The sequence below is a fragment of the Rhizobacter sp. genome, from assembly GCF_046595475.1.
Lineage (GTDB): Bacteria > Pseudomonadota > Gammaproteobacteria > Burkholderiales > Burkholderiaceae_C > Rhizobacter.
In genome coordinates, this window is the sequence record NZ_JBKJOQ010000040.1 from 1 (window position 1) to 57,083 (window position 57,083).

48 protein-coding genes (1 of these 48 running past the window's edge) are annotated in these 57,083 nt (G+C 66.1%); 13 read left to right on the forward strand and 35 right to left on the reverse strand.

What is annotated here, in order from left to right; all coding sequences use genetic code 11:
• Window positions 1–796: 796 nt before the first annotated feature.
• Entirely contained in the window at window positions 797–2,272 is a 1,476-nt protein-coding gene (locus tag AC30QB_RS07470) for an aldehyde dehydrogenase family protein (protein WP_489545567.1), read from the forward strand.
• Between the two features lie 51 nt (window positions 2,273–2,323).
• Window positions 2,324–3,352 carry an amidohydrolase family protein gene (locus tag AC30QB_RS07475; protein ID WP_489545568.1) on the forward strand — a complete coding sequence of 343 codons (1,029 nt, stop codon included), beginning with the start codon at window positions 2,324–2,326 and terminating at the stop codon, window positions 3,350–3,352.
• A gap of 64 nt (window positions 3,353–3,416) precedes the next feature.
• On the opposite strand, the gene AC30QB_RS07480 is transcribed toward AC30QB_RS07475, so the two are convergent.
• From AC30QB_RS07480 to AC30QB_RS07510, 7 genes are read right to left on the reverse strand one after another with little or no spacing between them, the layout of a single operon-like run.
• The gene (locus tag AC30QB_RS07480) at window positions 3,417–4,214 is read right to left on the reverse strand and encodes an alpha/beta fold hydrolase (RefSeq protein WP_489545569.1); all 798 of its coding nucleotides are present in this window, start codon (window positions 4,212–4,214) and stop codon (window positions 3,417–3,419) included.
• A 47-nt stretch (window positions 4,215–4,261) separates the two neighbouring features.
• Window positions 4,262–5,155 (reverse strand): SDR family oxidoreductase, encoded by an 894-nt coding sequence (locus AC30QB_RS07485; protein ID WP_489545570.1) that lies wholly within the window; start codon window positions 5,153–5,155, stop codon window positions 4,262–4,264.
• Window positions 5,156–5,174: 19 nt separating this feature from the next.
• The gene (locus AC30QB_RS07490) at window positions 5,175–5,885 is read right to left on the reverse strand and encodes an ABC transporter ATP-binding protein (RefSeq protein WP_489545571.1); all 711 of its coding nucleotides are present in this window, start codon (window positions 5,883–5,885) and stop codon (window positions 5,175–5,177) included.
• Window positions 5,882–6,634 (reverse strand): ABC transporter ATP-binding protein, encoded by a 753-nt coding sequence (locus AC30QB_RS07495; RefSeq protein WP_489545572.1) that lies wholly within the window; start codon window positions 6,632–6,634, stop codon window positions 5,882–5,884. The genes AC30QB_RS07490 and AC30QB_RS07495 overlap by 4 nt, the downstream gene beginning before the upstream one ends.
• Window positions 6,631–7,653 (reverse strand): branched-chain amino acid ABC transporter permease, encoded by a 1,023-nt coding sequence (locus AC30QB_RS07500; protein WP_489545573.1) that lies wholly within the window; start codon window positions 7,651–7,653, stop codon window positions 6,631–6,633. The genes AC30QB_RS07495 and AC30QB_RS07500 overlap by 4 nt, the downstream gene beginning before the upstream one ends.
• 16 nt (window positions 7,654–7,669) lie before the next feature.
• The gene (locus AC30QB_RS07505) at window positions 7,670–8,590 is read right to left on the reverse strand and encodes a branched-chain amino acid ABC transporter permease (protein ID WP_489545574.1); all 921 of its coding nucleotides are present in this window, start codon (window positions 8,588–8,590) and stop codon (window positions 7,670–7,672) included.
• A 10-nt stretch (window positions 8,591–8,600) separates the two neighbouring features.
• Window positions 8,601–9,785: an ABC transporter substrate-binding protein gene (locus AC30QB_RS07510; RefSeq protein ID WP_489545575.1), complete on the reverse strand. Its 1,185-nt coding sequence runs from the start codon at window positions 9,783–9,785 to the stop codon at window positions 8,601–8,603.
• A gap of 262 nt (window positions 9,786–10,047) precedes the next feature.
• On the opposite strand from AC30QB_RS07510, the gene AC30QB_RS07515 reads away from it, so the two are divergent.
• From AC30QB_RS07515 to AC30QB_RS07525, 3 genes are all read left to right on the forward strand, one after another.
• Window positions 10,048–10,641 carry a VOC family protein gene (locus tag AC30QB_RS07515; RefSeq protein ID WP_489545576.1) on the forward strand — a complete coding sequence of 198 codons (594 nt, stop codon included), beginning with the start codon at window positions 10,048–10,050 and terminating at the stop codon, window positions 10,639–10,641.
• A gap of 3 nt (window positions 10,642–10,644) precedes the next feature.
• Window positions 10,645–10,968 carry a putative quinol monooxygenase gene (locus AC30QB_RS07520; RefSeq protein ID WP_489545577.1) on the forward strand — a complete coding sequence of 108 codons (324 nt, stop codon included), beginning with the start codon at window positions 10,645–10,647 and terminating at the stop codon, window positions 10,966–10,968.
• Between the two features lie 115 nt (window positions 10,969–11,083).
• Window positions 11,084–11,989, forward strand: coding sequence for a LysR substrate-binding domain-containing protein (locus AC30QB_RS07525; protein ID WP_489545578.1), 906 nt, complete (start codon window positions 11,084–11,086; stop codon window positions 11,987–11,989).
• 31 nt (window positions 11,990–12,020) lie between these two features.
• Here the strand turns inward: AC30QB_RS07525 and AC30QB_RS07530 are convergent, their stop codons facing one another.
• The 13 genes from AC30QB_RS07530 to AC30QB_RS07590 form a co-directional block, all read right to left on the reverse strand.
• The gene (locus AC30QB_RS07530) at window positions 12,021–12,857 is read right to left on the reverse strand and encodes a fumarylacetoacetate hydrolase family protein (protein ID WP_489545579.1); all 837 of its coding nucleotides are present in this window, start codon (window positions 12,855–12,857) and stop codon (window positions 12,021–12,023) included.
• 13 nt (window positions 12,858–12,870) lie between these two features.
• Complete coding sequence (locus tag AC30QB_RS07535) at window positions 12,871–14,532, reverse strand: FAD-dependent monooxygenase (RefSeq protein WP_489545580.1); 1,662 nt, start codon at window positions 14,530–14,532, stop codon at window positions 12,871–12,873.
• Window positions 14,533–14,683: 151 nt separating this feature from the next.
• Window positions 14,684–15,769 (reverse strand): porin, encoded by a 1,086-nt coding sequence (locus AC30QB_RS07540; protein ID WP_489545581.1) that lies wholly within the window; start codon window positions 15,767–15,769, stop codon window positions 14,684–14,686.
• Window positions 15,770–16,228: 459 nt separating this feature from the next.
• Entirely contained in the window at window positions 16,229–18,235 is a 2,007-nt protein-coding gene (gene tkt, locus AC30QB_RS07545) for a transketolase (protein ID WP_489545582.1), read from the reverse strand.
• Window positions 18,232–19,884, reverse strand: coding sequence for a glycoside hydrolase family 43 protein (locus tag AC30QB_RS07550; protein ID WP_489545583.1), 1,653 nt, complete (start codon window positions 19,882–19,884; stop codon window positions 18,232–18,234). The genes tkt and AC30QB_RS07550 overlap by 4 nt, the downstream gene beginning before the upstream one ends.
• Before the next feature lie 15 nt (window positions 19,885–19,899).
• A complete protein-coding gene (gene xylA / locus AC30QB_RS07555; protein ID WP_489545584.1) occupies window positions 19,900–21,213 on the reverse strand; it encodes a xylose isomerase in 1,314 nt (437 codons plus the stop codon).
• Window positions 21,214–21,285: 72 nt separating this feature from the next.
• Complete coding sequence (gene xylB, locus AC30QB_RS07560) at window positions 21,286–22,755, reverse strand: xylulokinase (protein WP_489545585.1); 1,470 nt, start codon at window positions 22,753–22,755, stop codon at window positions 21,286–21,288.
• Between the two features lie 117 nt (window positions 22,756–22,872).
• Window positions 22,873–24,396 carry a DUF5107 domain-containing protein gene (locus AC30QB_RS07565; RefSeq protein WP_489545586.1) on the reverse strand — a complete coding sequence of 508 codons (1,524 nt, stop codon included), beginning with the start codon at window positions 24,394–24,396 and terminating at the stop codon, window positions 22,873–22,875.
• The gene (tal, locus tag AC30QB_RS07570) at window positions 24,393–25,379 is read right to left on the reverse strand and encodes a transaldolase (protein WP_489545587.1); all 987 of its coding nucleotides are present in this window, start codon (window positions 25,377–25,379) and stop codon (window positions 24,393–24,395) included. Before tal ends, AC30QB_RS07565 begins: the two co-directional genes overlap by 4 nt.
• Window positions 25,380–25,414: 35 nt before the next feature.
• Window positions 25,415–26,668: an ROK family transcriptional regulator gene (locus tag AC30QB_RS07575; protein ID WP_489545588.1), complete on the reverse strand. Its 1,254-nt coding sequence runs from the start codon at window positions 26,666–26,668 to the stop codon at window positions 25,415–25,417.
• Window positions 26,669–26,781: 113 nt separating this feature from the next.
• Window positions 26,782–28,047, reverse strand: coding sequence for an extracellular solute-binding protein (locus AC30QB_RS07580; RefSeq protein ID WP_489545589.1), 1,266 nt, complete (start codon window positions 28,045–28,047; stop codon window positions 26,782–26,784).
• The gene (locus AC30QB_RS07585; RefSeq protein ID WP_489545590.1) at window positions 28,044–28,592 is read right to left on the reverse strand and encodes a hypothetical protein; all 549 of its coding nucleotides are present in this window, start codon (window positions 28,590–28,592) and stop codon (window positions 28,044–28,046) included. Before AC30QB_RS07585 ends, AC30QB_RS07580 begins: the two co-directional genes overlap by 4 nt.
• 73 nt (window positions 28,593–28,665) lie before the next feature.
• Window positions 28,666–29,931 (reverse strand): porin, encoded by a 1,266-nt coding sequence (locus tag AC30QB_RS07590; RefSeq protein WP_489545591.1) that lies wholly within the window; start codon window positions 29,929–29,931, stop codon window positions 28,666–28,668.
• Window positions 29,932–30,384: 453 nt separating this feature from the next.
• Between AC30QB_RS07590 and AC30QB_RS07595 the strand changes: the two genes are divergently transcribed.
• Genes AC30QB_RS07595 through AC30QB_RS07615 form a run of 5 tightly spaced genes read left to right on the forward strand, consistent with a single transcriptional unit; the run spans window position 30,385 to window position 35,631 of the window.
• On the forward strand, window positions 30,385–31,374 hold the full coding sequence (locus tag AC30QB_RS07595; protein WP_489545592.1) for a carbohydrate ABC transporter permease: 990 nt from the start codon (window positions 30,385–30,387) through the stop codon (window positions 31,372–31,374).
• Between the two features lies 1 nt (window position 31,375).
• Window positions 31,376–32,269 carry a carbohydrate ABC transporter permease gene (locus tag AC30QB_RS07600; RefSeq protein WP_489545593.1) on the forward strand — a complete coding sequence of 298 codons (894 nt, stop codon included), beginning with the start codon at window positions 31,376–31,378 and terminating at the stop codon, window positions 32,267–32,269.
• A 9-nt stretch (window positions 32,270–32,278) separates the two neighbouring features.
• Entirely contained in the window at window positions 32,279–33,394 is a 1,116-nt protein-coding gene (locus AC30QB_RS07605; protein WP_489545594.1) for an ABC transporter ATP-binding protein, read from the forward strand.
• Window positions 33,395–33,401: 7 nt separating this feature from the next.
• Entirely contained in the window at window positions 33,402–34,541 is a 1,140-nt protein-coding gene (locus AC30QB_RS07610) for an ABC transporter substrate-binding protein (protein ID WP_489545595.1), read from the forward strand.
• A 37-nt stretch (window positions 34,542–34,578) separates the two neighbouring features.
• A complete protein-coding gene (locus AC30QB_RS07615; protein ID WP_489545596.1) occupies window positions 34,579–35,631 on the forward strand; it encodes a glycosyl hydrolase in 1,053 nt (350 codons plus the stop codon).
• 128 nt (window positions 35,632–35,759) lie between these two features.
• On the opposite strand, the gene AC30QB_RS07620 is transcribed toward AC30QB_RS07615, so the two are convergent.
• Together AC30QB_RS07620 and AC30QB_RS07625 are read right to left on the reverse strand one after the other, a co-directional pair.
• Window positions 35,760–37,610, reverse strand: a complete 1,851-nt coding sequence (locus AC30QB_RS07620; RefSeq protein WP_489545597.1) for a fibronectin type III domain-containing protein — start codon at window positions 37,608–37,610, stop codon at window positions 35,760–35,762.
• A 70-nt stretch (window positions 37,611–37,680) separates the two neighbouring features.
• Complete coding sequence (locus AC30QB_RS07625; protein WP_489545598.1) at window positions 37,681–39,906, reverse strand: fibronectin type III domain-containing protein; 2,226 nt, start codon at window positions 39,904–39,906, stop codon at window positions 37,681–37,683.
• Window positions 39,907–40,115: 209 nt separating this feature from the next.
• Here AC30QB_RS07625 and AC30QB_RS07630 point away from each other — a divergent pair, with 209 nt between their 5' ends.
• Window positions 40,116–41,036: an AraC family transcriptional regulator gene (locus AC30QB_RS07630; RefSeq protein WP_489545599.1), complete on the forward strand. Its 921-nt coding sequence runs from the start codon at window positions 40,116–40,118 to the stop codon at window positions 41,034–41,036.
• A gap of 91 nt (window positions 41,037–41,127) precedes the next feature.
• Here the strand turns inward: AC30QB_RS07630 and AC30QB_RS07635 are convergent, their stop codons facing one another.
• The 5 genes from AC30QB_RS07635 to AC30QB_RS07655 form a co-directional block, all read right to left on the reverse strand.
• A complete protein-coding gene (locus AC30QB_RS07635; protein ID WP_489545600.1) occupies window positions 41,128–43,770 on the reverse strand; it encodes a family 31 carbohydrate-binding protein in 2,643 nt (880 codons plus the stop codon).
• Between the two features lie 162 nt (window positions 43,771–43,932).
• Window positions 43,933–44,838: an AraC family transcriptional regulator gene (locus AC30QB_RS07640; RefSeq protein WP_489545601.1), complete on the reverse strand. Its 906-nt coding sequence runs from the start codon at window positions 44,836–44,838 to the stop codon at window positions 43,933–43,935.
• Window positions 44,839–44,844: 6 nt separating this feature from the next.
• Window positions 44,845–45,552 carry a phytanoyl-CoA dioxygenase family protein gene (locus AC30QB_RS07645; protein WP_489545602.1) on the reverse strand — a complete coding sequence of 236 codons (708 nt, stop codon included), beginning with the start codon at window positions 45,550–45,552 and terminating at the stop codon, window positions 44,845–44,847.
• Between the two features lie 11 nt (window positions 45,553–45,563).
• On the reverse strand, window positions 45,564–46,823 hold the full coding sequence (locus tag AC30QB_RS07650) for an extracellular solute-binding protein (protein ID WP_489545603.1): 1,260 nt from the start codon (window positions 46,821–46,823) through the stop codon (window positions 45,564–45,566).
• 13 nt (window positions 46,824–46,836) lie between these two features.
• A complete protein-coding gene (locus tag AC30QB_RS07655; RefSeq protein ID WP_489545604.1) occupies window positions 46,837–47,850 on the reverse strand; it encodes a Gfo/Idh/MocA family protein in 1,014 nt (337 codons plus the stop codon).
• Between the two features lie 229 nt (window positions 47,851–48,079).
• Between AC30QB_RS07655 and AC30QB_RS07660 the strand changes: the two genes are divergently transcribed.
• Entirely contained in the window at window positions 48,080–48,475 is a 396-nt protein-coding gene (locus AC30QB_RS07660; protein ID WP_489545605.1) for a nuclear transport factor 2 family protein, read from the forward strand.
• A gap of 71 nt (window positions 48,476–48,546) precedes the next feature.
• On the opposite strand, the gene AC30QB_RS07665 is transcribed toward AC30QB_RS07660, so the two are convergent.
• From AC30QB_RS07665 to AC30QB_RS07690, 6 genes are all read right to left on the reverse strand, one after another.
• On the reverse strand, window positions 48,547–48,753 hold the full coding sequence (locus AC30QB_RS07665) for a hypothetical protein (protein ID WP_489545606.1): 207 nt from the start codon (window positions 48,751–48,753) through the stop codon (window positions 48,547–48,549).
• A gap of 180 nt (window positions 48,754–48,933) precedes the next feature.
• Entirely contained in the window at window positions 48,934–49,638 is a 705-nt protein-coding gene (locus AC30QB_RS07670; RefSeq protein WP_489545607.1) for a substrate-binding domain-containing protein, read from the reverse strand.
• A 164-nt stretch (window positions 49,639–49,802) separates the two neighbouring features.
• A complete protein-coding gene (locus tag AC30QB_RS07675; protein WP_489545608.1) occupies window positions 49,803–51,368 on the reverse strand; it encodes an ATP-binding response regulator in 1,566 nt (521 codons plus the stop codon).
• The gene (locus tag AC30QB_RS07680) at window positions 51,358–52,863 is read right to left on the reverse strand and encodes an ATPase domain-containing protein (protein WP_489545609.1); all 1,506 of its coding nucleotides are present in this window, start codon (window positions 52,861–52,863) and stop codon (window positions 51,358–51,360) included. Before AC30QB_RS07680 ends, AC30QB_RS07675 begins: the two co-directional genes overlap by 11 nt.
• A gap of 110 nt (window positions 52,864–52,973) precedes the next feature.
• Window positions 52,974–54,440: a carboxylesterase/lipase family protein gene (locus AC30QB_RS07685; protein ID WP_489545610.1), complete on the reverse strand. Its 1,467-nt coding sequence runs from the start codon at window positions 54,438–54,440 to the stop codon at window positions 52,974–52,976.
• Window positions 54,440–55,150 (reverse strand): SDR family NAD(P)-dependent oxidoreductase, encoded by a 711-nt coding sequence (locus AC30QB_RS07690; RefSeq protein WP_489545611.1) that lies wholly within the window; start codon window positions 55,148–55,150, stop codon window positions 54,440–54,442. The genes AC30QB_RS07685 and AC30QB_RS07690 overlap by 1 nt, the downstream gene beginning before the upstream one ends.
• 81 nt (window positions 55,151–55,231) lie before the next feature.
• On the opposite strand from AC30QB_RS07690, the gene bktB reads away from it, so the two are divergent.
• A complete protein-coding gene (gene bktB / locus AC30QB_RS07695; RefSeq protein ID WP_489545612.1) occupies window positions 55,232–56,416 on the forward strand; it encodes a beta-ketothiolase BktB in 1,185 nt (394 codons plus the stop codon).
• A 39-nt stretch (window positions 56,417–56,455) separates the two neighbouring features.
• Here the strand turns inward: bktB and AC30QB_RS07700 are convergent, their stop codons facing one another.
• Both AC30QB_RS07700 and AC30QB_RS07705 read right to left on the reverse strand, forming a co-directional pair.
• A complete protein-coding gene (locus tag AC30QB_RS07700; RefSeq protein WP_489545613.1) occupies window positions 56,456–56,995 on the reverse strand; it encodes an MOSC domain-containing protein in 540 nt (179 codons plus the stop codon).
• A gap of 11 nt (window positions 56,996–57,006) precedes the next feature.
• Window positions 57,007–57,083, reverse strand: partial view of a hypothetical protein gene (locus AC30QB_RS07705; RefSeq protein WP_489545614.1) — the 3' portion only. It continues 211 nt past the right edge of the window; only the last 77 of its 288 coding nucleotides appear in the window; its start codon lies off the right edge, out of view — the gene reads right to left on this strand; its stop codon occupies window positions 57,007–57,009.

The following is a 57,083-nucleotide window of genomic DNA, read 5'->3' on the forward strand; positions in this document are numbered from 1 at the left end:
TGACGCAAGGACACGGTGTTCTTCTCCTGCCAGACCATGGTTCGCTTCCGGGGCTACGACCCCCAAAGCGTTACCCATGTCCGCGCACACCCGTTACCCATGTCTCCGGTCTAAACAGTCGACAAGAAAAGTAGGCAAAGAAGCGACCCCTGCCGACTCGGCCCTCGCGGTGCGAGGGCTGCCTTGCGCTGCTCGGTCTTTGCGGGTCGGGCAGAACTCGCTGCGCGGCCTGCGGCCGCTGCGCTCAAACAGCTGCCCGAAGTCAGAGGTTGATGCGCGCTGCGCGCGCCCCGCAAAGCCCTGTGCTGCTCAGCTCGTCCGAAGGGGAAGATGACACGCCTCGCTGCGCATCGGCGTCATCCAGACGATGCGCAGCGAGGCGAGTGGTGAAGAAATCGCAGCAGGTGTGCGGCTTGACCCGAGCATGGCGTTGACAGGCCGTAGCTTGTAGCCACGCAGCTGTGACATATGGAGAGCGCCTTTGCTTTGGTTACTTTCATTTGGCGCGACAAATGAAAGTGACTCGCCTGCCGGGGCGACTACCCGGCGCCGACGAACAAGACAGGTAGAAGCCAATACGCGAAGCGGCACGGGCCTTCGATACCTCAGGCTGAGCGGACTGAGCTTGTCGAAGGGTCAGTCTGAGCGGACCAAGCCGACTGGGCCAACTGGGCGGACTAAAGAGCGACCCCGGCAGCCGATGCCATTTACCTATCACCCACCCGTTTGCTTCATCTTCTGAGTTGGCACACCAGAACCGACCATCCCCTCGGTCGCAGACCGCCACCCACAAAACATGACGCAGACCCACGCCACAGAACCCAAAACCTACCGCCAACTCATCGCCGGCGAATGGGCAAACGCCGAAGGTCAGCGCACCTTCGACACCCTGAACCCCTACACCGGCGAAACGTTCGCACGAGTCCCCGCGTCCACCGCCATCGACGCACAGCGCGCCATCACCGCCGCCGACCAGGCGTTCCCCGCGTGGGCCGCGATGGGTGCGCGTGCGCGTCAGGCGCTGTTCCTGAAAGCCGCCGACATTCTCGAGCGCCGTGCCGATGAGCTGGTGCGCCTGATGGCCGAAGAGACCGGTGCTGCCAGCCCGTTCGCACGCTTCCAGATTCAATGGGCGACAGGCCTGCTGCGGCAAGCCGCCGGCTACCCCTATCTTTCCGGCGGCGAGATCGTGCCGTCTGACACCCCCGGCGTGTTCGCGATGGCCCTGCGCAAGCCGCTGGGCGTCGTGGCGGGCATCTCGCCCTGGAACGGCTCGTTGGCGCTGGGCTTTCGCACCATCGTCGCGCCGCTCGCCTGCGGCAACACCGTGGTGTTGAAACCCTCAGAAGACGCTCCCGTTTGTGCCGGCCTGGTGATGGGCGAAATCATGACCGAAGCGGGCTTTCCGCCCGGTGTGCTCAACGTCGTCACGCATGCGCCCGGGGAGGTGGGGCCCATTGCCGACCTGCTGTTCGAAAGCCGCCAGGTGCGCGCCTACAACTTCACCGGCTCATCGGCCACCGGCGCCCTGCTGGCCGCGCGCGCAGGCCAGCACTTGAAGCGCATCGCACTCGAGCTGGGTGGCTACAACCCCATGCTCGTGCTGAAAGACGCCGACCTCGACTACGCCGTCGACACCGCGGTCTTTGCGGCCTTCTTCCACCAGGGCCAGATCTGCATGAACACGCGCAAGATTCTGGTCGACCGCTCGCTGTTCGATGCGTTTTTGCAGCGCTTCGTGGTGCGTGCGAAGGCCATCAAGGCAGGTGACCCATCAGACCCCAAAACCCGCATCGGGCCCTTGATCAACGACCAGGCGGTGGCCAATGTGAAAAGGGGCATCGCGCAAGCCGTGGCCAAGGGCGCGCGGGTGATGGCAGGCGGGTCGTGCACGGGCCGCTGCTTCGAGCCCACCGTGCTCGTGGACGTGCCCAAAGACGCACCCATCCATTGCGAAGAGGTGTTTGGGCCGGTGGTGCTGGTCGAGCCCTTCGACAGTGAAGAAGAGGCGGTGGCAAAGGCCAACGCCACCCACTTCGGCCTGTCGGCATCGATCATGACCGCCGATGTGTGGAGGGGCATACGCCTGGGCGGGCAGATCCAGGCCGGCATGGTCAACATCAACGGCCCGACCATGGGTGGCGAGCCGCAGATTCCCTTCGGCGGGGTCAAGGACAGCGGCTGGGCGCGCTTCGGCAAATGGGCGGTGGACATGTTCACCGACCTCAACCTCGTCACGGTCAGCCAGCACAAGCGCCAGTACCCACTGTGACGCGGCGGCCCACAGACGGCCGCCACGCAAACCCCATTCGAGGAATCAGCTTTGAAGAAGATCGACATTTACAACCACGTCTTGCCGCCCGAGTACTTCGAGCTCGTCAAGGCGCATTCGAAAGACGCCGGTCTCGTGAAGCGCATGGCCGGCCTGCCCCTGTTGTGGGACCTGCAGGCGCGCGCGGCCATGCTGGCAGAGAAGTTTCCCGACGTGGCCCAGGTGCTGACGCTCAGTGCGCCGGCACCCGACATGCTGGGTGACCCGGAGCAAGCTGCCGAGTTCGCCCGCGTGGCCAACGACGGCATGGCCAAAATATGCAAGCAATGGCCCGAGCAGTTTCCAGTCTTCGTGGCCTCGCTGCCGATGAGCAACGTGCCGGCCGCACTGCGCGAGATGGACCGCGCCATCCAGGAGCTCGGTGCACGCGGCGTGCAGGTGATCACCAACGTGAACGGCCGGCCGCTCGACGACCCCGAGTTCTTCCCCGTCTTCGAGGCGATGGCCCTCAAGCACGAGCTGCCGGTGTGGATGCACCCGTTCCGGCCCGGAACGCGCGCCGACTACCCCGGCGAAGAACGCTCCAAGTACGAGATCTGGCAGGTGCTGGGCTGGCCCTTTGAAACCTCGGTGGCGATGTCGCGCATGGTGTTCTCAGGCCTGCTTGAGAAGCTGCCCACGCTGCGCATCATCACCCACCACTGCGGTGGCATGCTGCCCTACTTTGCAGGCCGGGCCGAGTCGCTGTGGGCACAGCTGGGCAGCCGCAGCGCCGACGGCAGCGAGGCCGAGGTGCTGAAGCGCCTGTCCAAGCCGCCCATCGAATATTTCAAGATGTTCTATGGCGACACGGTGCTGGGGGGCTCTACCGCGGCGCTGCGCTGCGGCCTCGATTTCTTCGGCATCGACCATGTGGTGTTCGCGTCCGACTGCCCATTCGACCCCGAAGGCGGCCCCATGTTCATCCGCGAAGGCATGCGCTCCATCGACGAGCTCGGGCTGAGCGAAGGCGACCAGGAAAAGCTCTACCTGGGCAACGCGCTGAAGCTGATGCGCTTGTCGCGGCTGGGGGGCAAGTGAAGACAAGCCGCTCCCAGGCCCACCACCCCCGACACAACAGCCCACCCAGCACAAGCGCCAAATCTCAGCCCTTCACGGCCCCTCGACGCGCGTCGCTTTCTGTCATGAAGGTGGCGAGGGCCTGGTTGAACTCATCTGAGATCTGCTGCGGAAAGTGATGCGGTGACTTGATCACCTGCCAGCGCCCACCGCCCACCGCAGCCACGCGCTCGGCCGTGGCATCGAAGGCCGGGCTCCAGCCGCCCGTCACCACCCACAGCGGAATGCCGGCACGGCGGATCGCGGCCAGCTGCTGCTCCAACACCGACTTTGATGGCAGCTTCAGGCGCGCAATTGCCTTGCCCATGCGCCGCTGCTCTTGCACATCTTGCCCACCGCGTATCTCGGGCGGGATGTTCACCAGCTGCACGAAGCGCTGAATGCGCGTGATGGGTGAGAACGACAGGAACAGCACCTTGAGCATCTGCAGGCCGAAGGCGCGCACCACCGGGTTGTCCATGGCCAGCCGCAGCATGGCGGGCTCGATCAGCGTCAGCGAGCGCACGGCCTCTGGGCGCTTCGCCGCTGCGGCCAGGGCCACGCAGCCACCGAAAGAATGGCCGACCAGGTGTGCGCCCTCGCCGAGCAGCGGTGCAATCAGGTCACCATCGGCCTGCGCGTCATCGGGCCGGCCCGGTGAGGGGCTGAGCCCGTGGCCCGGGCGGTCAGGCACAAGCATCTGCCAGTGTTGCCCGGCCAGGCGCTGTTGCGCGGCAAAGTGGCGGTCGCCGCCCAGCGCGGCGCCCTGGGCGCTGCCATGCACCATCACCACCAGGGGGCCGCTGTGGCCCCAGCGCGTGATGTGAAGAGTGTTTGAGGGCATGAAGGCTCCGTGTGGTGATGTGATCAGCTGGCGGGTCTGGCTGGGCATCATGACAGCGCACCTGCCGCACGCACCGCCTCGAAGGCCGCGTGCTGGCGGCGCGCGTAAGCCTCGAAGCTGGTGGGCTCGCGCCGCAGCAGCCAGCGCAGCACGTTGGGGTTGCCGATGAAGTCGTGGCTGCTGTAGCGCGTGGTGATGGCGTGCAGCACGCGCGCCTGGTGCGCGAACTGGCTGGCATCGCCCTCGCCCACCCAAGCCTTGAGGTAAGCGTCGGCGGCGATGCGCTCGACAGCAATGCACCGGCCCAGCACGCGCGAGAGAATTTCGCCCAGCTCGTGCGCGGTGTAGCGCCCCGGGCCCACCAGCTCGTAGGTGGCGCCGGCGTGGCACTCGCTGTCGGTGAGCGCCATCACCGCCACATCGGTCACGTCGCCCAGGTCGACCAACGACTGCCTGCGCTCCAGCGACCAAGACAACTGAAACACGCCGCGCTCGAACACCGGCTTGAGCTTGAGCGGCAGCATGTAATTCGAGGGCTGCAGGATGGTGAATTCGAGGCCAGAAGACAGCAGGTGCTCTTCAACGTCACGCTTGATCTCGTGCTGCACCAGCTCGGTGGTGATGGCGTGCAGCACCGAGCTCAACACGAAGTGCTTCACGCCTTCGGCGCGCGCGGCATCGACCACGGCAAAACCCATCTCGCGCTCGCGCGGGTGGAGGGTCGGGCCCACGTGGTAGACCTTCTCCACGCCGCAAATGGCGCGCGCCAACACGGCGGGCTCGCTGATGTCGCCCACCACCACCTCGTGCACACCGAAGGCGCGCAGCTGCACGGCCGAGGCCTGGCTCTGCACGCAGGCCCGCACCAGCTGGCCGGCAGCCAACAGCTTGGGAATGAGCAACTTGCCCTGGTTGCCGCGGGCAGCGGTTACGAGAATCATGGTGTGCCGGGCTGCTTGTTCAGACGCCCACGTGCGCTTGCAGCAGCTCGGGCCGGGCTCGCAGCTCGTCGGAGCGGCCGCCCCACACCACGCGGCCTTTTTCCACAATGAAGTGCCGGTCGGCCAGGCCCATCAGCGGGCCGATGTTTTTGTCGATCACGATCAGCGACAAACCCTCTTGCTTGAGCCGCGTCAGGCAAGCCCAGATCTCGGCGCGTATGAGTGGCGCCAGGCCTTCGGTCGCTTCGTCGAGGATCAAAAGCTTGGGGTTGGTCATCAGCGCGCGGCCAATGGCGAGCATCTGCTGCTCGCCACCCGAGAGGTTGCAGCCCAGGTTGCGCTCGCGCTCTTGCAGGCGCGGGAACATGGCGTACACGCGTGCCAGCGTCCAGGGCGCGCTGCGGTGCAGTCGGTTGCCCGCGGTGGCCACCAGGTTTTCGCGCACCGACAGGTTGGGGAAGATGCGCCGCCCCTCTGGCACCAGGCCGATGCCGCTGCGCGCCACCTGGTAGGCAGCGCGGCCCGTGATGTCGCGGCCCTGCAGCGTGATGCGGCCTTTCTTCGGCGCCACCCAGCCGGTGATGCTCTTTACCGTGGTCGATTTGCCCATGCCGTTGCGGCCGATCAGGGTCACGACCTCGCGTTCGTTCACGTCGAAGCTCAAACCGAAAAGCGCCTGGCTGGCGCCATAGTGCGTCTCGATGCCGTCGACTGCCAGCAAGCTCGTCATGCGGGCTCCAGCTGGTCGCCCAGATAGGCCAGGCGCACCTCGGGGTCGCTGCGGATCTGCTCGGCCGTACCGCAGGCGATGGGCCGCCCGTAGACCATCACGGTGATGCGGTCGGCCAGCGCGAAAACGGCGTCCATGTCGTGCTCCACCAGCACGATGGCGCAGTGCCCCTTGAGCTGGCGCAGCAGCTGCACCATGTGCGCCGACTCGTGGTGGCTCATGCCGGCCATGGGCTCGTCGAGCAGCATCACCTTGGGCTTCAGCGCGAGCGTCATGGCCAGCTCGAGCTGGCGCCGCGCGCCGTGCGCGAGGGCCGCCACCCGGGTGCCCGCCTGCGCCGCCAGGCCCACCTGTTCCAGCAAGGCGTGGGCCGGTTGCACCAGGCTTGCATCTTTCAGCACAGGCCGCCAGAACGAGAAGCTGTGACCGCTTGCGCCCTGCACCGCCAGCATCACGTTTTGCAGCGCAGTGAACTCATGGAAGACCGAAGTGATCTGGTAGCTGCGCGCAATGCCGCGCCGCGCCCGCACCTGCACCGGCTCGTGTGCCACCTCCACGCCGTAGAGTTGAATGCTGCCTTCGTCGGGCAGAAACTCGCCCGAGAGCTGGTTGATGAGCGTCGTCTTGCCGGCACCGTTGGGGCCGATGACGGCATGGATCTCGCCGGCCTTCACTTCCAGGTCGAGGCGGTCGTTGGCGGTGAGGCCGCCGAAGCGTTTGACCAGGCCTTGCACGCGCAGTGCTGTCATCGGCCGGCCTCCTCGTCGCGCCTGACCAGCACGCCGTAGAGGCCGTCTTTCAGCGCGATGGCCACCACCACAACCACCAGGCCCAGCACACCCAGCCAGTGGCTGCGCACGAACTCATCTGCCACACCCACGCCAGACCCGAATGACGACAGCAGCTCTTCGAGCGTGAGCCAGACGACGGCGCCGAGCATGGGGCCTACCAGTGTGCCCACGCCGCCCAGCACCACCATCAACACCAGGTCGCCCGAGGCCACCCAGTGCATGTAGGACGGCGACACGAAACGCGTGAGGTTGGCCAGCAGCATGCCGGCCAGCACGCACACCAGGGCCGAAATCACATAGGCGGTGAGCTTGACCTGCAGCGTGGGGAAGCCCAGCGCCCGCATGCGCCTCTCGTTGGAGCGGCAGCCGCGCAGCACCATGCCGAAGCGCGCATGCACCAGCCGGTGCAGCCCGAGCAGCACGCCCATCAGCAGCGCAAAGATCAGGTAGTAGAGAACGACGCTGTCGTTGAGGTCGATGAAGCCAAAGTCGCTGCGGGCCGGCAGCGGCATCCCATCGTCGCCACCGTACTGCTTGAGGCTGACCGCGAGAAAGTAAAACATCTGCGCGAAGGCCAGCGTGATCATGATGAAGGCCACGCCGCCGGTGCGCAGGCACACGAAGCCGATGAGCGCGGCGCACAGCGCGCCCACCGCCAGCGCGCAGGCCAGATGCACCCAGCCGTTGGCGATGCCGTGGTGCGACAACAGGCCCACCACATACGCCCCCAGGCCGATGTAGAGCGCATGGCCGAAGCTCACCATCGCGCCGTAGCCAAGCACCAGGTTGAGCCCGGTGGCGGCCAGCGCAAAGATCATCATGCGCGACACCAGGGTGACGTAGAAGCTCTGCCCGGCCCAGGCCGACAGCAGCGGCACCGCCGCCAGCAAGAGGATGAGGGCTGCGGCGACCACGGCGCGCAGCGACAGCCGCATGCGTGGCGCGCGCGGCGTGGCCACAGTGTCCAGAGGTGCCATGCTCAGGCCGCGTGCATCAGCCATGCTTCACCGGGAACAGGCCAGCCGGCCGCACCGCGAGCACCACCGCCATCAAGAGGTAGATCAGCATCGACGCAATGGCCGGCCCCGCGGCCTGCGCCACCCCGCGCTCGACCACCTCGCGCAGCAAGCTGGGCATGAAGGCGCGCCCCATGGTGTCGACCGTACCCACCAGCAGCGCACCGTAGAAGGCACCGCGAATGGAGCCGATGCCGCCGGTGACGAGCACCACCAGCGTGAGAATCAAAATGGGTTCGCCCATGCCGGGTTGCACGGAGAGTATGGGCCCGGCCATGACGCCGGCCAGGCCCGCGAGCGCAGCCCCCACGCCGAACACCAGCGCGTTGAGCCGGGTGATGTTGACGCCCAGCGCGGCCACCATGGCGCTGTCAGACGCGCCGGCCCGTATCAGCATGCCCAGGCGCGTCTTGTGTACCACGAGATAGAGCGCCGCGCCCACCGCAAGGCCGGTGCCGATGATGGCGAAACGGTAGGCCGGGTAGGCCACGCCGAACAGGTCCACCGTGCCCGAGAGCGCCTCGGGCGCGTTCATGAAAATCGAGGCCTGGCCCCAGACCATGCGTGCCAGCTCGTTGAAGACCAGGATCACGCCGAAGGTGGCAAGCACCTGGTAGAGGTGGTCGCGCGCATAGAGCCGCGCCAGCACCACCCGCTCCAGCAGCAGGCCGAGCAGCAGGCTGCCCGCCACCGCGGCCGCCACGGCCAGCAGGAAGGAGCCGCTCCAGTCGTACGCCGTGGCACCGAAGTACGCGCCTATCATGAACAGCGAGCCATGCGCCAGGTTGATCACATTCATGATGCCCAGCACCAGCGTGAGCCCGGCCGACAGCAGGAACAGCAGCACGCCGAGCTGGAACCCGTTCAGCAACTGGGTGAGCAGCAACGAAAACGTCATGGCCGCAGCTTCACTTCAGCGGGCACAGCGCGTGGTAGGCGTCTTGGTGGTCTTTCAGCGGTGTGCCGATGGTCTTCAGGCTGACCCGGTCTTTCGCGTCCTTCGCCACCTCGAAGGCGTACCAGTCGTTGATCGGGAAGTTGTTGTTGCCAAACTTGAGCACGCCGCGCACCGACTTCGGGTTGCCTGCCTTGAGTGCCGCCATCAGGGCCGGCTTGTTGGCCACATCGCCCTTCACGCGGGTGAAGGCCACGTCGATCAACAGCGCCGAATCGAAACCCTGCGCCGCAAAGTTGGACGGAATGCGGCCGTACTTCTTCTCGAAGGCCTCGACGAACGCATGGCTCACCGCGTTGTCGGTGTCAGGTGCCCAGACGTGGGTGCTGATGAGGCCCAGTGCCGACTCCTTCAGCGACGGCAGGGTGGTGCCATCGAGCATGCCCGAGGTCTGCAGCGGAATGGTCTTGGCCAGGCCCGCCTGCTGGTACTGGCGAATGAAATTGACCGACAGCGCACCGGGGAAGAAGGCGTACACCGCATCGGGCTTGGCAGCGGCAATCTGGGCGATCTCGGCCGAGTAATCGGGCTGGCCCATGCCGGGCAAAAGCTCTTCGAGCACAGTGCCTTTGTAGGTGCGCTTGAAGCCTTGCAGCGCGTCTTTGCCCGCCTGGTAGTTGGGCGCCAGCAGCACCATGCGCTTGTAGCCCTTGTCGCTGGCGTACTTGCCGGCGGCTTCGGCGTGGCCGTCGTTTTGCCACGAGGCGATGAACTGGTAGGGCGAGCACTGCGCGCCGGCAATCGCCGATGGGCCCGCGTTGCCACCCACCAGGAACACCTGCTTCTCGGTGATGAGCCGGTGCACCGCCATCATCACGTTGGAGCCGATCACGCCGGTGATGATGGGCGTGCCTTCCTTTTCGATGAACTTCTGCGCGATCTGCAGACCCACATCGGGCTTGAACTGGTCGTCTTCCTTGAGCACCTGCACTGGCACGTTGCCGAGCTTGCCGCCGCGCTGCTCGACGGCCAGCATGAAGCCGTCATAGACATCTTGACCCAGCGTCCCGATGGGCCCGGAGAAGGTGCCGAGAAAGCCGATCTTGACCGGTGCCTGCGCCTGCGCCGGGCCCGCCAGGGCCGAGCCGCAGCCGAGTATCACGAGAGCAACGGCCTTGCAAAATCTGGTCGTGAGCATGTGTCTCCTTTGATGCTTTTGTGTGCCTGAAGCGGCTGCATCGTAGGCACAGGCCAGCGCTCTCAGAAGATGCCAAAACGGGCTTCTCGATAAGCGCGCGGCATCGGCCGCACCGCCACGCCGCAGCAGCGAGAGCGATGCCGAAAGCGCATCGAAGCCCCCGTTTCTCCATCTTCATCGGCAGCAGGGGGGCGACCTAGCATTCCGTCGCACCCGCAGGCGGATTGCCGCGGGCAGACCCCACAACAATTGGAGATATGCCATGACACAGGCCGCGCTAAGCGCCCCCAACCTGATGTTCAGCCACATGGGCCTGAGCGTGAAGAACGTGCCGGCGATGGAGCGCTTTTACACACAGGTGCTGGGCTTCACCGTCACCGACCGCGGCCATGCCGGCGGCATGGACCTGGTGTTCCTGTCGCGCAGCCCGCAAGACCACCACCAGATCGTGCTGGCCAGCGGCCGGCCTGACGAGCTGCCGCCCAATACCGCCAACCAGCAGTTTGGCCCCAGCATCAACCAGATCTCTTTCAAGATGGGCACGCTGGACGATCTGCGCGAGATGAAAACGCGCCTCGAAGGCAACGGTGCGAGCGACCTCTTCCCTGCCAATCACGGCGTGGCCTGGAGCATCTACGCCCACGACCCCGAAGGCAACAACCTTGAGTTCTTCGTCGACACCGAGTGGTACTTCCCGCAGCCCTTCTTGCTGCCGCTGGACTTCAGCCATTCAAACAGCGAGATCGTGGCGCAGACCAAGACCATGTGCGAAACCCAGCCCGGCTTCCTGCCCTATGGTGACTGGCGCACGAAGATCGCCCGTCGCATGACGCCCTACATTCCGGCGCAGGCCTGAGCCATGTGGGTACGCTCCGCATTCTGGGTGGGTGCACCCAAGCCCGGTCAAGAAGAATCGTTCCAGTCGCAGATGAACCGCACGGTGGTGCCGGCCATGCGTGCACTGCCCGGCGTGCGCAATGCCAGGGCCCTGTGGCCGCGCGTGCGTGAAGACGACCCACCGGCCATTGCATGCCAGATCGTGGTCGAGTTCGACAGCCGGGCCGACCTGGAGCAAATGCTCGCCTCGCCCGAGCGGCGCGCGCTGCGGCCCGAGGTGCTGGCGGCGATTGCGATGTTCGACGGCAAGTTCAGCCACATCGAGTACGAGGCAGGTGCCGACTGAGTGGTCATTCCGCCTCCCCTCCCAGGGATCGCACGGGCTCAGAATGAACACGAGTTCACGTTAGCCTTGTGAGAGCGATGACCAAATCTGATCGCTCGACCCGAGGTACCCATCGATGAAGCTCAACTCCCTGCGAGATTTCATGGCCGTGGCCGAGCGCGGCAGCCTGCGCGCCGCGGCACGCCAGCTAGAGGTGACCCAGCCGGCGATCACCCGCAGCATTCAAGAGCTTGAAAAAGAGCTCGGCGTGGTGCTGTTCGAGCGCCGCGCCAAAGGCGTGTCACTGACCAAGATGGGCGAGGTGTTCTTGCGCCGCTCCAAGGCCGTGCGCGGCGAGCTGGCGCGTGCGCAAGACGAGCTCGACCAGCTGCGCGGCGAGATCCACGGCCACGTCACGGTGTGCCTGTCAGGGGTGGCCCACATGGCCATGCTGCCCAATGCACTGGCTGACTTTCGCAAGCGCTACCCCGACGTCACGCTCGAAATCATCGATTCACTGCTGCCCAGCGTGGAAGGCGAGCTGAAGGACGGCATCATCGACTGCTACGTGGGCCCCACGCTCGACGATGTGTCGGGCGAGCTGTCGGCCGAGAAGCTGTTCGACAGCGTGCGGGTGATCGTCGGACGCCAAGGCCACCCGCTGGCACAGGCACGCTCGCTGCGCGACCTGGTCAACGCCGAGTGGGTCACCACCTCCGTCACCTACCGCGCCGAAGAAGAGCTGGGGCCGCTGTTTGCAAGCCACGGCCTGCCACCGCCGCGCGCGATCGTGCAGGCGCGCTCGGCGCTCACCTTCCTCTTCACCGTGGCCTACTCAGACCTGCTGATGCTGCTGCCCATTCAGTGGACGCAGGCGCCGCTCTTTCGCCACGCGCTGCAGCGCATACACGTCGAAGAGCACCTGCCCTCGCCGCCGATCTGTATCGTGCGGCGCACGAGCTTGCCGCTTACGCCGGCGGCCGAGTACTTCTGCGACATGATGCGGCGCGCGGCCGGCCACCGGGACGCGCTGATGCGCTGAGGGCTCGCGCGGCCGCCCCCCGCGCCACGCCTCAAACGACGCGCTGGCGCTGCTGGCCCAGCGGCCCACCCGACAACGTCATCACGTCGCCGCGCTTCAAAAAGGTGGGCGGCTTCATGCCCAGGCCCACACCCGACGGCGTGCCGGTGATGACCACGTCGCCCGGCAGCAGCGTCATGAAGCGGCTCAGGTAAGACACGATCTCGGCCACGCTGAAGATCATGTCGGCGGTGCTGCTGCGCTGGCGCAGCTCGCCGTTGACCGACAGCTCCAGCATCACGTCTTGCGGGTTGGGCAGCTCGTCGGTGGTGACCAACCAGGGGCCTATGGGGCCGAAGCCGTCGAAGCTCTTGCCCTTGGTCCACTGGCCGCCGCGCTTGATCTGCCAGTCGCGCTCAGACACATCGTTGGCCAGCACGTAACCGGCCACGCGCGACAAGGCCTGCTCGGCCGACACCTGTCGCGCCACGCTGCCGATGACGATGCCGAGCTCGATTTCCCAGTCGCCTTGCAGTGCGCCTTCGGGCAGCACCACGTCGTCGTTCGGCGCGGCCAGTGAAGTGATGGCCTTGGTGAACACCACCGGCTCGGCCGGCACCTCAAGGCCCGCTTCCATCGCATGCTTGCGGTAGTTGAGGCCGATGGCCACGAACTGACGGCTGCCCGCCACCGGCATGCCGATGCGCGTGTCTTCACTCAGCAGCGGCATGCGGTTGAGGTCGATGCAGGTGAGCGCATGCAGCTTGGCTGGTGACAGCCATTCGGGCGTGAGGTCGGGCACCAGCAGCGAGAGGTCACGCATGCGGCTGTGGGCGTCGAGTGCACCGGCTTTTTCTTGGCCCAGCGGGCCATGGCGGAAGAGCTTCATGTGGTTTCCTGTTTCATGTGGTTTCGTTGAGGAGGTCTTGGGCAATCGTGGGGCGGCCGGTGCTGTGCAGCAGCACCTGCAGGCCGTTGTCGGGCCAGGCGTCGCCGCGCCAGGCCACGTGTTGGTCGGGGCGGATGAGCGCGTAGCGTGCGCGGTACAGGTCGCGCAGCGCGGGCTCGCGCGGCTGCACCACCCGCAAAGGCACTTGCGCGCGATGCGCTGCCTGGCGCACGGCATCGATCTCCGCGGGCCTGGAGCCATCGGTCACGAGCAGCGTGAAGCCAGGGCCGAAGTGGTCGTAAAGCGATGTGCCGTCGTGCAGCCATGCGTGCGGCGCCAGGTGGCCAGGCCGGGCCGATGGCACGTAGTTGAGAAAGTCGGGCGGCGCCGCCTCGCTGCCATCGCCCGTGATCACAGGCGAGTCGTCATAGCGGTAGCCCAGCACCACACCCAGGGTGTTGAACTCGCGCAGCTTGGCCGCAGCCACGCGCGCACCCACCTCGCGCCGCAGTGCCGCGCCGCGCTCGTCGTCGTCTTCCAGGCCGTCTTGCCAGAGCTGGTTGCCCAGCGTGGCGTGGTTGGCCACGGCCTCGTCCATCACATAGCGGTGCACCGGGCCGCGCTCGCGCTCGTAGCTGTCGAGCAGGCGAGCGCCGCCCCAGCCCTGCAGCACGGCAGCGAGCTTCCAGCCCAGGTCAACCCCATCGGCCACGCCCATGTTCATGCCGTAGCCACCCATGGGCGGGTGCAGGTGGCAGGCGTCGCCGGCGAGAAAGACACGGCGGTCGCGGTAGCGGTCGGCCACCAGCCGGCTGGCCACCCATTCGTCGGCACTCAGCACCTCGTAGGGCAGGTCGATGCCGGTGGCTTTGCGGATCAGGTCGGGGGCCTGACCGGGCTCGAGCTTCGTGCCGTCGGCCACGCCGGTGGGCATGAAGAACCACTTGTCGCCCCGGTCCATGGGGCCCACGATGCTGGGCACATCGGCGTTGACCTGCCAGTACATGATGGCCGGGCCATGGCGGTGCGCCTGCGCCAGGCCGGGCGCATGAAAGACGATGTTGTAGTTGCGCGAGAGGCCGTAGTGGCCTTGCATGCGTGCGCCTATGGCATCGCGGATGGCACTGCGCGCGCCGTCGGCACCCACCAGGTAGTCGCAGCGCACGGTGAACTCGGTGCCGCTGGCCTCGTCGCGCACGCGGGCCTGCACCTGTTGGCCGTCTTGCTCCATGCCGCGCATCTCGCAGCTGAAGCGAATCTGCACGCTGGGCAGCGTCTGCGCATGGGCGCGCATCACCTCTTCCACCGAGTACTGCGGTATCCACTGCGCATGCTCGGAATAGAAAGGGTTCTTGCCGGGTGCGCAGTACAGCGCATTCTCGAAGCGGGCCAGCTCGTGCCCGGCCAGGCGAGTGACGAAGAGCACGTTAGAGGGGTAGTCAATGCCCAGCGGCGACGCCGCGCGCAGATGGCCTGCAATGCCCCAGCGCCGCAGGTGCTCACGGGTGCGCACGTTGGTGGTTTTGGCCCGCGGGGCGAAGCCGACGCGCGGGTTGCGCTCGACCAGCAGGCAGGCGATGCCGCGCTGCCCCAGCTCGATCGCCAGAGCGAGGCCGGTCGGGCCCGCGCCAATGATGAGCACCTGCTTTTGCAGCACGGCCTTGTTGTTGTCCACGCCATCCCTCTGTCGAAATGCTGAAGGACTCGATGCTAGGCAAGCACCTGCATCAGGCCCAGATTCCAAAAACACTGCAGCGATGCCGAACTGGGCATCGCTGCAAGGGAGCGATGCCCGCGGCGAATCGCCTCCCGGTGTTGTGTGAGTCTCAGAACACGTGACGCATGCCGAGCTGCAGGCCCGTCACGGTGGCGCCTGCAGTGGGCAGGCCAGCGCCAGCAGAGTCGAGGCGCGACGGCCACAGGCCGAAGGCCGCGTTGCCGTGGTTGGTTTGGCGCGCGCCGCCCACATAGACCAGCGTGCGCTTGGACAAGAAGTGCGTGTACTGCAACGCAAAGGTGCTCGCATCGGAATTGGCCGCGTCTTCCACATCGCGGCGCAGCACCGAGGTGGCGATCTCGCCCGCGCCCACGGGAATGCTGGCGCCCAGCATGCCGCCTCTCATACCGGTCGAGCCGTCGACCTGCGTCTTGATGTAGAAGCTGTGCAGCTTGATGGCATCGAAGCGATAAGTCGCGCCGAGCTCCCAGGTCGTCTCGTCTACGCCCACCTGGGCCGGCTGGCCCACGGCCGCACCTGCCACCTTGACACGCGAATAGGCGGCGCCGACGAAAAGGCGGTCACTTGAGAAGTCGAGGCTCGCACTCAGCGGCCGGCCACCCGGCGCCGCGCCCTCGGTGGCCGCCACCAGCAGCCGCGCAGAGACGCCGCCCAGCGTGGGGCTGAGGTACTGCAGCGAGTTGTTGTACTGCACCGGGTAGCCGAGGATGCCCGCCAGCCCTTGCTGGAACATCGGGAAGATGGCCCCGGTGTTGCTGCGCCGGAAGGGGTCCAGCCTGGTGGTGAGGATCAGTGCGGGCGTGTACTGGCTGCCGATTTGCAGCGTGCCGATCGAGTTGCTGCCCAGGCCGACCCAGGTCTCGCGGTTCCAGAATTGCGGGGGCACAGAGGCCGCGCCGGTGTCGGCGTTGAAGCCGTGCTCCATCTTGAAGGAAGCGCGCATGCCGCCTCCCAGGTCTTCGGTGCCACGAAAGCCCAACCACGAGGTGTCGCTCGACACGTACTTGGCATTCTTCGCCGAGGCTGTGGCGGTGGCGCCAAAGCGGTGGTAATTGGCCGACATGTCGATGCGGCCGTAGATCTGGGCACTGCTGGTCTGCGCCATGGCGAAGGCCGGCAAGGCGGCGACAGGGAGGGCGAAAAGTGCTGTCGCCAGCGAACGGGTTGTTTTCATCATCAGTCTCCGGGGTGGTAAAGCAGGCATGCAGCGGCTGCACCACTGGCGCACAGGCGTCAGGGGCTCAACGGCATCGGGGTTAGTGAATGGCGACGTGCCTCAGCCGAACCCCGTTCGCCCTGGGCTTGTCTCAGGGTGCGCAGTGCACCGCGCCGGCTTCTACAGGCTCAGCCCGAACGGAAAAGGCAGGCCTGCTCTGATGGCTGCCTGCACCGCACGCCGACTTGGCGCACGCGTGAGTACCCTCTTTGTTGCTGTGAGATGAATGCTAGGGTGCTCTCTGCCTGGGCGGCAGATGGTGAAAGCGTCAGCCCGATGCCGCGACTGCATCGAAGGTGCTTCGGGGCAAGCTCAGCCGAACTCCGTACGTCCGTACGCCGCGAACGGATTTTCTAGCTCAGGGCAAACAGATTTTCTGGCTCAACTCAAACGGACAGGCGCTGGAGCTGAGGCACGTCACCGATCCGTCAGACCCAGAGCCTCCAGCACCGCGGCGCTCACGCGCTCTGCTGTGATGCCGAAGTGCTTGAAGAGTTCAGGTGCGGGCGCCGATTCGCCGAACGTCGAAATGCCAACAACCCTGCCTTCGAGACCCACGAATCGGTACCAGCCTTCGGGGTGGCCGGCTTCCACCGCCACGCGTGGCACGCCGGGAGGCAGCACGGCCGCCCGATAGGCCGCCGGCTGCGCATCGAAGGCAAACACCGAGGGCATGGACACGACACGCACCCCATGGCCCTGCGCTTCAAGCGCATCGGCCGCCGCAACGGCAAGGCTGACTTCGGAGCCTGTGGCGATCAGCACCGCACGCAAGGCTGTGCCCTCGCGCCTGAGCATGTACCCGCCTCGCGCCACACTCGACAAGGCCTCGGCGTCGCGCGGCTGGTGCTTGAGGTTTTGACGCGACAGCACCAGCGCGGTCGGGTGATCGCACGACAGCAGTGCTTGCTGCCAGGCCACCAGTGTTTCGACGGCGTCGCAAGGCCGCCAGAGGTCGAAGTTGGGGATCATGCGCAGCGTGCCGGTCTGCTCCACCGGCTGATGCGTCGGGCCGTCTTCTCCCAGCCCGATGGAGTCGTGGGTAAACACGTAGATGGGCGCGATCTTCATCAACGCCGCCATGCGCAAGGCATTGCGCGCGTACTCCGAAAACATCAGGAACGTACCGGCAAACGGCCGCACACCGCCATGCAGCACCAGCCCATTGAGGATGGCGGCCATGCCGAACTCGCGCACGCCGTAGTGCAGGTAGTTGCCGCCGTCACCGCGGGTCAGCGCGCGGCAGCCCTTCCATTGCGTGAGGTTCGACGGTGCCAGGTCTGCTGAGCCGCCCACCAGCTCGGGCAACTCGGCGCTCAAAAGCTGGATGGTGTTTTGCGACGCCTTGCGCGTGGCAATCGTCTCGACCTTCGCCGCGACAGCCTCCAGCTGCGCCTGCAAGCCAGCCACGAAGGCCGGGGGCAGCTTGCCCGACAAGCGTCGCGACAGCTCGGCGGCCAGTGCCGGGTGCGCGCGCCGGTAGGCCACCATTGTCTCGACCCACGCGGCTTCGGCACGCTGGCCAAGCGTGTTCGCGCTCCAGGCCGACGAGACATCGGGCGGAATCTCGAACGGGGCATGCGGCCAGCACAGGGCCGCGCGCGTGGCGGCGATCTCGGCATGACCCAGCGGCGAGCCGTGGCATTCGTGTGTGCCCGCCTTGGTTGGTGCCCCTTGGCCGATCACGGTCTTGCAGCAAATCAGCGTGGGGCGCTGGGTGTCGGCCTTGGCCGCTTCGATGGCCGCGCTGACCACCGCCGCATCGTGCCCATCCACATTGGCAATCACCTGCCAGCCGTAGGCGCGAAAGCGCGCCGGCGTGTCGTCGGTGAACCAGCCCTGCACATCGCCGTCGATGGAAATGCCGTTGTCGTCGTAGAACGCGATCAGCTTGCCCAGGCCCCAGGTGCCGGCCAGCGAGCAAGCTTCGTGGCTGATGCCTTCCATCAGGCAGCCGTCACCAAGGAACACATAGGTGTGGTGGTCCACCACCGCCATGCCTTCGCGGTTGAACTCGGCGGCGAGCATCTGCTCGGCCAGCGCCATGCCCACTGCATTGGCCAGCCCCTGGCCCAGCGGGCCGGTTGTGGTTTCGACGCCGGGGGTGTAGCCGCGCTCGGGGTGCCCTGGCGTGCGCGAATGCAGTTGGCGAAAGCGCTTCAGTTCCTCGATCGGCAGGTCGTAGCCGGTGAGGTGCAGCAAGGCGTACAGCAGCATCGAGCCGTGGCCGTTGGACAGCACGAAGCGGTCACGGTTGGCCCAACCCGGGTTCGCCGGGTTGTGCCGCAGGTGGCCGTGCCACAGCGCCACCGCAATGTCGGCCATGCCCATGGGCATGCCGGGGTGGCCGGAGTTGGCCTGCTGCACAGCATCCATGGCCAGCGCGCGGATGGCATTCGCCATGTCTTTCAGCGTCGCGCTCATGCCGACAAGACCTGGTAGTTGAAGTAGTCGAAGTCGGCATGCAAGCGCAGGCCCGCCAGGTCCTGGCAGGCGAGGCCGATGAAGTTACCGGTGAAGCCAAAGCTGCGCGCGAAGCCGTTGACAAAGCGCGTGGCGTGTTCGTCGGACAGCATGGCCGCGGGCAAGGGGTCACCGAACATTTCCCAGCGCCCTTCGGCCAGCGCATACGAGAACTGCAGGCGCTCGCCCTCGAAGCGCAGACGCAGCAACACGCGCGGTGCGTCGCCGATCGGCACGGCAAGCGCAGGCTCGCTCAGCGCACCGTCGTCGTTCACCGACAGCCGCAGCACCCTGCCCTGCACCGCTTCGTCGTACGTGACGTGCAGGTAGGCGTGGTTCTGCGTGTTGTAGTACGCCACCAGACCTGCCATCTGCTGGAACACCGTGGGCGAGAACGCCACCACCGTCTCGGCCTCGCAATCAAAGTGCTGCTGGCGCCGTGCCACCAGGCTTTGCTCGAAGGTGGACATCAGCGAGGCGCGGCCCACCAGGCGCAGGTGGCCGGGCCGGGCCTTGAGCGACATCCACGAGGCCTCGAAAGGCTCGCGCAACGAGTTCCAGTGGCCGGACAGGCCCGGGGCGTCGAAGTCGTCGCGCGTAGGCTCACGCGCTACCGGCGCTGCTGGCAGCGCGGGCGCGGGCGGCGTGGTCTCGGGCGCCGAGCCGCCGTGCGCCAGGCGCAGCCAGCCCTCGGGTGTCCATTCCACCCGCTGCAGGCCAGTCTCGCGGCCAAGTGGGCTGTGCAGTGTGTCGTAATCTGCAGCGCTGGCCTGCTGGGGCGCGTTCTCGCGCCATTCGAGCGGCCGGCTGCACAGGTGGGCGATGTACCACTCGCCGTTGCCGGCATCGACCAGGCTCGCATGGCCGGCACGCTGCAAGCCCGAGGGTGAGGCCTGGCGCGCGGTGAGCAGCGGGTGATGAGGACTCACCGCGTACGGCCCGTCGATACAGCGCGATCGCGCGAGCGTCACCGCGTGCTCGTAGAAGGTGCCGCCTTCTGCCGTCATCAGGTAGTACCAGCCGTCGCGCTTGTAGAGGTGCGGGCCTTCCACCACGCCGAGTGAGGTGCCAGCGAAGATGTTCTTCACCGGGCCTGCCAGCGCTTGCTTCTCGTGGCTGTATTCCTGAAGCAAGATGCCGAGGAATGGGTTGTGCCCAGCGCGGTGATCCCACTGCTGGCTGGTCACCCAACTGCGGCCATCGTCGTCATGAAACAGGGACGGGTCGAAGCCGCGGCTGTGCAGGTAAATGGGCTCCGACCAGGGGCCGCTCGGGTGCGCTGCCGTCACCACGTAGTTGGGCGTGTCCTTGTAGGCCCCGGCCAGGCTGCGCACGTTGGTGAACACCATGTAGAACACACCGTCGCGATGGCTCAGGCAGGGTGCCCAGATGCCGCAGGAGTCAGGGCTGCCGCGCATGTCTAGCTGGCTGCGCCGCGTGAGCGCATACGACAGGTGCTGCCAGTGCACCAGGTCGCGCGAGTGGTGGATGCGCACGCCCGGCCACCACTCGAAGGTGGAAGTGGCGAGGTAGAAGTCGCGCCCCACCCGCAGGATGGACGGGTCTGGGTGGAAGCCCGGAAGCACCGGGTTTTGGATGACCGTTGTCATGTGATGCAAGCGTGATCAGACGAAGCGGTTGACCCAGTTCTCCAGCGCCTCCTGGCGGCCAGAGCGTGGTGCGGTGTCGGTGTTGCGCTCCAGCGTGCGCTGGGCCAGTTCGCCCAGGCCGATCTTGCCGTTGCGTATGTCTTGCCCGAGGGCACCCTGCCAGCCGGCGTAGCGCGCCGTCACCGCACGCGCAAGGCCACCGTCGTTGATCATCTGCTCGGCCACAAGCAAGGCCTTGGCCGACACGTCCATGCCGCCCACGTGGCCGTGGAACAGGTCTTCGATGTCAAGCGACTGGCGCCGCACCTTGGAGTCGAAGTTGAGCCCGCCGGTGGTGAAGCCGCCGCCTTGCAAGATGTAGTACAGCGCGAGCGCGGTGTCGGCCACGCTGTTGGGGAACTGGTCGGTATCCCAGCCGCACTGCATGTCACCGCGGTTCATGTCGATGGAGCCGAACACGCCGAGCGCGATCGAGGTGGCAATCTCGTGCTCGAAGCTGTGCCCCGCCAGTGTGGCGTGGTTGGCCTCGATGTTGACCTTGACCTCGTTCTCCAGCCCGTGCGACTTCAGGAAGCCGAACACCGTGGCAACGTCGAAGTCGTACTGGTGCTTGGTCGGCTCGCGCGGCTTGGGCTCGATCAAGATGGGCCCCTTGAGCCCGATCTTGTGCTTGTACTCGACCGCCATCTTGAGGAAGCGGCCCAGATTGTCGAGCTCGGTCTTCATGTCGGTGTTGAGCAGGGTCTCGTAGCCTTCGCGGCCGCCCCAGATTACGTAGTTTTCGCCGCCAAGCTTCAGGGTCGCGTCCATGGCCTCTTTCACCTGCAGGGCGGCCAGCGCAAAGATCTCGGGGTCGGGATTGGTGGCCGCACCACTCATGTAGCGGCGATGGCTGAACACGTTGGCCGTGCCCCACAGCAGCTTCATGCCAGTGCGCTGCTGGTGCTCGCCCAGCACGTCGACCATGCGCTTAAGGTTGTCGACGCTCTCGCGCAGCGTGGCACCTTCGGGCGCGATGTCGCGGTCATGGAAGCAGTAGTACGGCACGCCCAGCTTGCCAAAGAACTCGAAGGCGGCGGCGGCCTTGGCACGCGCGGCTTCCATCGGGTCGGCAACCTGGTGCCAGGGGCGCTCGAAGCTGCCGTCGTAGCCGAACACATCGAAGCCGTTCCAACAGAAGGTGTGCCAGTAGCAGACGGCGAAGCGCAGGTGTTCTGCCATGCGCTTGCCCAGCACGACTCGGTCTTTGTCGTACCAGCGAAAGGCGAGCGGGTTGCTGCTCGTCGGGCCTTCGTAGCGGATGGGTTCGATCTGGCTCAGGATACTCATTTGCTCTCTCCTCGGTGCGCCCTGTTCGGGCATCAAAAGTCAGGTTTCAGGAATCGGGTTCGGGCTTGCGGATCAACCCGCGAAAAACACGTGGCGCGTGGCGGTGTACAGCGCGCGGTAGCGCTCGTAACGCGCGGCGAAGGCTGTGTCGCGCGCCCCGTCGGGCGTGTACCGCTGGCGCACCGGCGGCATCTGGCACACGCGGGCCTCATCGCCGCCATCGGCCAGCCAGGCCAGGCGCGCAGCGCCCAGGGCACCGCCTGTTTCGCCGCCTTCGAGCGTGAAGACCTCGATGCCCAGCACGTCGGCATGCAGCTGCGCCCAGAAGGGGCTGCGCGAACCACCGCCCACCAGCGCCAAGGGGCCCACCTCGGTGCCGGCGGCGCGCAGGGCGTCGAGCCCGTCGCGCATGCCAAAGGCCACGCCTTCGAGCACGGCGTAGCAGAGCGATCGTGCATCGGTGTCGTGGTCCATGCCGAAGAAGACGCCGCGTGCCCGTGCGTCGTTGTGCGGCGTGCGCTCGCCCGACAGATAAGGCAGAAAGAGCGGAGACGCGGCCTGCTCGGCATGCGTGAGCGTCTGCATGCGGGCGAGCAGCGAGATTTCGTTCTCTGCGCCCACCAGCCGGGTGACCCAGCCCAGGCACGAAGCTGCAGACAGCATCACCGTCATCTGGTGCCAACGCGCGGGCAAGGCGTGGCAGAAGGCATGCACGGCCGAAGCTGGGTTGGGGCGGAAGCGGTCGTTGACGATGAACATCACGCCGCTGGTGCCCAGGGAGATGAAGCCCTGACCCGGCTGCACCGCGCCGATGCCCACGGCGCTGGCGGCGTTGTCGCCGCCACCGCCCGCGACGATCACCGCGGGCTTCAGGCCCCAGGCCGCCGCCAGCTCGGGCGAGATGCGCCCCGTCGAGGCGCTGCCCTCCACCAGGCTGGGCATGTGCGAGCGGGCCAGGCCGGTGGCAGCCAGCAGCGCGTCTGACCAATCGCGTCGCGCCACGTCGAGCCAGAGCGTGCCCGCGGCGTCTGACATCTCGCTCACGAAGTTGCCTGTCATGCGGTAGCGCAGGTAGTCCTTGGGCAGCAGCACCTTGGCGATGCGCGCAAACAGCTCGGGCTCGTGCGCCCTCACCCACGCCAGCTTGGGTGCCGTGAAGCCCGGCATGGCCAGGTTGCCGGCGATCTGCGCCAATGACGGCAGCGCGGCCGTGAGCGCGACGCACTCGGTCGCTGAGCGCGTGTCGTTCCAGAGGATGGCCGGGCGCAGCGGCTCACCGCTCTCGGCCAGCAGCACCGCGCCGTGCATCTGGCCCGACAGGCCGATGGCGCGCACCTCGGCCCACAGCTGCGGCGACTTCGCCTTCAGCTCTTGGACGGCCTCGGTGGTGGCTGCCCACCAGGCCGCGGGGTCTTGCTCACTCCACCCCGGCGCAGGGCGCAACACAGCGAGCTTCACGCCCGCGCTGGCGACGATGCGGCCGTCGGTGGCCAGCAGCACCAGTTTGACCTGAGAGGTGCCTAAATCGATGCCCAGGTACATGGTGTGTCAGGTCTCCAGATGCTTGAAATCGTTGCCTCGACGGTGCGCCGAACTTTAATTAGTTTTTTTGTCGAAGTAAATAGGAAAAGCCTCGCCAGACCGACATTTCTCACGCACTCAACGGCCCGCCGGCACTCCGGCTTCGAAGACCGTGTGATCGTCTGCAGCCTTGAGCCTGAACAGCAAGTGCCCGCCCTCCACGGCATCGAACGCCACGTTCGCAGCAAGTGCCGATTTTCTGGAAGGCGCAAGTTCACCGGCGCCGATCACACGGCCGTTTTGAAAGGCCTCGAATCGCAATGCGGCCTCGGGATAGACGCTCGTCACCCTCGCGCTCAGGTGCCCGTCTTGCACCCACACGTGGGCAATGAAGTTGTCGTTGGCGTGAGTGGCCGTGGACAAACCCATGGTCGGCGCGTACACCTCTTTCAGGCGCACCACACCGCCGGGCTCCAGCACGCCAGGCCGGAAGAATTCCGTGCTCGTGCCACCCCACAGCTCGATGAAAGGGCGCGCCGGGTCGCGGCTCGTGAGCGGGTCGACCTTTGCGCTGTCACGCCCGAAGGTCCACAGCTTGAAGCCGCGCGTCACGTGGTTATCGGCCACGCGCATCAGGCCGTCGCCATTGGCATGGTTGATGGCGCCCCAGAAATTGGCGCCGCGCATGTCGGGCTCGGCGTAGAAGATGCCCCACTGCGCCCAGTTGCGAAACCAGCGCAGCTTGTCGAAAGCGAAGACACCCTGCCGCTGCGTGGGTGTCTCCACTGCTGCGGTGGCGCTGCAGCGCGGCTCGCTCAGGCACCACGACGAAGACAGGTAGTGCACCGGCGCCACGATTTCCACTTCGGGGCCGGCCACCGGCGCTTCGGGCGGCGAGCCCGGGGCCAGGCCAACGTTGGTCCAGTACTCGTAGCGCAGCGCCTGCGGGCCGGGGTTGGTGAGCGTCATCTCGGTGTCGAGCGCTGCGCGGCCGGCGCGCAACGTGACGCGGTAGTCGAGCTGCGCACCGCTGGCGCCGCGATAGGTCGCAAAGCGCGCCGGCGTGCGCGTGCCGATGATGTCAGCGAAGCGCATGCGCAACGTGACCGCCTGCGGCGTCTGCTGCTCGACGACGAGCGACCATGGCTGGTTCCAGGTCTTGCCATGCTCAGGCCCCAGGGTAGGAAAGATGCCACCCACGATCTGCAGCCAGTCGAAGTGAAAGTTGCCCTCGCCCACGCCGTAAGGCACCGCCACCGGGTTGCGGTAGAGCGTCTCGCGGCCTGTGGTCTTGTTGACCAGGGAAAGAATGCGGCCGCCGTAGCCCGGCAACAGCGTGGCGCGCAGAAACCGGTTCTCGATCACCCAGGTGTCGAGCAGCTCTTCAACCAGCGCGCCACCCGTTTCGCGCTCATCGCCGCCAGATTCCAGGCGGCCATCGGCCCGCTGCTCGTAGCGGGCGTGCCAGAAGTGATGGCTGCCGCGGCTCAGGCTCACGCGGTCGTCGCTGGCCGGCTCGAAGAGCGGCGTGCGCACCGGCGCTGCAACGGTCTGCTCAACCTCGTCTTGCAGCTCACGCGGGCGCGCAGCCGTCGCCACACCGGCGGTGAGCAGCACGGCCAACGCCGACGCGATGGCCTGGTGCAGGGTGAGCATGGTCATGCCCGAGCGGCCTCGATCAGCGCGTCTAGTGCCTGCGCGTCTTTCACGAACACGCGTATGCCCTCAGAGAGCTTCTCGGTGGCCATCGCGTCTTCGTTGAGCGCGTAGCGAAACTCGGCTTCGTCGAAGTCGACCCGCGGCTGGGCCTCGCCCACCGCCCCTGCACCGCCGAGCGCACGCACCAGCGGCTCATGGTTGGCCTGCAAGGCAGCGAGTAATTCGGGGCTGATGGTGAGCAAGTCGCAGCCAGCCAGGGCTTGAATCTGGCCGAGGTTGCGAAAGCTCGCGCCCATCACCTCGGTGCGTATGCCGTGCTGCTTGTAGTAGTGGTGAATGCGGGCGACCGATTGCACGCCCGGGTCTCGCGCACCGGCGTTGTCGGCTTCCTGCCAGGCCGCGCCCGCGTGCTTCTTGGCCCAGTCGTAAATGCGGCCGACGAAAGGCGAGATGAGCTGCACGCCGGCGTCGGCACAGGCCACGGCCTGCGAGAAGCCGAACAACAACGTGAGGTTGGTGTGCACGCCCTCGCGCTCGAGTGCGCGCGCAGCGGCGATGCCTTCCCAAGTGGCGGCGATCTTGATCAGCACCCGCTCGCGCGGCGCGCCAGCGCCTTCGTACAGGCCGATGAGGCGGCGCGCACGCGCCAGCGTGGCACCGGCGTTGAAGGCCAGGCGCGCATCGACCTCGGTGCTCACGCGGCCCGGCACCAGTTTCAGGATCTCCAGCCCGAAGCGCACCAGCAGCGCGTCGGCCAGGTCGTCGAGCGGCGCCTTCGGATGGCGCCGCACCGTGTCTTGCAGCAGCGGTGCGTAGTCGGCCTTGCGCACAGCCTTGAGGACGAGCGAGGGGTTGGTGGTGGCATCGCGCGGGGCGAAGCGCAGGATGTCGTTGAAGTCACCAGTGTCGGCAACCACCGTGGTGAACTGCTTCAACTGGTCGAGCTGAGTACCAGCAGGTTCCGGTGCGGACGGGCGTTGGGTCATGAAAGAAAATAAGGTTGCCGCCCGGCCGCAGGCGATCAGCCCGCTTCGGCCTCGGCGAGGAGGGAGGATGCGATCGCGTTGGCACGCGACGATGGGCCATAGGGGCGCAGCAGCGAGTGCAGCGCAAAGGCGGCGCCGCCGACGGCGGTGGCCAACTCACCGTACTTGGCGACACGCACCGTGGGGCTGGGCAGGCCAGCCTGGCGGGCGAACATTTCCAGGCGCCCGATGGCGGCATCGAGAAAGTGCTCGCCGCCGAGCGTCACGGTTTCGCCGCCCAGCACGATTACTTGCGGGTTGAAGGTGGTCCACACGTTCTGCAGCAGCACGCCCACCACGTTGCCGGCCACCGCAAACGCCTCACGCGCCCTGGCGGCACGCGTGCCCATGTGCGTCTTGAGTGTCATGCGGTCGACGCCGCCGCCCTTGAGCAAGCAGCCTGCATCGGCTGCAATCGCCTTGAGCCCGACATATGACTCGGCACAGCCCAGGCGGCCGCAGGAGCACTGGCGGCCGTCGACCACCATGGTGGTGTGGCCGATCTCGCCGGCCGAGCCGGTGGCGCCGGTGAAGAGCGAGTCGTTGAGGATGATCCCCGAGCCCACGCCCACGCCGCAGCTCACGTAGACCAGCGGGTCTTCGACCGGGCGGATGCCGAACTCGCTCTCGCCCATGGCGGCCAGGTCGGCCTCGTTCTGGTAGTACACGGGCACCGAGGCCAGGCCGGCCGCGGCCATCTCGGCCGCGAGCCGCTTGCCCACTTCAACCTGGCGCCAGCCAATGTTGGGTGCCACTTGCAGCACACCCGAGACGGTGTCGACCGAACCCGGCAGGCCCACGCCTATGCCCAGCAGCTCGATTGAGCCCCTGGCCACTTTGGCGGCCTCTGCGGTCACCATCTCCACCAATTGATGGCAGGCGGCATCGGGGCTCTTGGAGCGCAGCGCCGCTTGGTTCATCTCCAGCACGTCGCCGCGGATCGAGGTGGCCACCACGCGGATGGTGTCTGGCCCCAGCTCGGCGCCGATCAGCACCAACTGCTGCCCATCCAGCCGCAGCGGGGTTGGGCGGCGGCCGAGTGCGCCGGTGGCCGTGGCCCCGTCTTCCGCCAGCCAACCTTCGTCGATGAGCTCCTTGATGATGAGGCTCACAGTCGACTTGGTCAGCCCGCTGCGGTTGGCCAGGTCGACGCGCGACAAGCCCGACTCATCGCGCAACAGGCGCAGCAGCGCCATGCGGTTGAGGGTCTTGACGAAGCGCTGGTCTCCGGTGATCGGGGTGGTCGGCATGGGGTGGTGCTCCGCTGACATGTGGTGAGGAAAGTTGCCTTTGGTTCGACAACCTGCCTAATTTTGCATGGTCAGCAGAAGTTCGCGTGGATCTTGCAGGGGGCGGTGCGCAATCAGCGTCGGCGCACGCGGCGCTTGAGCTTCTCGTCGGCCTCTTTCAACGCGGCGTCGATGTCCTTGCTGTCTTCCAGCACGTCGTCGAGTGCGGCCCCGATAATCTCGGCGGCCACCGAGTCGTAGCGGTCGGGGCGCACCGGCGGAATCTTGCCTGCGGCTTCGGCCCACAGCGCGCGTGCCTTCTGCCCGCCCAGGAAAGGAATCGGCTCGTTGAGGAACTCTTTTTCCTGCGCGCTCACGATGGCCGGGTAGGCCCCCATCTTCTTGAATGCGGCGAGCTGCATTTCCTTGTTCGTCGTCATGAACTTGACGAAATCCCAGGCTTCTTTCTTGTGCGCGGCCTTCTTCGGGATCGAGTAGAACGAGCCACCCCACGAGGCATAAGCGCCGTTGGGCAGCGCCGCCGAGCGCCACTGGCCAGCGGCCTCGGGGTTGAGCCAGGTCTGCAAGTGGCCGGCAAGCCAGGCGCCCATCATCTGGGTGGCCAGGGTGCCGCGGCGGAAGGCCTCGCGCCACTCGTTGCTCCAGGGGCCGATCTTGCCGTCGATGTCGGCCTTGCGTGCCGCCACGGCCAGCTCGAAGCCCTTCTTGAAACGCGGCGTGTTGAGCAGCGAGTTGCCCGCCTTATCGAAATAGAGGCCTTCGCCCGGTTTCAGGTTGGAGCGGATGTAGATGCTGTAGATATCACCCGCGCCGGTGACCAGGTAGGCGCCGGTCTTCTCGCGGATCACCTTGCCCGCGGCGATGAACGAGTCCCACGACTGGGTGAGCTGCTCGACCGTGACACCAGCCTTGTCGAGGATGTCCTTGCGGTAGAACAGCGTGCCCGGGCCCACGTCGGCCGGGATGGCCTGCACCGTGCCCGCCGCGTCCATGCCCTGTGGGAAGGCGAAGCTGTGAAACAGCTTCTGCATCTGCATGGCGTTGTAAGGCGCAGCCGACAAGTCCTCCAGCCCCTTGGACTCGGCAAACTTGCCGATGTAGGCGATCTCGATGCCCATGACGTCGGGCACGCCCGCACCGGTGGCCATGGCGGTGGTCATGGCGTTGTGGTGATCGTTGAACGACAGGCTCACCAGCTTGATCTCGACCTCGGGGTGCAGCTTCTTGTACAACGGGATCGCGAGCTTGACCGACTCGTCGAAGCTCGGAAACGAGGCCACGGTCAGCGTGGTAGCGGCCTGAGCGCCACTGGCAGCAGCCAGGCCGAGCGTGGCCGCGAGCAGCGCGCGGCGCAAGGGCTTGAATGCGGGAGTGTTCATTCGGACTCAGTCATCTTGTAGGGAGCGGGGACGGGCGCGCCGCTCGGCTGCCCCGGCACGTCTTGCACACGCTTGAGGTAACCCAGTGAGTTCCAGGTGCCTTTCTCTTCGTATTCGATCTTCAGCCAGCCCTCGGGGGTGAGGCTGAACTGCTGCACCTGAGTGGTTTCGAACTGGCTCATGATCTTCTTGCTGGCAGGGTCCCAGCGCGCCTTCAGCCTGGGCCGCGCGACCAGCTTGCGCATGATGTTGTAGGCCGGGGTGATGCCCACCGAGTGCGCGTACATCACGTTCTCGGCATCGTCCAGGCTCTCGAACGTGAGCACCACATTCATCACGCCGTTGTACTGGCCAGCCCAGCGGCCAGCAAACTTCTTCAGGTCGGCCGGCGTCTTGTCGCTGATCGGCGTGACCTTCAGGTCCTTGGGGTAGCGCAGGTCGGCCTTCAGGTCGAAGTCGGTCTTAGGCTCGGGGATGCTCTGTGCCCAGCTGTTCATGGCCACCACCGTGGCGGCCAGCAGCAAGGCGAGGCTGCGTCTGTTCATGGGTGTCTCCTGTCGGATAGATGCATTGCAGGGGTGCCAGCGGCAGCGCGCGCCGCCGCCGGCAGGTTCTACATCAGAAGCTAACTTGCACGCCGGCTTCCAGCGTCGAGGCGGTGCCCTTGGCCGAGGCCGCGCCGTCATCGGGCGTGGAGTACTTCTTGCTGATGGTGTTGTAGCGGGCATAAGCCTTCACACCGTTGCCGATGTCGTACTGCGCCCACAGATCGATGTCGGTGCGCGTGATCTTGATGCGCGGGCTGGAAATGCCCGACTCGACGAAGGTGTAGACCGGTGCGCCCCAGGGTGCCGCGCCGGAGAAGTCGCCCTTCTCTTTCTCGACGCCCACGATGCCGATGAAGTTCCACTGCCCCATGGGGTAGCTGAGCTTCATGCGCAGGTCGGTCATGTCGCGGCCGGTGCTGGTGGGGGCGCCGGTGTTGGTGTCGATCTTCACCTTGCCGTTGAAGGCCGAGACGCCCACGCCCACCGGGCCGATGCTGGTGCGCACGAAGGCTGCCGTGGTGCCGCCGTACTTCAGGCCGGGGCCGGTACGCGGGTAGGGGTTGCCGGCTTGTGCGTTGCCAGTGCCGAAGCCCACGCCCACCAGGGTGCCGGCAAAGTCATAGGTCAACAGGCCGGTGAACACATTGCCCTCGCGGGCGGCGTTTTTGTCGCGGTTGCCGCTGTTCACGTTGACCTGCAGGTCGATGCTCAGGTCACCGATCGCGTGGCCGTAGCGCAACGCATTGCCCCGGTAATCGGAGGTCATGTAGTACGTGCGCTGGTTGCCGTAGTACGGGTCGACGGTAGAGCTGTCGTAGATGCTGCGCAGCGGGTTGATGATGTTGCCCGCGGCGATGGTGCCGAAGGGCGTGGCCAGGTAGACACGGGCCTCGTCGTTGCAGAACACGCCGTTGGTATCGCCGAAGTTGTCGGCGTAGGCACCGAAGCCGCCGCCCGGCTTGTTACCGTCTGCGTCTTGTGCTGAGAAGTTTTCCTGGCCCGAGAAAACACCGGCCCAACTGTGGCGCACCGGCAGCTTGCTGTTGTCGCCCCAGCCCGTCATGGCGCCGTCAGCGGAAGTGGCCACCGTGGCGCAGCCGAAGCCGGCTGAGTAGCCGTTGCCAGCATTCTTGGAGCCGGCCAGGAAGAGCACGAAATTGCCGCCGACCAGCCCGTAGCTGCTTTTGGCGGTTGGCGCCATGCCCGAGGTGGCGACAGCGCCTGCACGCAAGGAGCCCAGGCCGGTGATGCTGAACTCGGCATGAGCCTGCAACGCGCCCGTCATCAGCAGGGCGGCAATGGCCACGGGGCGCAGCGTTGATTGAATCTTCTTCACGTAGTCTCTCCTCGACAAAGTGGTTGGTTTGGTAGAAGCGCCATCGAGACCAGGACAGCGGCCCACCCCTCAGATGAACCGCCTGTCTGGCACCCGTGCTTCGTCTCGCAGCCAATGGGGGCGATCGCAGCGCTGGCAGGGCTGAAATCTAGGGCCGCACAAACATTAGTGCATTAGGGATACTAATTACCCACCCTCAAGACCGCAATCTGAGCAAGGTTGACCCTCTCCCTCTCCTATACACATCGGTGTGAGCGAGCCATCACGGAAAAAAATGGCAGCCTCTTCAGCAGAAACCCCTATTAAATTCGTCAGTCGAACTAAATAGCATTTACACACATTCCTTGCCGCAACCAGAACGTCGGCTCACGCCGGCTCACGCCGGCCCACGCAGTTGCCTTTGTCTCCCATCGCCAGCCCGCTGGCACTACCCGACCACACCGAGCCCATCCCATGAGCGACGCATTGCAACCCAGCCTCGCCCGACTCACGACGCCCCCGCCCGCTGCTGCGCGCAAGCCCAAGCGCACCTTGAAGCAGTGGCACTGGGCGCCTTACGTCTTCATCGCGCCCTTCTTCGTGCTGTTCGCGGTGTTCGGCGTGTTCCCGCTGATCTTCTCCATCTACCTCTCATTCCATCAATGGGACCCGGCCTCGGGCCTGGGCGGCATGACCTGGGTCGGCCTGGAGAATTACGTTTTCGCGTTGAAGGACGACTACTTCCGCAAGAGCCTGTGGAACACGGTGTGGATCGCCGTCGTCTCGGGCGTGCCGCAGCAGTTGGTGGCGCTGCCGCTGGCCTTCTTCCTGCACACCGCCTTCGGCCGCTGGCGCAATGCCTTTGCCGGGGCGTACTTCCTGCCCTTCATTACCTCGACCGTGGCAATCACGCTGGTGTTCACCTCGATGTTCTCGCGCGACTTCGGCGTCTTCAACGCGGTGCTCACCTGGCTGGGTCAGTGGCCGGTGCTGGAGTGGATATTCCCGGCCAAAAACATCGACTGGTTCAGTGCAGGCTACACGCGCTGGATGGTGTCGTTCGTGGTGTGGTGGCGCTACACCGGCTGGATCACGGTGCTGTACCTGGCTGCGCTGCAGACCATCCCGAAAGACCTGTACGAGGCCGCCACCGTCGACGGCGCGAGCCGCTGGCAGCAGTTCTGGCACGTGACCCTGCCCATGCTCAAGCCGATGATGTTCTTCACCGTCTCGCTCAACGTGATTGGCGGCCTGCAGCTGTTCGAAGAACCTTTCATCATCACCAACGGCACCGGTGGCGTGGGCCAGATCGGCAAGACCGCGGCCATGCACCTCTACGCCACGGCCTTCATCGACAGCGACTTCGGCACAGCCTCGGCCGTGGCCTGGCTGATGTTCTTCTTCATCGCCGTCATGGCCTGGCTCAACAACAAGGCCTTCTCGCGCGGCGGCATGAAAGACTGACATGACAGCGACCAGCACCACTTCCCACCCCCTGAGCATCCCGCGCCGACGCAAGAGCCTGCGCAAGCGCCTGCCTTCCACCAGCATGCTGATGGGTTACCTGCTGGTTGGCCTCGGCGCCATGGTGATGCTGATGCCCTTCTGGTTCATGTTTGTGTTCGCCACACACACCAATTCGGAGATCCTGTCGGTGCCGCCGCCTTTGTGGTTCGGCAGCGCGCTGCCCGACAACCTGCGCGTCCTGTTCGAGCGCCTGCCCTTCTTTTGGCACAACTTCGCGATGAGCCTGTACGTCTCGGGCATGACGACCGCGCTCAACCTGCTCTTTTGCAGCATGGCGGGCTACGCGTTCGCGATGTACGAGTTCCGCCACAAGAAGCTCGCCTTCGCGATGGTGATGAGCACGCTCTTGCTGCCGCAGTTCCTGGGGCTCATTCCCAGCGTGCTGATCATGTCGTGGTTCGGCTGGCTCAACGAACCGCGCGCCCTCTACGTGCCAGCCGCCTGCGTGGCCATCGGCGTGTTCATGATGCGCCAGTACATCCTGTCGGCCATCCCGCGCGAGCTGATCGAGGCCGCGCGGGTCGACGGCAGCGGTGAGTTCAGCACCTTTTTTCGCATTGTCGTGCCGCTCATCGGCCCCGCCTTCGGCACGCTCGGGCTCATCACCTTCATCGGCTCTTGGAACAACTTCATGGGGCCGCTGGTGATCATGCGCGACATGGACCGTTTCACGGTGCCGCTGGCGTTGCGCGCCCTGTCGGGCATAGGCGAGGTGCCATGGGGCGCGATCTCGGCCGGGTCGGCGCTGGCCACGCTGCCGCTCCTGGTGATGTTTGTTTTTTCCTCGCGGCGCCTCATCGAAGGCATGACCGCCGGGGCCGTCAAAGGTTAAGGAGCAGTCATGGCAGAAGTTCGGATGAATGGCATACGCAAGTCCTACGACAACAAACAGTCGATGGTGATCCAGGGCGTGAACCTCACGGTGCGCGACGGCGAGTTCATGGTGTTCGTGGGCCCCTCGGGCTGCGGCAAGAGCACCATGTTGCGCATGATCGCGGGGCTGGAGGAAATTACCGACGGCGACCTCTTCGTAGGCAACGTCATCGCCAACGACATGACCCCGGTGCAACGCGGCGTGTCGATGGTGTTCCAGAGTTACGCGCTCTACCCGCACATGACGGTCGAGGAGAACATGGGTTTCGGCCTCAAGATGGCCGGCGTCAAGAAGGCGGAGATCAAGCATCTGGTCGGGCAAACCGCCGAGATGCTGCGCCTGAACTCGCTGCTCGACCGCAAGCCCAAAGCCTTGTCGGGCGGGCAGCGACAGCGCGTGGCCATCGGCCGCGCCATCGTGCGCAAGCCCAAGGTCTTCCTGTTCGACGAGCCCTTGTCCAACCTCGATGCCGGCCTGCGGGTGCAGATGCGCATCGAGCTGGCCAAGCTGCACCAGGAGCTCGGCACCACCATGATCTACGTCACCCACGATCAGGTGGAGGCGATGACGCTGGGCGACCGCATTGCCGTCTTCAACCGCGGCGTGATCGAGCAGGTGGGCTCTCCGCTGAGCTTGTACGAGCACCCGGCCAACCTCTTCGTGGCCACCTTCCTCGGCTCACCGACGATGAACGTGCTACCGGCTCGTGTCGAGGCCATCGACGCGCAAGAACTGGTGCTGCGGGTGGGTGAGGCCGGCGCGCTGAGGCTGCCTGCTGCAGGCCTTTCCGGACTCAAGGCCGGGGCCTCGCTGTCGCTGGGCCTGCGCCCCGAGACTCTCGCCTTCACCGCCGATGGCGCGGGCTTGCGAGGCCGGGTCGACGTGGTCGAGCACCTCGGTGACAACGTGATCGCCTATGTGCGGCTCGGCCAGTTGCCCCAGCTGGTTGCGGTCAAGCTGCAGGTCGGGCAGGACGTGCTGCCGCGCGAGGGCGCGCTCGTGGGCCTCGCGGCAGGCCTGCAGGGCGTGCACCTGTTCGACGACACCGGCAACGCCTTGCGGCGCGCCGCCGCCAACGCCTGAGGCTGCCATGCGTGCCGCCCGCCGCCACCTGCTGCGCCTGGGCGCAGCCGCCGGTCTGGTGGGCTGCGGCGTCGTGCGCGCCGCCCCATCCCTGAAGATCGGCCTCACGCTGCCGCTCACCACACACTCGGCCAAGGCGGTGGTCTCGACCAGCGCCTTCACGCCCGACCTGGGCCAGGACTACCTGATGGCCTTGCGCGCGGCGATCGAGGGGCAGCGACTGGCGACACCCGTCGAGGTCATGGCCCTCGACGATGCCGGATTGCCCGAGCGCGCGCTCGACAACGTGAAGCACCTGGTCGATGGCGGCGTGGTGGCGTTGTCAGGCCTGTGGACCACCGACATCGCGCGCGCCTGCGCCGACACCATCCGAAGCGCCGGTGTACCGACGGTCGGGCTGCGCTCGGGGAGTGGCGAGCTGGTCACGGCCAACTTGGCGGAATACTTCTTCCTCAAGCCGACTTGGGAAGACGAGGTGGCAGCCTTGGCCAAGGCGCTGCAACAAACCGGCTTCTCGAACTTCGCACTGCTGGTGGGCAAAGGGTCGGATGGGCAGCGCCTGCTGAAGGCCTTCAGCGCCACCGGTGCACATGCCGTGGCCACGCAGGCGGCCGACGAGCAGGCCGATGCCAGCGCGCTGGCGCGCCTGCTGGCCAACACCGACGGCGCGCACGCCATCCTCCTGCTGGTGCAGGGCTTCGCACTGGCGACGGCGGTGAGCGAGCTGCGCGGCGGCGACGCGCCCTTCCTGCGCCCGGTCTGCACCCTGTCGATCGGCCTCACGCGCAGCCTGGTCGAAACGCGTGACCGCCGCTACGCCGGCATGGTGGCGGCGAGCCCCTACCCCAACCCCGGCACCTGGAACGCCCCGCTTGCGCGCCGCTTCCGCGAGGCCATGACCGACCTCGACCTGGACCACGCCACGCGCTCGTTCACTGCCTTCGAAGGCTATGTGGCGGGCACACTGCTGGCGCGCGCCATCGCCGCAGCGGGCGGCCGGCCCGGGCGCGATGCGCTGGCCACCATGCTGCGCTCACGCGCTTGGGAGCTCGATGGCGTGCGCATTGCCTTCGACAAACAACAGGTGGGCAGCCGCACCGCGCAGCTGCTCTTCAAGTCGCGCGACGACGGGCGATTCAAGGGCTGACCCCCGCCGCGCGCTTCATTCCCTACAGGACCTCTGCATGTCCCCCCTCCAACGGGCCCTGGCCCTCGCTTTCACCACGAGCATGAGCATCTCCCTCGCGCAAGCTGCCGCCAAGTTCGAACCGCCTGATGGGCAGACCATCCTCATGGTGGGCCAAGAGCGCGGCGAAATTGCAGACTACTGGCGCGAGGTGGGGCCGGCCGGTGGCTACATGCTCTACACCAGCATGGCCTCGCTTTCGGGCATGGACTCGGACAGCCGCGGCTCGGGCTGCGCCGACAGCGGCGTGATGTCCTTCCCCGACTGGGTGAAGAACTACCCCGACACCGTGGCACAGATCGGCCTCTACATGGTGGGCATGCTGCCCGACGTGATGAGCGGCGACATGGACGGCTCCATCGAAGACCTGGCCGCGGCGCTGCGCGCGGCCAAGCGGCCGGTATTCCTGCGCATCGGCTACGAGTTCGACGGCCCCTGGAACCGCTATGACCCGGGCCTGTACCGCAAGGCCTATGAGCGCATCGTTCGCAGCTTTCGCGGCGAGAAGCTCGACGGCATGACCAAGGCTTTGGAGCCGGTGACCAACGTCGCCTTCGTCTGGCATTCGGCGGCCTACAACCGCTACCGCGGCCATGAGCTGGAAGCCTGGTACCCGGGCGACGAGTTCGTCGACTGGGTGGCCCTGAGTTGGTTCGCCTGGGGCCCCGACAACGACAACGTGGCCGCCGCCCGGGCGCGCGAAGAGGTGGCTGCGCTCGCACACCAGCACAAGAAGCCGCTGATGATTGCCGAGGCGGCGCCCAAGCAGTACTACCCTGCCAACAGCGCCCAGGCCTGGGCCGGCTGGCACCAGCCAGTGTTCGACTGGATCACGCGCCACAACGTCAAGGCCTACAGCTACATCAACCAGGACTGGACGCGCATGCCCCAGTGGCGCAACGCCAGCTGCGGCAACGGCACCGACTGGGGAGACACACGGGTGCAGAAACCGGGCAGCGTGCTGCTCGAACAATGGAAGGCCACCGTGAGCGACAAGCGCTTCCTGCACCAGGGGCCTGCGCTGATGCGGGCGCTGGGCAGCCAGAAGTGAAAGCGGCGCGAGTTGCTCGCTGCCATGTGCTTGCCCACCGCGCTCGCAGCCTGTAGAGGCGGTGGGCGGTGGGCGGTGGGGCCGGCACGCCGGCCGACGGGAGCGCCGACACCCGAACCTCCCAAGCCTCAGCGCCTGAACGCCTCCACCTTCGTAACCATCGCGCCCGACTCAGCTGTGACCGTCAGCGTCTTGCTGCCCGTGCCCACGCCCGAGAAATCCACCGTCTGCACGCTGCCCGTGCCGCTGTCGACCGCTGCATTCGCGCTGCCGCCGTTGAAGCCGGTGGTGACGAGCTTGGAGTTAGCGCTCGAGCTGTAGCTGATCACAAAGTAGTAGCTGCCGGCGGCCGTCACGTTGACGGTGTAGCTCTTGCTGCCGCCAAAGGCTGTGGTCGTCACCACGCCGGGCAGGTTGGTGCTGCCGCCTCCACCTTCGCCGCCGCTCAAGGTCACGTCACCCACGTTGGACCAGGCCGACGCACCAGCGCTGTTGCGGGCCCTCACCCGATACTGGTAACGCGTGCCGATGTCCAGGCCGGTGTTGGTGTAGCTGCGCGCGTTGGCGCCTACCACCGCGAGGTCGTTCCAGGCCCCCGTTCCCACCAGTCGTTCAATCTGGAAGTCACTCTCGTTGCCGGCGTTGTCAGCCCAGCCCACCGCGACCGAGGTCGTCGAGGCCTGAGTTGCCGACAAAGCCGACGGTGCTGCCGGCACGGTGCCGCCACCACCGCCACCACCACCACCACCCGTGCCGCACTGCGCCAGGAAGCCCTGCGCACTCAGGCCGTTGCAAAAGGCCGTCTTGTAGCTCGCGTACAGCGGCAGCTGCACGTTGTTGAACCACATGTCGTCGTAAGGGAAGGCGAAACCATCGGTCTGGCCGTAGTAGCCGTCCCAGCCGTAGCGCAGGTCGAGGTTCATGTAGACCACCGCCTTGATGACACCCGACAGGTCGAAGCTGCCCGCTCGGTTGGGCAGCGGGCCGTTGTAGTTCATCAGGCCGAAGTAGCGGTTGGCCCAGGTGGCGGACAGCGCATCGGAGTCGGTGCCGTCGCCGTTCTGCCCCGCCACGAAGTTCATCGGCGACGACTCCGAATAGATCATGGGCTTGCCGTGGTCTTTGGAGAACTTCACCATCTCCAGCACGTTCATGTCGTAGTTGAAGCTTTGCGGTGCGGCGTTCAGGTTGCCGTTCACCGTCTGCAGGATGTATCCCTTGCACTGGTTGCTGGCCACGTCAAAACCGCTGCCTGGTGTGCCGTTGTAGAGCGAGCTGGTCTGGTTGTAGATCGGCATGCACAACTCGTGGTTGAACACCGACAGGCCGATCCAGTCGACGTTTGCGTCGCCTGGGTACAGCTGCGCAAACTCACCGCGCACCGGGTGATAGACGAAGGCCACGTTGCCCGCCGCCACACGGCCGCGTATGTACGCGGCGATGCTGTTGAAAGCGCCCTTGTACGAGTTGCAGCTGGCGTCGGTGCAGTGGAAGGCTGACGACACCTCGTAGTCCAGCCGCAGCAGAAACTTCGTGCCCTGCTTGCTGTTGATGTAGTTGATGAGGTTGTCGAAGAGGTTCAGGTAGCTGCCGTTGGCCAGCGCCTGCGTCGCGTTCTTCGAGGCCTGCTCCTTCGCCGCGTTGTCGCCATTCCACCCGGGCGGGTTGTCCTTCCAGCTCACGCCGACCTGCAAGAACTTGCCACTCTTGCTGGTGACGAGGTCGGCAAAGCCCTGGTGGATGGGCACACTGCCCCTGCCGGTGTTGAAGGCGGCCGCCTTGAGCTCGTAGTAGACCGAGCCGCCGTTGGCCTCCTGGCCGATGGTGTTCCAGTTGTCCCAGGCCGCCCGGTTGGACTGGCCGACGAGAAAGAGCTTGCCCGTGGCGGGCGCAAAGCTCGCGGCTTGCGCGGCCGTGGCCAGCGCGCAGGCTGACGCGGCCAAGCACAGGGCGCGCAGCGCCCCGGTGATGTGGTTCATGAAACCTCCTTGGATAAACCTTCAAAAAAGGCCGGCGACAACCCCCCGGCGCCACCGGCAAGCGCGTTGATCAGCGCTTGAAAGCTTCGACGCGGGTCACGGTCACGCCCGACTCGGCATTCACGGTTACCGTCGCGCTGCCAGTGCCCACGCCATTGAAGTCGATGGTCCGCACGCTGCCCGTCCCCGTGTCAACAGCGGCATAGGCCGTCGACCCATTGAAGGTGGTGCTGACCAGCTTGGAGTTGGCGCTGGAGCTGTAGCTGATGACGAAGTAGTAGGCCCCGGTGGTGCTGACCGTCACGTTGAAGGTCGCGCTGCCGGTGAACGAAGCGCTGGTGACCGCGCCGGGCAGTGTGCTGCCGCCACCACCACCACCGCCGCCATCGCCGCCACCGCCCGGCAGCGTGACGTCGCCGACGTTGGAGTAGCCGGAGGTGCCGGCGCTATTGCGCGCCGCCACGCGGTACTGGTAGCGCGTGCCCGCGGTGAGCCCGGTGTCACTGTAGCTCGTGACGTTGGCGCCGAGGGTGGTGAGGTCGGCCCACGCGCCTGTGCCCACCAGCCGCTGCAGCACGAAGCCGGTTTCGTTGTTAGCGCTGTCGGCCCAGCCGATCGCGATCGAAGTGCTGGAAGTCTGGGTCGCGCTCAGGCCACCGGGTGAGGCGGGAATGGTGGTGCCGCTGCTGAGCGTGAGGTCAGCCACGTTCGAGTACGACGAGGTGCCCGCGCTGTTGCGTGCAGCCACCCGGTACTGGTAGCGCGTGCCCGCGGCGAGCCCGGTGTTGGTGTAGCCGGTGACGTTGGCACCCACCGTGGCCAAGTCGGCAAAGGCACCGGTGCCCTCGGACCGCTGGATCAAGAAGCCGGTCTCGTTGTTGGCGTTGTCAGCCCAGCTCAGGGCGATCGAGCTGGTTGACGCCTGCGTGGCGCCCAGGTTGCCAGGCGCGCTGGGCACGGTGGTGCCACCCCCTCCGTCCGCGCCGCAGCTGGCCGCGTTGCCCTCGAAGCAGGCATCGGCCAGGCGCGTCTTCACGTAGTTCTTGATCGTGGTGTTGGCCTGCAGGGCCGAGTTGCCCCAATAGCCGTCGGTACAGCTGGGCGAGCCGGCAGCGCCCTGGCAATTGAACTGCTTGATCGCTTCCCAGTTGGAATTGATGTACGAGACCGCGCGGATCTGGTCCTTGTTGGCGAGGATGAAATCGAAGAAGTTCTGGTACCAGAGCTGCATCTCGGCCGCGCTCACGGCCACCGGGTTGTTCTCGACCACGCAGCTGCCGGTGCTGTTTTGCAGGTGGTAGCCGGTGGGGGAGGACTCGGCAATCATCACCGGCTTGGCCCGCGACTTGGCGAAGTTCACCATGTTGTTGTAGAGCGTGTTCGGGTTGTTGCTCACGCCGGGCGAGCCCACGCCGCGGCAGGTGTACTGGCGAGTGCGAAAGGAACCGTCGAAGAAGAAGGCGCTCATCGCAACCCAGTCGACCACGTCGTCGCCCGGGTACCAGTCGGCCAGGTGGTTGGGGTTGCCGAAGTCCTGCGCGAACGCGGGGTCGCCGTCGGTCGGGTAGGTGGCCGACTGCCACACCATCGCTACGTTATTCGCACCCAGCGCATTGACACGCCCCTTGGCAAAGCGGAAGGCCTCCTTGAAGTGCACGCGGCTGTAGCGGTTCCACGGGCCGTCGAACTCGTAGCCGAAGCGCAGGAAGACCGGGCGGCCGGTGTCCCTCAGGTAGGTGATGAGCGTGTCCAGGCGGCTGCGGTAGCCGTTGACCACGTCGTCGGTGAGATCGGTCTGCGCGCCCGGGAAGCCAGCCTGCACCGCGAGCTGCTCCGACAGGGCACGCCCCAGCAGCGCACGCACCGGCTGGTTGGCGCCGCCATCCGCCAGGAAAAGGCCAACCGCCAAAGAGGCACCGGGGTTTTCGGCCAGCGTCGCGTTGAAGTCCATCACGTTGCCGCTGAAGCCCAGGTCGCACCTGCCCGACAGGCCGTTGCAGCCAGTAGACAGGTGCGTGTAAAGGGTCACGCCCGTGGGCTTGAGAAAGCCGCTGTCCTGTAGCACTGTGTTACGGAAGGCGCTGATGTCGGGCGTGTTCTGGCCGACGATGAAGCGGATCTTGTTGCCGGCCGGCAGGTTGCGCGCTGTGGCAGCGGGCGCGGCCAGCGCGCGCTCGGTGGTACTGGTAGCGGGAACGGCGACGCCGTCGTTGCCGCCGCCGCAAGCGGCCAGTGCCCAGGCGGTTGCCAGCGCCAGGGCCCAGCCGCGTCGGCTGGTGCGTGAACTCATGAGCATGTCGTGTCTCCAGGTGGTGAAATTGGTCATCGCACTGCATCCCGGAAGGCACGTCTGTGGCGCGTTGAGCAGCAGCGATGGACGATTGTTTTCTTATCGAACAAACACAGGCTTGCCCAGATTGCGCACCTGGGCGAGCAAACCCTGATGGGGCAAACCGGGTTGACAGCACCACGCCGATCGAGTCCCCTGGGAGGGGAGAGACGCTCATGCATGACACACGCCACACCGACCCCGACCTGAGCTTTGTCGAGGCCCGCCTCAACCGGGTGTTGGACCACATTGACGGCCACCTGGCCACGCCGCTCGAGCTGGAATCGCTGGCGTCGCTGGCGGCGTATTCGCCGTTTCACTTCCTGCGCGTGTTCCGCAGCAAGCTGGGTGAAACGCCTTACGACTTCGTGCGCCGCCGGCGCATCGAGCTGGCTGCAGGCCGCCTGCGCCTGGCCTCCGACGAACCCATCGAGCACGTGGCCATCACCACCGGTTTTGCCAGTGGCGAGACCCTGGCGCGTGCATTCCGTAACACCTATGGCATGAGTGCAGGCGAGTGGAAGCGTGGCGGCTGGCGCCAATGGGCCGAGCGCATTGCGCCGCGCCCGCACAACCTGCCCTACGCCAGTGTCACCGTCACCAAGCAGGCACGCCGGCTGCTGTTGTACCGCCGCGTGCGCGGCGACTACCAGAAGACGGTGGCGCAGACCTGGGCCAGCTTCGTGCCCTGGGTGCGCAGCATGGGCCTGCAGCCGTCCGAATGGATGGGCAATGGACTGGACGACCCGGCGCTCACGACGCCGGAGCAATGCCGCTACGACGTGTGCGCGGTCATCCCCGCGAGCCAGATCGACCTCGCGCAGGTGGCGCTGCGCCACGCGCCGGCCATGGTGTCGATGAAAGATTTTCTGCCTGGCTGGTATGCCAGCATGCGTTACGACGGGCCCGCCTCGGGTTTGCCGCAAGCCTGGCGCTCGATGCTGGAAGACTGGCTGCCGTCGAGCGGGTTTGCGATGGGCACAGGCCAGTTCACCGACGCCTTTGCGCGCGTCGAAGACATCCCGGGCCTGCGCCTGGACATGCGGCAAGTCAGCGACCTCTTGATGCCGGTGCGCACCACGATGCACGCGCGCTGAGCGGCGCTCCCGCATCCCATTTTTTGCGCATAACGACAAGAGCCGCCGCACCCGCGGGATGCGGTTGCGGCGGCTCAAGTGCCGGGGTTGCCTAAAGCGTCTGAACGAATTTCACCACGTTCTGCCGCTGTTCTGGCGTGAGCGCGTTGTAGGCACCGCGTGCTGCAGCGCCATCGCCCGTGTGCTTCTGGATGGCCGCATCGACACTGGTGGCTGAGCCGTCGTGCATGAACAGCGTGGCCCGCCCATTGCGGTTGAGGATCTCCAGGTTATGCCCCAGGCCCCATAGCGGCGCCGTGCGGAAGTTGCCACCGTTCACGTTCCAGATCTTCATGTCGGTATAAGGGCGCAGCGTGAGGTTGCGCAGGTGCGTGTCGGCCGTCGCGCTGGTGCGTTGCACCGGCGTGTGGCAGCCGCCGCAGCCCGCCTGCATGAAGAGCTTGTCGCCTTCGTCTACCCCGGGCGTGTCGTAGCTGTTGGGGTTGCGGCTGGGCACGGTCAGCGTCTCGGTGTAGGCCGTGAGCAGCTCCAGCACGCGGCCCGGCAGCGAGGCCGGCTCCACACCGTGGTCGATGCGCAGGGCGCTCTTCACCTGCTCGGCCACGCTCGTGACCATGCCGTCCCAGGTGAAGCCCGCGCTGCGACCCGCGATGGATTCGAGCAGCTTGGTGCCGTAGATGGGCGGCGGCAGCCGCATGCCCTTGCCGGGGATGTTGACTGGCTCGGAGCCGCGGCCATCGCGGAAGTGGCAATCGCCACAGGCCCGGGTGCCGATCTTCACCGCACCGAAGGCAGTAGTCGCGCGCACCTTCGGGTCCAGCCCATGGAAGAGGTGGTGGCCGACGATGAAGTCGTCGATCATGTCTTCCTTGTGGATGGTGACCATGGGCTGTGTGAAGACGGCGTTCTTCTCCAGGTTCGAGTAGGCCCCGGTGTCCGAAAAAATCTGGCTCGTCGAGGCCTTGCCGGCCGATTGCAGGCGCGGGTCGCCGTACTTCGAACCCCAGCCGTAGCCCACGATGTAGTGCGTGAAGTCGTTGTAAGTCTGCGCACCGGTGCGCCCGGCCACAGCAGTGATCTCAAAGCTGATCACTTGGCCGTAGCTGAAGGCGTCGTCAAAGCCGGGGTTCTGGTTCACCGCAAAGAACTGCTGGCCATTCACGTTATCGGCGCGCGTCATCGACTCCACACGCAGCACATTCCCTGAGATCTGGAAGTTGAGCTTCACGTTGCCCGGCGTGTCATTCACCCACAGCGTGTAGCGGTCGAGGTGGCGCAGCAGGTCGTTGTTGTGCTGCGCATCTAGGATGGCCGCCGTCACGCCGTCGTGCGAGATGGGGTGGCGAAAGCGCATCCAGTTGGCCGACCCGTCGACGAAGGCGGTGTAGGCGCGCGGGTTGACGCGGGAGCCAGCGGTCGTGAAGTACGCGGTGTAGACCCAGGCCGTGGAGGGGTTGCTGTTCAGCTGGCCCGGCTGCTTGTAGCGGAAGAAGTAGGTGTAGGTGCCGGTGCAGGGAATGGTGGCCACGCCGCTGACCAGGCTGGTCTTCCTGAAGGTCATGCCGGCATCGGTGGAGCAATGCATCTCCAGGCTCGCGTCGTCCGGTGCCTTGACGAGGCTGGGGCCCCAGCGCCAGCGCAGCGTGCTGCCGTCGATGTCGAAGGCGAAGCCGTGCGAGGTGGGCGCTGCGCCGTTGGTCGGCGTGGCCAGTGCGTCGGGCGGGTTGGGCCGCGGCGCCGGGCCGACGTTGTGGTCGGAGTATGCGTTGGTCGTCCAGTCGAGCACGCTGGGCGTGCCGTTGGTCGCCACGCTGACGGCGCCCGACTGCGCCGAGCAGTTGCCGGCCGCATCACAGGCACGTACGCGGTAGCTATAGTTGGTGGCGGGCGAAAGGCCGGTGTTGTTGAAGTTCAGGCCCGTGCTGGAGCCTGCGAGCGAACCGTCGCGGTAGAGGTCGTAACGCGTGACGCCGGTGTTGTCGCTGGCCGCGTTCCAGCTCAACGCAATGCTATTGGGTGAGATCGCCGTGCCCTGCAGGCCGCTCGGCACCGTGGGGGCCTGCGTGTCGCCGCCGCCACCTGCTGGCGTGGACACGTTGATGGCCGCCGATTGCGCCGAGCAGTTGCCCGCCCCATCACAGGCGCGCACGCTGTAGCTGTAGCTGGTGGAAGCCGCGAGGCCAGTGTTGGTGAAGCTCAGCCCGGTAGCCGAGCCGGCAAGCGTGCCGCCACGGTAGATGTCGTAGCGCGTGACGCCCATGTTGTCGCTGGCGGCACTCCAGTTCAGTGCGATGCTGCTCGAAGCGACGCCAGTGCCGGCGAGCCCGGCAGGGATCGTGGGCGCTTGCGTGTCGCCCCCGCCCCCGCTCCCGCCCCCGCTGCAGGCGGTCGACGCGATGCTCGCACCACCCGCCAGGTAGGTGAGCTGTTGGTTGCCTGTGAGGCACTGGCCGGTGGCGTTGTCCTGAACCTTGAACTCGAGGGTGTAGGTAGTGCCCGGCGTCACCGACACGCTGCGCTCGAAGCGCCCGCCGGTGCGAGTGCCGGTGTAGCACTCGCCGTTGAGGCACAGGTAGTTGAAGCTGGCCGACCAGCCTCGATCCACGTGGTAGAGCTTGCCGCTGGCATCGATGCCGAAGGCCTGGGCCGCAGCGTCGTGGGCATAGCCACAGGTGGCGGCCAGCAAGGCCAGGCCCGCAAGGCCAGGCAATCGCCGCATCTGAAGAGTTTGCATGATGTCTCCTATGTTTCAGGGATGCTTCGACGCGTCATAGACGCCAGACCGCACGCACACGCGCGCCGCCCGCAGAGCATCTGAAAACCAGTCTAGGCGGCGATGTTCGTTTCGGTCTTGCTGCGGTTGCGGACCTGATGCCGCGCGTCAAAAGGCCACGCGTCAAGACTGCCGACGCAGGCGCACCGGCATGAGCAGTTGCTTGGGGTGGTCTTCGCCGTTGAAGCTGCTACCGGCCGCGAAGGCTTCGCAAAAGTTGCCCACACCGACCGAGTAGCCGCTGGTGGGCAGCCAGGCGCTCAACAGGTACTCCCACGCCGAGCTCGACGCGCCGGAGACACCGCGGCATTGCATCTCGGCATACAGCCCGCCCACGAAGCGCTTCCACGAGGCGCGGTGGCCCAGGCCGGGCAAGGGCTTGTTGTCAAGCAGCTGCGCCTGCTCGGGCGAGAGCACCGCACACACGTCGAAGCGGCACTGCGACGGCGGTGTGAGGCCTGGGTCGTCCATGCCCATGCCCAGCCATGCCATCGGCTGCACCCCGAGCTGCCGCAACGCAGCCGAGAAGAAGCCCCAGGCCTGCGGCACCACGTCTTCGTAGCGGCCGCGCACACGCACGTAGAGCAGGCGCTGCTCGTCACGGTGGGCCACCTTCACTGCGCCGACGGCGCAGGGCGCGATGGCGGGCGCGGCCTGCAGCTGACCGAAGCGCCATCCGCCGTGGCGCCACTCGGTTGCGTTCATCGCATAGGCCTGGCGAAAGGCGCGAGCCAGTGTTTCTTGCGACGAGAAGCCGCACGACACCGCCACGCTGTTGATGGGCTCGTGCACGGAGAAGCGCAGGCGCGATGCCGCAAGTGCGATACGCCGCCGCCGGATGAATTCATAGGGCGTCTCGCCGAAGCAGGCGTCGAAAGCACGGATGAAGTGAAAGCGTGAGTACGACGCGAGGTTCGCCAGGCCGTCGAGCTGGATGGCATCGGCAATGTGGTCGTCGATGTAGTCGAGCACGCGGTTGAACCGCGGCTCGACGGCGTCCGGCCTCTCGGGGGGGCGCTGCTCAGTCACGGCGCCTCAGGCGACCCGCTCCTCGATCACGCTGTTCGAGGCAAAGGAGTAGCGCATGTTGCGGTACACGCAGATGTCGGTGATGTCTTCGGGCGTGCCCGCGGGCGTGGCCCGGTAGTTGGTGGAGACACGGTAGCGGCCCGTGACCGGCAGCACCTTGTGGTACGTGTGGCCGTGCAGCAGCACCAGTGTGCCGGCACGCGGCGAGATCACCACCTGGCCGTCGAAATCGACCTCGGGTTCACCGGCCGGCAGCAGACCCGCGCGGTGCGAACCGGGCAGCACCATGGTCTGCCCACCGGTCTGCGCCGTCACGTCGTGCGTGTAGACCAGGCGGTTCAGGTTGAAGCGGGCGGCGTCTTCGGGCGGGCAGTCCTGATGCCAGGCTTGGCCCTTGGTGCCTTGCTTGGAATACATCACCATGCAGTAGAGGCGTGCCCACTGCGGGCCGAGCACCTCATCGGTGAGGGCCGACAGGCGCACGTGCGCATCGAGCTCGGAGAATGCGCCCACGCCCTCCTTCTGAGGGAACCAGGGGATCACCTCGGTCTGCGCCTTCTGCAGGAACTCGGCAGTGTGCAAGAACTCGGCCGAGCCGCCGAACTGATCGAGGATCAGTGCGTTGAGCCGCTGCACCTGCGGCAACTCGAAGAAGTCGGGCAGCACCAGGTAGCCATCGCGCCAGAACTGCCGGGCCAGATCAAGGACAGTCATCGCCTGCACCATCAGCGCCTGCGCACACGGCGCTTGAGCTTGTCGTCGGCGTTAGCAAGCGCCTTGACAATGTCGACACCGTCTTCAAGCACGTCGTCGAGCGCTGCGCCCACGATCTCGGCTGCTACCTGGTCGTAGCGGTCGGCTGCTACCAGCGGAATGCGCGCGGTGGCGTCCTTCCACAGCATGCGGGCCTTCTGCCCGCCGAGGAAGGCCAGCGGCTCCTGCAAGAAGGCCTGGTCGTCCATCGCGCTGCGCAGCGCGGGGTAAGAGCCGACCTTGCGGAACACGCTCTGCTGCACTTCCTTGTCGCCAATCAGGAACTGGATGAAGTCCCACGCTTCTTTCTTGTGAGCCGCTTTCCTGGGAATGGAATAGAAGGCGCCGCCATAGGCCGTGTACGCGCCTTCGGGCATCTGGGCGGCGCGCCACTGGCCGCGGCCTTCAGGGTTGAGCCAGCTCTCCAGGTGGAACACCAACCAGGCACCCGACATCTGCGTGGCCACCTGGTCGCGCTTGAAGCCTTCGCGCCACTCATTGCTCCAGGTGGAGATCTTGGCTTCAATGTCGGCCTTGCGTGCGGCCTGCGCCAGCTCGAAGGCGCGCTTGAAGCGCGGCGTGTTGACGAGCGAATTGCCGGCCTTGTCGAAGTAGAGGCCTTCGCCGTCTTTCAGGTTGGAGCGGATGTAGGTCGAGTACAGCTCGCTCGCATGCGCCACCAGATAGGCGCCGGTCTTCTGGCGCACCACCTTGCCGGCATCAATGTAGGAGTTCCACGACTGGGTGAGCTGGGCTTCGGTGACGCCGGCCTTGTCGAGGATGTCCTTGCGATAAAAGAGCGTGCCGGGGCCCACATCGGCCGGCAAGGCGATCTGCCCGCCCGCGAGGTCTTGCCCCATCGCCACGCCGAAGCGGTGCAGCTTGTCAGCGAGTGCGCGTGCGTTGTACGGCGCGGCGTTCAGGTCTTCCAGGCCTTTGGATTCGGCGAACTTGCCGATGTACTGCACCTCCAGGCCCATCACGTCGGGAATGCCCGAGCTCGTGGCCAGCGCGGTCGTCATCGCGTTGTGGTGGTCGTTGAACGACAGGCTGGTGAGCTTGACTTCGACCTCGGGGTGCAGCTTCTTGTAGCGCGGAATGGCCAGCTTCACCGCCTCGTCGAAGCTGGGGAATGACGCCACCGTGAGGGTGACGGCTTGCGCCGCCGTGCCCGCAGTGGCAATGACGGCGAGTGCGAGCGAGCGCAACACCGCTTTGTGCTTGTGGTTCATTGCTTGTTTCCGTTCATGAAAGATGAGCCCCGGCCGCACGCTCGAAGGGGTAGCGCAGGCCGATGTGCTCGCGTATGTCGTCCAGGCAGGCCATGACCTCCAGCGAGTCGGCCCAGGGCATCACCTCGCTTTGCGTCGCGCCTCGGGCAAGGCACTCGTGCACCTCGCGCACCTGGTATTCGAAGCCGTTCAAGTCGAAAGGCGCCGGCGCTGACACCACGGGCTGGCCTACAACCATCAGCAGTGCCTGCCCGGCGTCCCAGAAGTTGTCGGTGATGACGATGCGCCCACGTTCGCCGTGGATCACAAAAGCGTTGTAGAACTTCTGCCGCAGGCTGGACTTGAATCGCATCTCCACGCCGTTCGACAGCGACAGCCTCACGCTCAGGTCTTCGTCAACGCCGGTGCTGCCGATCTGCCCACGCGCTTCCAGCACTCGCAGAGGGCCGCGAAGCAGCCACTGCGCGATCGACACGCAGTACACGCCCGCGTCGAGCAGTGAGCCGCCCGCCACCGAGGCGTCGTACAGGCGCTGCTGGGTCGATGGCGGCTGCTCGTAGCCGAAGTAGGCCTCTACCCCGCTGATGGTGCCGATGGCCATTTCACCCAGCCAGCGGCGCACCTGCGCGTAGACCGGCAAGAAGCGCGTCCACATCGCCTCCATCAGAAAGCTGCCTTCGGCTCCGGCCGCGTCGATCATCCGAGCCGCTTGCCGGAGGTTCACCGTGAGCGGCTTCTCACACAGCACCGCCTTGCCATGCGCAATGGCTAGCAGCGCGTGCTCGAGGTGAGCGTTGTGGGTGGATGCGACGTAGATGGCATCGACGCCGGGGTCGCTGCACAGCGACTCGATGTCGCCGCCGCATAGCGTGGCACCGTAGGCGCTGCCGAACGCGTGCGCCCGCTGAGCATCACGTCCAGCCACGCCCACGAGACTGGCACTCGACACCGCAGGCAGGCACTGCGCAAACTTGTGCGCAATACGCCCTGGTCCCACCAGCCCCCACCGCACCTTGTTGCTGTCCAATCTGCTGACTCCGATACCCCACATGGGTGACGTCAAGCGTATCGGGACGGAATTGGTTCGGAATGCGAACTTTCACCAACCTGGCCTTGCTCAGATTGCGGAAATGGGTTTGGGAGCAGCTGCCATTCGGGGTGTAGGAGCATGCCTACCGGCACTGCACACCTTGTCTTGCGCACATCGCTGCGGCTGAGAGGCATATTGGGCTCTTTCCATTGCCCAGGAGCAGCACATGCAAACCGCAAGCAAAGACCTCATCAAGCTCGAAAACAAGTTCTGGCAATCGATGGTGGACGAAGACACCGACACCGCCTTGAGCCTGCTCGCCGAACCCTCACTGATGGTCAGCTCACATGGTGCGATGAAGTTCGACCACGCCAGCTACCGGCAGATGGCGGAGAAGGGCACGATGGTGATCAAGTCATTCAAACTGAGCGACATGAACGTGATGTTTCCAACTGAAGACACCGCCTTGCTGACCTATCACGCCAAGCAGGCGCTCTCGAAGCGAGGCGACTCTGCCGAGACCGAGCAAGAGATGACGGACTCTTCGGTGTGGGCTCGCAAGGACGGGCAGTGGCTGTGTGTCATGCACACCGAAACACCCGTGGCACCCGAGAAGCACTGACATGCCTTGGCGCTGCCAGGCCCCAGGTTTGGCAGCACTCTCGTTTGGTCGAACCGCGCGCCAAGCGCGCGTCAAGGGAGTGGATCGATCGGTGGCTCGGGCGGTGGCTCGACCACCTTGCCGTTCACGAAGCTGCGGTCACCGATCACTTCGATGAGCATGCTGCCAAAACGGCTCTCCCACACATAGCGCAGCACGCTTTGTGTTGCCAGAGGCAGGGGCACTTGACCGTCATCCCCTTGCCGCAGCAGTTTCTCGGGGAGCAGCGGGGCATTCATGGCACGCGAGCTTGCGGTTAAAGGCAAAAACGGTTCAGAGCCAGCGCCACAGGCGCAGCAGCCAGGCGGGAGCACGCTGCGGGCCGGGGCGATAGTTTTGGCGAAGCGACGGGTACATGGCGGGCTCCTTGAATACTGTATGCAAACACAGTATAGAGCTTAGGCGCGGGGCCGGGCAAGTCACCCTAGGGACGACGGGGCCTCCATGCCCAGCTGCGCTTTCAGGGCGGCGTGCTCGGGCGAGCCCATGAACTTGAGCAGTGCGCGGGCGGCGCCAGGGTGCGGTGAAGAGCGGCCCAGCGCGCCAACAAAGGTCGTGGTAACTGCCACCGGCGCCGGCATGCTCCCCAGCAGCGTGATGCCCTTCAGCGCCAGCAGCTCGCTCAGCTGCTGGAAGCCGATCTCGACCTCGCCATTCGCCACCAGCGTGCCCACAGGCACGCCGGGGCGTGCCTGCACCAGGCGGTCTTTTACCGCCTCGGCCACGCCCCAGCGCTCGAACAAGCGCAGCAGCGCCGTGCCGCTCGGGCCGGTCGAGTAGCCGATGCTGCGTGCCGCCAACACGCTCAGGCGCAGGGCGTCTTCAGACGCGATGTCGGGCCGCGGCGCGCCTTCGCGCACGGCAATCGCCACCGATGAATCGACGATGGCGCAGCGGCTGTCGCCTTGCACCGCGCCTGTCGCCGTCAGCGTGTCGATGGCATCGCTGGCCAGCACCACCAGGTCGAAAACCTCACCCTCTTGCACGCGGCGGGCGGCATCGACACCCCCTACCGACTCGATCTCGATCTTGATCTCGCCACCACTCGCGACGCGGTAGGCATCGGCCAGACAGGCCAAGACCTGCCGGGTGGCCATGGAAGAGATGATGCTGATGGTGCTCATGGGCAGCGGGCCTTGTCTGGCGAAACTGCGATTTTGCGCAGCCTGGGGCCATGTGAGCACGCTGGCTTGCGCCCTAGCTGATATTCACATCTGGCATCGTGCGCCCACGGGTCGCGCCACGCCAGCGCGCTGTGCCTCATTCACGTTTTCACGGAATGAACACATCAAAGCCGCATCAACGCGTGCTGCACGGCCTCGTCACTGACGGGCTTGGTCAGGTGCAGGTCGAAGCCCGCCCGAAGAGAGCGCCGCTGGTCTTCTTCGGCGCCGCGGCCCGTCACCGCCACCAGCAGCGCCGACGCGTGTGCCGGGTCTAGTCGCAACCGCGCGGCCACTTCGTAGCCGGTCATGCCTGCCATTTCGATGTCGCAGAAGATGGCATCGGGGCGAAACTCATCAGCGGCCCGCAAGCCCGCCGGCGCGCTGTGGGCCTTGCGCGTGCTGTGGCCGTGAGCTTCGAGCAGCATGGCCAGTGTCTCGGCTGCGTCGGTGTTGTCGTCGACGATGAGCACGCGTATGGGCTTGTCGATTGAGAGGCCAGGCGCCTCGGGAGGCGCCGCTGCATCGAGCACCGAATCGGCGGGCAGCAGGGGAATGCGTACCGTAAAGCGGCTGCCGCAATCGAGCCCTTCGCTGGCGGCCTCGACCGTGCCGCCGTGCAGCTCCATCAGGCGCCGCACCAGAGACAAGCCGATGCCCAAGCCACCCTGCGCTCGGTCTAGCGTGCGGTTGACCTGCGCAAACATGTCAAACACATGCTTGAGCAAGTTGGCCGGAATGCCCACCCCGCTGTCTTCAACGCTGACCACCGCCTGGCCGCCCTCTCGCACCAGCTCAACCCGTATGCGACCGCCATTGGGCGTGTACTTGGCCGAGTTGTTGACCAGGTTGCTCACCACCTGCGCCAGCCGAGAGGGGTCGCCCAGCACCCACACCGGCTCGTCGAGCAGCGCCACATGCAAGCTGTGTTGGGCGGCATCGACCAGTGGCTGGCTGCCTTCCAGCGCCAAGGTCACCACCGAGCGCATGTCGACCCGCTCCTTGCGCAGCACCACCTTGCCCGTGGAAATGCGCGACACCTCCAGCAGCTCGTCGATCAGCTTGACCATTTGGCCCATCTGCCGCTCCATGATCTCGTGCAGCCGCTGCGCCCTTTCGTTGGCACCGGGCATCTTGGCCAGAATCTGCAGGCCGGTGCGTATGGGCGCGAGGGGGTTGCGCAGCTCGTGCGCCAGCGTGGCAAGGAACTCATCCTTGCGCCGATCGGCCTGCATCAATGCCTCTTCGGAACGCGCCTGCTGTAGCAGCTGGTCGCGGATGCGGTACTGCTTGCGGCGGTCGCGCAGCGCCGATTGCAGCGCGCTGATCATCGAGCGGGTGGAGACAGGCCGGTCGAGCACGGTCACGTTGCCCAGCAGCTCCAACCTGCGCACACCCGAGGTGGGGCTCTGGTGGTCGCGCATGAGCATCACCACCGGCACGTCAGACCACGCCGGCTGCTCACGCAGCGCGGCCAGCAGCATCGCAATCTCCGGCTGCACCAGAGCCGCCTCAGTGAGCATGAGCGCACCCACGCCGTGATCGACCTCGGCGGCCATGCCGGCGAGGTCTTTGCAAACGACGCAGGCCACGCCGGCCCGTTCCAGAAGCTCGCAGGTCACCTCGCCGTCGCGCCGCGTGACCGGCAGCACCAGCACGCGCTCGTCGTGGGGCTTCGCGTCAGGCAGCATCGGCGGGCCGCGAGACGGGCCTGTCTTCGGCTAGCGCATGCAGGTCGACCGGCACCCCGCTGAGCACACCGCGCAAATGGGCCAGCGGCTCGCTCAGGTGTACACCCTTGTCGTCGAACCACACCTGGCGTATCGACTCTTCATGCAGGCCACTGCGTTTCTTCAGCGCCGAGATGGCCTTCTTGACCTTGCCGGCGTGCTCGTACATGCGCAGCATCACGACCGCATCGGCCAGGTAGCTGGCATCCACCGGTGACCGCATGCTGGGGCCGATCAGGCCGCTCTGGGCCGCAATGAGAAAGGTGGCGACGCCGTGGTTGTTGAGGTAGGACAACAGCTCGTGCAGTTGCGCCGTCAAGAACTTGTCTTCGGGCATGGCGTTGAGATAGCCGTTGAGGCTGTCGATCACCACCACGCGCGCGCCGTCTTGTTCGACCGACCGCCGCACCATGTGGGCAAACTCGCCGGGCGCAATCTCGGCAGGGTCGATCTGCCGCACCATGATCTGGCCCGGGCCCACGCCCTCGTTGATGGGCATGCCCAAGCCGACGGCGCGTTCTAGAAGAATGGTTTTCGATTCCTCGAAACCGAAGATGGCCGCATGGTCGCCTCGCGCGGCGGCGGCCGATGCGTACTGCAGCGCGATGGTCGATTTGCCCGAGCCGGGTGGGCCGATCAGCAGGGTGGAGGTGCCGCGGTCTATGCCGCCCCCGAGCAAGGAGTCCAGCGCGTGCACGCCGCTGGGCACCGTCTCGCGCGGGAAGGTGGTGCCGTGCTGCGCACCCGACAAACGCGGAAACACGACGAGCCCGCCGTGATGAATGACGAAATCGTGCAGCCCGCTGCGAAAGTCGCTGCCGCGAAACTTCACCACCCGCATTTGCCGAAGCGTGCGCCCATACGGCGGCGTGGCCGAGTCGAGCGAGATCACGCCGTGCGCAATGCTTTGCAGCTGCATGTCTGGGCCTTCGGCGGTGCGGTCGTCGAGCAGAAGCACGGTGCAGTTGAGCCCCACCAGATACTGCTTGATGCCGAGAATTTGCCGGCGGTAGCGCAGCGAGCTTTGCGCCAGCAGGCGCAGCTCAGACAACGAGTCAAACACCATGCGCTGCGGTTTGAGCCGCTCCACGGCGTCTAGCGCCTTGCGCGTGGTGGTGTTGAGCTCTACTTCCGACGGGTGGTACATCGTGAGGTCGCTCTCGCCGTCAACCTGCAGCTCGTCAACAAAGAGCTCCAGTATCTCGATGCCTTCAAGCGACCAGCCGTGCGACTGCGCATTGGCAACCAGCTCGCTGCGCGTCTCGGACAGCGTGACGTACAGGCATTTTTCGCCAGCCCGCACGCCGGCCAGCAAGTACTGCAAGGCCAGCGTGGTCTTGCCGGCACCCGGGTTGCCGTCGACGAGGTAGAGGCGGCCTGAGATGAGCCCACCGTGAAGAACCTCGTCCAGCCCTGCCACACCGGTGAGTGAACGGGGGATGCTCTCGCGGTTCATGGGCGTGGTGTAGAAATGAACATGCAAGCATCTTGCCGCCCTGTCACCACGCCCGTCTGTAGGACTCCACCGCTTTGGGGAGCAATCGACGTGCCCGCGTTTGCCGGGCGTCAGAGGGCCGAAGTGATACTCATTCCCGGCGCTGCGTCTCGCCCGGACCAGCCCACACGACGGTCGCGCTCGGGGTCGTCGAGCACCTGGTCGCGCTTGTTGAAGACCAGGGTGGCGCGCCGCCCCGCCTCAAAGGCCGGCCAGCCGCTGGCCGGGTGGCCGCCGCGCACAAACGCGATCCAGTGGCTGCGCATGCGCTGGGCCAGCGCCAGGCGCTTGCCCCACAGCGGCCCGCCGCGCGCCAGGGCTGCGAGCGCGCCGCGAAGATCCCACAGGTACAGAAGCTCCAGTGCATGCGTGGCCCCGAGCAGCGGGTGCGCACAGTCGAAACGGTAAAACCACGTCGGGTGCTGCATCGCATGGCGCTCGGCGAAGTGCAGCGTGGGCATGGCAAAGCTCATCTGCGTGCCGAGCTGGCGATTGCCCGCCTTGGTGTCGGGGTAGGCCGCCAGCACGCGGTCGGCAGCCGCGTCGCCCAGTTGCTTGCGCAACAAGCCCGCCATGCGGCTGCGCGACAGAAACAGCTCGGCCACGCCACGCCAAAGCTCGAACAGGCGTATCTCATCGCGGTTGAAGCCCGCCAGCAAGGGAATGGGTGGCGTGGGCGCCGCGCGTGCGGCTTCGAGCGAGGCCGGCAGCAACGCGCCGTCGAACCAGGGCGCGGCGGGAATGGTGTCGGGCAGCTTTTCTTTCACTGCGTCTTGCGCGGCCAGCAAAGCCTCAACCGGCAGTGCTTGCAAGGCCTCCAGGGTGCGCACACCCAGCACGTCGAGATAGTGGCGGGCCACCTGCAGGCTCTTCTCGTGGTCGTAGATCAAGGTGAGCGCGCCGCTCTCCAAGATGGCGCCGTGAAACAAGGGCCTGGCATCGGGCGCATGCATCAGCAGCGAGACCGACATGGAGCCGGCGGACTCGCCCGCTATCGTCACGCGCTCGGGGTCGCCCCCGAAAGCCGCGATGTTGTCGCGCACCCAGCGCAGCGCTTGCACCTGGTCGCGCAGGCCGAGGTTGCTCTCGATGCGCGCATCACCCAGGGCCTCGCCGAAGTTCACGAAGCCCAACACACCGAGGCGGTAGTTGATGGTCACGACGACGATGTCACCCTGCTCCGCCAAATGCGCACCGCCATAGAGGCGCGCACTGCCGATGAGAAAAGCCCCGCCGTGGATCCACACCATCACCGGCCGCTTGGCCTGGTCGGCCGCCGGGCTCCAGATGTTGAGCACAAGACAGTCTTCGTCACGCTCCGGGCTCAGCGACTTCATGCGGCTCGCCACCTTCTGCGGGCAGGCGGCACCGAAGCGGGTGGCGCTGCGCACGCCGGCCCACGGTTGCGCCGGCTGCGCGGCCCTGAAGCGCTGGTCGCCCACCGGCGGCTGCGCATAGGGCACCCCGAGCCAGGCGCACACGGCGCCGTCTTTCATGCCCTGCACGTCACCGAGAGGGGTGTGGGCAATGGGCTGCATCAAACGCTTCCAAGCTGGAGGTGCTGGCCCCTCACTGCCGCGCCGGCCGGTGTGGCCAGGAAGGCGATGGCCTGCGCCGCGTCGGCCAGCGACACCCAAGCCGAGCGGTCGGCATCGGGCATGGACTGGCGGTTGGCGGGGGTGTCGAGCGTGGTCGGTGCCACGCTGTTGACGCGGATGCCGTCGGCCTGCAACTCATGCGACAGCGATTCGACCAGGCGCTGCAACGCACTCTTGGACGCACAGTAGGCGCCCTTCAGCGCTGCGCCCTCGCGTGCGGCGTTGGCCGACACCGCCACGATGCGCCCGCCGCCTTGTCGCTTCATCAGCGGCACCACCGCCTGCGCCAGGTTGACGAAGGACCATGCATTGAGGTCCATCATCCGGTCCCACGAGGCACGGGTGATCTGATGCACGCCCTCGCCCATCTCGAAGCCCCCCGCAATGTGCACCGCCGCATCGACACCGCCGAAGGCCTGCTCGGCCTGCGCAACGGCCGCTGCCATGCTGTCGGCAGAGGTCACGTCGGCGGCGAGCATGAGGGTGTCGACCGGCGTGCCAAACACCGCATGCAAGCGGTCAGCGCTCTGGTCGAGCAGCACCAGACGCTGGCCGCCCTTATCAAGAAGGTGGCGCACCACCGCCTGGCCGAGACCACCGGCCGCGCCGGTGATGAGAAGTGTGAATGCAGGGGGCGATGCTGGGCTCATGGTCGTTCGATCCGCTGAACTGAAAACCGCATTGTCGATGTGTTCACAATCACGGTTTTCAACAGCCGGCGGAGCCCCATCATGAAGAGAGAAGTTGTAGTTGTCAGCGGTGCGCGCACTGCCATCGGTACCTTCGGTGGTGCACTGAAGGATGTGCCCCCGACCCAGCTGGGCGCCATCGCCACGCGCGAAGCGCTGGCCCGCGCCAAGGTCGACGGCAAAGACGTGGGCCACGTGGTCTTCGGCCATGTGATCAACACCGAGCCGCGCGACATGTACCTGGCCCGCGTGGCCGCCATCGAAGGCGGCGTGGCACAAGAGACACCCGCCCTCACCGTCAACCGCCTCTGCGGCTCGGGCCTGCAGGCAGTGATCAGCGCGGCGCAGTGCATCTTGCTGGCTGACACTGACATCGCATTGGCCGGCGGCGCCGAATGCATGAGCCGCGGCCCCTACTCGATGCCACAAGCCCGCTGGGGCGCACGCATGGGCAACGCAACCCTGGTCGACATGATGCTGGGCGCCCTGCACGACCCGTTCAACAACGTGCACATGGGCATCACCGCTGAAAACGTGGCCGCCAAATGGGACATCAGCCGGGCACAGCAAGACGAAGCGGCGCTCGAGAGCCACCGCCGCGCGCAGAAAGCCATTGCGGCCGGCTACTTCAAGGAGCAGATCGTGCCGGTGGAGCTGGCGGGCAAGAAGGGCACCATGCTGTTCGACACCGACGAGCATGTGCGCAACGACGCCAAGATCGAAGACATGGCCAAGCTCAAGCCTGCGTTCAAGAAAGAAGGCGGCAGCGTGACCGCCGGCAATGCCTCGGGCGTGAACGACGGCGCCGCAGCACTGGTGTTGATGGAGCGCGCCGAAGCCGAGCGCCGCGGCTTGACGCCGATGGCGCGGCTGGTGTCGTATGGCCATGCAGGCGTCGACCCGCTGTACATGGGCATAGGCCCCGTGCCAGCCACGCGCAAGGCGCTGGAGAAGGCGGGGTTGAAGGTGTCAGATCTCGACGTGATCGAGGCCAACGAGGCTTTTGCTGCACAGGCCTGCGCGGTAGCCAAAGACCTGGGCTTCGACCCGGCCAAGGTCAACCCCAATGGCTCGGGCATTTCGCTCGGTCACCCGGTGGGGGCCACCGGGGCGATCATCACGGTGAAGGCGTTGTATGAGTTGCAGCGCATCAAGGGGCGCTATGCGCTGGTGACGATGTGCATTGGGGGTGGGCAGGGGATTGCGGCGGTGTTCGAGCGGATGTGAGCTTATTCGTGAGCGGTGCGCAGGCCTGCCGCGTGCCGCTCACGGGTTTGATGCAGGCAAGCAGAGCACAACATCGCCCTGCCGAATCAACCCACTGGCCAGCACCCGCGCCGTCACGCCGCCATGGCCACGCATGGCGTTGTAGCCCCCATGGCCCAGCACCTCTTCCATGCGCGAGCACGGCTCGCAGGGGCCGGTGACTTCAAGCACCACATCGGCACCAATGCGCAGCACCAGGGGCTGGTTCTTGAACAAGGTCTTGGCGGCGAGCAGGTTGAGGCCTGAGATCAAGAGGTTGCGGCGCAGCTGCAAAGGGTCAACCTGCTTCAGCCCTGCCAAGGCTGCGATCACCGGCAGGTGCTCGGCTTGCATGAGGGTCACCTGCCGCTTGCTGTCAGCGCCGGCACGAGGCAGGCGCTCGGCAGCGTGATCGCCTTCGAGGCCGCGACCTTGCAGGGCCATGGTGGCGTTCACCACACCAGTGGCGACACGTCGCGCGCCGCGCAAGGCGATCAGGTCCACGCGGCCAGGTCTGGGAAACTGCTGAACCAGCGCGTGCAAGCCTGAGGCTTCGTCCATGAGCGTGCCGATCAGCCGCCGTTCACGGCCTCAAGAATCGCCGCAGTGGTGTTCATTGCATGCGCAGCCACTTGCTCGTGGTTCATCG

Excerpts from the sequence above, each read along its gene's own strand:
- AC30QB_RS07505 (WP_489545574.1), bottom strand. The coding sequence starts at position 8,590 with ATGACGTTTTCGTTGCTGCTCACCCAGTTGCTGAACGGGTTCCAGCTC.
- AC30QB_RS07540 (WP_489545581.1), bottom strand. The coding sequence starts at position 15,769 with ATGAAAACAACCCGTTCGCTGGCGACAGCACTTTTCGCCCTCCCTGTC.
- AC30QB_RS07585 (WP_489545590.1), bottom strand. The coding sequence starts at position 28,592 with ATGAACAGACGCAGCCTCGCCTTGCTGCTGGCCGCCACGGTGGTGGCC.
- AC30QB_RS07575 (WP_489545588.1), bottom strand. The coding sequence starts at position 26,668 with ATGCCGACCACCCCGATCACCGGAGACCAGCGCTTCGTCAAGACCCTC.
- AC30QB_RS07565 (WP_489545586.1), bottom strand. The coding sequence starts at position 24,396 with ATGACCATGCTCACCCTGCACCAGGCCATCGCGTCGGCGTTGGCCGTG.
- AC30QB_RS07665 (WP_489545606.1), bottom strand. The coding sequence starts at position 48,753 with ATGAATGCCCCGCTGCTCCCCGAGAAACTGCTGCGGCAAGGGGATGAC.
- AC30QB_RS07660 (WP_489545605.1), top strand. The coding sequence starts at position 48,080 with ATGCAAACCGCAAGCAAAGACCTCATCAAGCTCGAAAACAAGTTCTGG.
- AC30QB_RS07610 (WP_489545595.1), top strand. The coding sequence starts at position 33,402 with ATGCGTGCCGCCCGCCGCCACCTGCTGCGCCTGGGCGCAGCCGCCGGT.
- xylA (WP_489545584.1), bottom strand. The coding sequence starts at position 21,213 with ATGAGTATCCTGAGCCAGATCGAACCCATCCGCTACGAAGGCCCGACG.
- AC30QB_RS07675 (WP_489545608.1), bottom strand. The coding sequence starts at position 51,368 with ATGCTGCCTGACGCGAAGCCCCACGACGAGCGCGTGCTGGTGCTGCCG.
- AC30QB_RS07690 (WP_489545611.1), bottom strand. The coding sequence starts at position 55,150 with ATGAGCCCAGCATCGCCCCCTGCATTCACACTTCTCATCACCGGCGCG.
- AC30QB_RS07620 (WP_489545597.1), bottom strand. The coding sequence starts at position 37,610 with ATGAACCACATCACCGGGGCGCTGCGCGCCCTGTGCTTGGCCGCGTCA.
- AC30QB_RS07645 (WP_489545602.1), bottom strand. The coding sequence starts at position 45,552 with ATGACTGTCCTTGATCTGGCCCGGCAGTTCTGGCGCGATGGCTACCTG.
- AC30QB_RS07550 (WP_489545583.1), bottom strand. The coding sequence starts at position 19,884 with ATGACAACGGTCATCCAAAACCCGGTGCTTCCGGGCTTCCACCCAGAC.
- AC30QB_RS07650 (WP_489545603.1), bottom strand. The coding sequence starts at position 46,823 with ATGAACCACAAGCACAAAGCGGTGTTGCGCTCGCTCGCACTCGCCGTC.
- AC30QB_RS07595 (WP_489545592.1), top strand. The coding sequence starts at position 30,385 with ATGAGCGACGCATTGCAACCCAGCCTCGCCCGACTCACGACGCCCCCG.
- AC30QB_RS07670 (WP_489545607.1), bottom strand. The coding sequence starts at position 49,638 with ATGAGCACCATCAGCATCATCTCTTCCATGGCCACCCGGCAGGTCTTG.
- AC30QB_RS07605 (WP_489545594.1), top strand. The coding sequence starts at position 32,279 with ATGGCAGAAGTTCGGATGAATGGCATACGCAAGTCCTACGACAACAAA.
- xylB (WP_489545585.1), bottom strand. The coding sequence starts at position 22,755 with ATGTACCTGGGCATCGATTTAGGCACCTCTCAGGTCAAACTGGTGCTG.
- AC30QB_RS07635 (WP_489545600.1), bottom strand. The coding sequence starts at position 43,770 with ATGCAAACTCTTCAGATGCGGCGATTGCCTGGCCTTGCGGGCCTGGCC.
- AC30QB_RS07490 (WP_489545571.1), bottom strand. The coding sequence starts at position 5,885 with ATGACGAGCTTGCTGGCAGTCGACGGCATCGAGACGCACTATGGCGCC.
- AC30QB_RS07615 (WP_489545596.1), top strand. The coding sequence starts at position 34,579 with ATGTCCCCCCTCCAACGGGCCCTGGCCCTCGCTTTCACCACGAGCATG.
- AC30QB_RS07495 (WP_489545572.1), bottom strand. The coding sequence starts at position 6,634 with ATGACAGCACTGCGCGTGCAAGGCCTGGTCAAACGCTTCGGCGGCCTC.
- AC30QB_RS07485 (WP_489545570.1), bottom strand. The coding sequence starts at position 5,155 with ATGATTCTCGTAACCGCTGCCCGCGGCAACCAGGGCAAGTTGCTCATT.
- AC30QB_RS07700 (WP_489545613.1), bottom strand. The coding sequence starts at position 56,995 with ATGGACGAAGCCTCAGGCTTGCACGCGCTGGTTCAGCAGTTTCCCAGA.
- tkt (WP_489545582.1), bottom strand. The coding sequence starts at position 18,235 with ATGAGCGCGACGCTGAAAGACATGGCGAATGCCATCCGCGCGCTGGCC.
- AC30QB_RS07630 (WP_489545599.1), top strand. The coding sequence starts at position 40,116 with ATGCATGACACACGCCACACCGACCCCGACCTGAGCTTTGTCGAGGCC.
- AC30QB_RS07520 (WP_489545577.1), top strand. The coding sequence starts at position 10,645 with ATGTGGGTACGCTCCGCATTCTGGGTGGGTGCACCCAAGCCCGGTCAA.
- AC30QB_RS07530 (WP_489545579.1), bottom strand. The coding sequence starts at position 12,857 with ATGAAGCTCTTCCGCCATGGCCCGCTGGGCCAAGAAAAAGCCGGTGCA.
- AC30QB_RS07580 (WP_489545589.1), bottom strand. The coding sequence starts at position 28,047 with ATGAACACTCCCGCATTCAAGCCCTTGCGCCGCGCGCTGCTCGCGGCC.
- AC30QB_RS07510 (WP_489545575.1), bottom strand. The coding sequence starts at position 9,785 with ATGCTCACGACCAGATTTTGCAAGGCCGTTGCTCTCGTGATACTCGGC.
- AC30QB_RS07600 (WP_489545593.1), top strand. The coding sequence starts at position 31,376 with ATGACAGCGACCAGCACCACTTCCCACCCCCTGAGCATCCCGCGCCGA.
- AC30QB_RS07525 (WP_489545578.1), top strand. The coding sequence starts at position 11,084 with ATGAAGCTCAACTCCCTGCGAGATTTCATGGCCGTGGCCGAGCGCGGC.
- AC30QB_RS07625 (WP_489545598.1), bottom strand. The coding sequence starts at position 39,906 with ATGCTCATGAGTTCACGCACCAGCCGACGCGGCTGGGCCCTGGCGCTG.
- AC30QB_RS07685 (WP_489545610.1), bottom strand. The coding sequence starts at position 54,440 with ATGCAGCCCATTGCCCACACCCCTCTCGGTGACGTGCAGGGCATGAAA.
- AC30QB_RS07680 (WP_489545609.1), bottom strand. The coding sequence starts at position 52,863 with ATGAACCGCGAGAGCATCCCCCGTTCACTCACCGGTGTGGCAGGGCTG.
- tal (WP_489545587.1), bottom strand. The coding sequence starts at position 25,379 with ATGACCCAACGCCCGTCCGCACCGGAACCTGCTGGTACTCAGCTCGAC.
- AC30QB_RS07480 (WP_489545569.1), bottom strand. The coding sequence starts at position 4,214 with ATGCCCTCAAACACTCTTCACATCACGCGCTGGGGCCACAGCGGCCCC.
- AC30QB_RS07470 (WP_489545567.1), top strand. The coding sequence starts at position 797 with ATGACGCAGACCCACGCCACAGAACCCAAAACCTACCGCCAACTCATC.
- AC30QB_RS07515 (WP_489545576.1), top strand. The coding sequence starts at position 10,048 with ATGACACAGGCCGCGCTAAGCGCCCCCAACCTGATGTTCAGCCACATG.
- AC30QB_RS07500 (WP_489545573.1), bottom strand. The coding sequence starts at position 7,653 with ATGGCACCTCTGGACACTGTGGCCACGCCGCGCGCGCCACGCATGCGG.
- bktB (WP_489545612.1), top strand. The coding sequence starts at position 55,232 with ATGAAGAGAGAAGTTGTAGTTGTCAGCGGTGCGCGCACTGCCATCGGT.